Source organism: Serinicoccus chungangensis (assembly GCF_001483745.1).
Taxonomy (GTDB): domain Bacteria; phylum Actinomycetota; class Actinomycetes; order Actinomycetales; family Dermatophilaceae; genus Ornithinicoccus; species Ornithinicoccus chungangensis_A.
This window is the reverse complement of the sequence record NZ_LQBL01000028.1, coordinates 629,111-684,944: the sequence shown is the minus strand read 5'-3', so window position 1 is coordinate 684,944 and position 55,834 is coordinate 629,111. Positions and strand designations below refer to the sequence as shown.

General features: G+C 74.4%; 55 protein-coding genes (2 of these 55 cut by a window edge). 34 read left to right on the top strand and 21 right to left on the bottom strand.

Annotated elements, in window-relative coordinates:
- Together ileS and AVL62_RS11525 are read left to right on the top strand one after the other, a co-directional pair.
- Positions 1–3,001, top strand: partial view of an isoleucine--tRNA ligase gene (gene ileS / locus AVL62_RS11530; RefSeq protein WP_058891743.1) — the 3' portion only. 353 nt of this gene lie to the left of the window's left edge; 3,001 of the gene's 3,354 nt are visible here — the last part of the coding sequence; its start codon lies off the left edge, out of view; the stop codon is at positions 2,999–3,001.
- A gap of 21 nt (positions 3,002–3,022) precedes the next feature.
- The gene (locus tag AVL62_RS11525; RefSeq protein ID WP_058891742.1) at positions 3,023–4,498 is read left to right on the top strand and encodes a bifunctional folylpolyglutamate synthase/dihydrofolate synthase; all 1,476 of its coding nucleotides are present in this window, start codon (positions 3,023–3,025) and stop codon (positions 4,496–4,498) included.
- Here the strand turns inward: AVL62_RS11525 and AVL62_RS11520 are convergent.
- The 5 genes from AVL62_RS11520 to AVL62_RS11500 all read right to left on the bottom strand — a co-directional run bounded on the left by AVL62_RS11520 (position 4,495) and on the right by AVL62_RS11500 (position 8,602).
- Complete coding sequence (locus tag AVL62_RS11520; RefSeq protein ID WP_058891741.1) at positions 4,495–5,562, bottom strand: sucrase ferredoxin; 1,068 nt, start codon at positions 5,560–5,562, stop codon at positions 4,495–4,497. The genes AVL62_RS11525 and AVL62_RS11520 overlap by 4 nt on opposite strands.
- On the bottom strand, positions 5,559–6,845 hold the full coding sequence (locus tag AVL62_RS11515; protein WP_235585670.1) for a cupin domain-containing protein: 1,287 nt from the start codon (positions 6,843–6,845) through the stop codon (positions 5,559–5,561). The genes AVL62_RS11520 and AVL62_RS11515 overlap by 4 nt, the downstream gene beginning before the upstream one ends.
- A complete protein-coding gene (locus tag AVL62_RS11510) occupies positions 6,842–7,060 on the bottom strand; it encodes a hypothetical protein (RefSeq protein ID WP_058891740.1) in 219 nt (72 codons plus the stop codon). Before AVL62_RS11510 ends, AVL62_RS11515 begins: the two co-directional genes overlap by 4 nt.
- Positions 7,061–7,169: 109 nt before the next feature.
- Positions 7,170–7,973 (bottom strand): DUF305 domain-containing protein, encoded by an 804-nt coding sequence (locus tag AVL62_RS11505; RefSeq protein WP_058891739.1) that lies wholly within the window; start codon positions 7,971–7,973, stop codon positions 7,170–7,172.
- Positions 7,970–8,602, bottom strand: coding sequence for a DUF3105 domain-containing protein (locus AVL62_RS11500; protein ID WP_058891738.1), 633 nt, complete (start codon positions 8,600–8,602; stop codon positions 7,970–7,972). Before AVL62_RS11500 ends, AVL62_RS11505 begins: the two co-directional genes overlap by 4 nt.
- Positions 8,603–8,708: 106 nt before the next feature.
- On the opposite strand from AVL62_RS11500, the gene AVL62_RS11495 reads away from it, so the two are divergent.
- From AVL62_RS11495 to ndk, 3 genes are read left to right on the top strand one after another with little or no spacing between them, the layout of a single operon-like run.
- A complete protein-coding gene (locus tag AVL62_RS11495) occupies positions 8,709–9,101 on the top strand; it encodes a DUF4233 domain-containing protein (RefSeq protein WP_058891737.1) in 393 nt (130 codons plus the stop codon).
- 2 nt (positions 9,102–9,103) lie between these two features.
- Positions 9,104–9,934, top strand: a complete 831-nt coding sequence (locus AVL62_RS11490; protein WP_058891736.1) for an undecaprenyl-diphosphate phosphatase — start codon at positions 9,104–9,106, stop codon at positions 9,932–9,934.
- A gap of 36 nt (positions 9,935–9,970) precedes the next feature.
- On the top strand, positions 9,971–10,414 hold the full coding sequence (ndk, locus tag AVL62_RS11485) for a nucleoside-diphosphate kinase (RefSeq protein ID WP_058891735.1): 444 nt from the start codon (positions 9,971–9,973) through the stop codon (positions 10,412–10,414).
- Between the two features lie 4 nt (positions 10,415–10,418).
- Here the strand turns inward: ndk and AVL62_RS17335 are convergent, their stop codons facing one another.
- The 4 genes from AVL62_RS17335 to AVL62_RS11465 are packed head-to-tail and all read right to left on the bottom strand — an operon-like array spanning position 10,419 to position 14,813.
- Positions 10,419–11,714 carry a lanthionine synthetase LanC family protein gene (locus AVL62_RS17335; protein WP_058891734.1) on the bottom strand — a complete coding sequence of 432 codons (1,296 nt, stop codon included), beginning with the start codon at positions 11,712–11,714 and terminating at the stop codon, positions 10,419–10,421.
- The gene (locus tag AVL62_RS17330; RefSeq protein WP_058891733.1) at positions 11,711–12,607 is read right to left on the bottom strand and encodes a T3SS effector HopA1 family protein; all 897 of its coding nucleotides are present in this window, start codon (positions 12,605–12,607) and stop codon (positions 11,711–11,713) included. Before AVL62_RS17330 ends, AVL62_RS17335 begins: the two co-directional genes overlap by 4 nt.
- A complete protein-coding gene (locus AVL62_RS17325; RefSeq protein ID WP_058891732.1) occupies positions 12,604–13,500 on the bottom strand; it encodes a phosphotransferase family protein in 897 nt (298 codons plus the stop codon). Before AVL62_RS17325 ends, AVL62_RS17330 begins: the two co-directional genes overlap by 4 nt.
- A complete protein-coding gene (locus AVL62_RS11465; RefSeq protein WP_058891731.1) occupies positions 13,497–14,813 on the bottom strand; it encodes a hypothetical protein in 1,317 nt (438 codons plus the stop codon). Before AVL62_RS11465 ends, AVL62_RS17325 begins: the two co-directional genes overlap by 4 nt.
- Positions 14,814–14,981: 168 nt before the next feature.
- On the opposite strand from AVL62_RS11465, the gene AVL62_RS11460 reads away from it, so the two are divergent.
- From AVL62_RS11460 to AVL62_RS11400, 13 genes are all read left to right on the top strand, one after another.
- Positions 14,982–16,670: a S8 family serine peptidase gene (locus tag AVL62_RS11460; protein ID WP_058891730.1), complete on the top strand. Its 1,689-nt coding sequence runs from the start codon at positions 14,982–14,984 to the stop codon at positions 16,668–16,670.
- A complete protein-coding gene (locus tag AVL62_RS11455; RefSeq protein WP_058891729.1) occupies positions 16,670–17,278 on the top strand; it encodes an RNA polymerase sigma factor in 609 nt (202 codons plus the stop codon). The genes AVL62_RS11460 and AVL62_RS11455 overlap by 1 nt, the downstream gene beginning before the upstream one ends.
- Positions 17,275–17,766, top strand: coding sequence for a hypothetical protein (locus AVL62_RS11450; RefSeq protein ID WP_058891728.1), 492 nt, complete (start codon positions 17,275–17,277; stop codon positions 17,764–17,766). The genes AVL62_RS11455 and AVL62_RS11450 overlap by 4 nt, the downstream gene beginning before the upstream one ends.
- 6 nt (positions 17,767–17,772) lie before the next feature.
- Entirely contained in the window at positions 17,773–20,340 is a 2,568-nt protein-coding gene (locus tag AVL62_RS11445; RefSeq protein ID WP_058891727.1) for a CHAT domain-containing protein, read from the top strand.
- Between the two features lie 19 nt (positions 20,341–20,359).
- Positions 20,360–21,409 carry a rod shape-determining protein gene (locus AVL62_RS11440; protein ID WP_058891726.1) on the top strand — a complete coding sequence of 350 codons (1,050 nt, stop codon included), beginning with the start codon at positions 20,360–20,362 and terminating at the stop codon, positions 21,407–21,409.
- Between the two features lie 5 nt (positions 21,410–21,414).
- Complete coding sequence (mreC, locus tag AVL62_RS11435; RefSeq protein WP_058891725.1) at positions 21,415–22,215, top strand: rod shape-determining protein MreC; 801 nt, start codon at positions 21,415–21,417, stop codon at positions 22,213–22,215.
- Positions 22,212–22,697 carry a rod shape-determining protein MreD gene (mreD, locus tag AVL62_RS11430; protein WP_058891724.1) on the top strand — a complete coding sequence of 162 codons (486 nt, stop codon included), beginning with the start codon at positions 22,212–22,214 and terminating at the stop codon, positions 22,695–22,697. Before mreC ends, mreD begins: the two co-directional genes overlap by 4 nt.
- Positions 22,694–24,760 (top strand): penicillin-binding protein 2, encoded by a 2,067-nt coding sequence (gene mrdA / locus AVL62_RS11425; RefSeq protein WP_235585669.1) that lies wholly within the window; start codon positions 22,694–22,696, stop codon positions 24,758–24,760. The genes mreD and mrdA overlap by 4 nt, the downstream gene beginning before the upstream one ends.
- On the top strand, positions 24,757–25,293 hold the full coding sequence (locus AVL62_RS11420) for a GNAT family N-acetyltransferase (RefSeq protein ID WP_083518888.1): 537 nt from the start codon (positions 24,757–24,759) through the stop codon (positions 25,291–25,293). Before mrdA ends, AVL62_RS11420 begins: the two co-directional genes overlap by 4 nt.
- Positions 25,294–25,303: 10 nt before the next feature.
- Positions 25,304–28,096, top strand: a complete 2,793-nt coding sequence (ppc, locus tag AVL62_RS11415; protein WP_058891723.1) for a phosphoenolpyruvate carboxylase — start codon at positions 25,304–25,306, stop codon at positions 28,094–28,096.
- A 57-nt stretch (positions 28,097–28,153) separates the two neighbouring features.
- Positions 28,154–28,813 carry a PepSY domain-containing protein gene (locus AVL62_RS11410; protein ID WP_058891722.1) on the top strand — a complete coding sequence of 220 codons (660 nt, stop codon included), beginning with the start codon at positions 28,154–28,156 and terminating at the stop codon, positions 28,811–28,813.
- A gap of 46 nt (positions 28,814–28,859) precedes the next feature.
- Positions 28,860–29,696 (top strand): Fpg/Nei family DNA glycosylase, encoded by an 837-nt coding sequence (locus AVL62_RS11405; protein ID WP_058891721.1) that lies wholly within the window; start codon positions 28,860–28,862, stop codon positions 29,694–29,696.
- A 223-nt stretch (positions 29,697–29,919) separates the two neighbouring features.
- A complete protein-coding gene (locus tag AVL62_RS11400) occupies positions 29,920–30,879 on the top strand; it encodes a hypothetical protein (RefSeq protein ID WP_058891720.1) in 960 nt (319 codons plus the stop codon).
- 180 nt (positions 30,880–31,059) lie between these two features.
- Here AVL62_RS11400 and AVL62_RS11395 read toward each other — a convergent pair whose 3' ends face one another.
- Genes AVL62_RS11395 through AVL62_RS18055 form a run of 3 tightly spaced genes read right to left on the bottom strand, consistent with a single transcriptional unit; the run spans position 31,060 to position 32,916 of the window.
- A complete protein-coding gene (locus AVL62_RS11395) occupies positions 31,060–31,794 on the bottom strand; it encodes a PIG-L deacetylase family protein (RefSeq protein ID WP_058891719.1) in 735 nt (244 codons plus the stop codon).
- Positions 31,791–32,786: a DNA topoisomerase IB gene (locus AVL62_RS11390; RefSeq protein WP_058891718.1), complete on the bottom strand. Its 996-nt coding sequence runs from the start codon at positions 32,784–32,786 to the stop codon at positions 31,791–31,793. The genes AVL62_RS11395 and AVL62_RS11390 overlap by 4 nt, the downstream gene beginning before the upstream one ends.
- 4 nt (positions 32,787–32,790) lie before the next feature.
- Positions 32,791–32,916, bottom strand: coding sequence for a hypothetical protein (locus AVL62_RS18055; protein ID WP_268793646.1), 126 nt, complete (start codon positions 32,914–32,916; stop codon positions 32,791–32,793).
- Here AVL62_RS18055 and rpsO point away from each other — a divergent pair.
- Both rpsO and AVL62_RS11380 read left to right on the top strand, forming a co-directional pair.
- Complete coding sequence (gene rpsO, locus AVL62_RS11385; RefSeq protein WP_058891717.1) at positions 32,915–33,184, top strand: 30S ribosomal protein S15; 270 nt, start codon at positions 32,915–32,917, stop codon at positions 33,182–33,184. The two genes, AVL62_RS18055 and rpsO, sit on opposite strands and share 2 nt — an antisense overlap.
- 139 nt (positions 33,185–33,323) lie before the next feature.
- Positions 33,324–35,777 carry a polyribonucleotide nucleotidyltransferase gene (locus AVL62_RS11380; RefSeq protein WP_058891716.1) on the top strand — a complete coding sequence of 818 codons (2,454 nt, stop codon included), beginning with the start codon at positions 33,324–33,326 and terminating at the stop codon, positions 35,775–35,777.
- Positions 35,778–35,868: 91 nt separating this feature from the next.
- Here AVL62_RS11380 and AVL62_RS17320 read toward each other — a convergent pair whose 3' ends face one another.
- The 3 genes from AVL62_RS17320 to AVL62_RS11370 form a co-directional block, all read right to left on the bottom strand.
- On the bottom strand, positions 35,869–36,021 hold the full coding sequence (locus AVL62_RS17320) for a hypothetical protein (RefSeq protein ID WP_161937881.1): 153 nt from the start codon (positions 36,019–36,021) through the stop codon (positions 35,869–35,871).
- Positions 36,022–36,172: 151 nt separating this feature from the next.
- Positions 36,173–37,357: a heparan-alpha-glucosaminide N-acetyltransferase domain-containing protein gene (locus AVL62_RS11375; protein WP_058891715.1), complete on the bottom strand. Its 1,185-nt coding sequence runs from the start codon at positions 37,355–37,357 to the stop codon at positions 36,173–36,175.
- A 7-nt stretch (positions 37,358–37,364) separates the two neighbouring features.
- Complete coding sequence (locus tag AVL62_RS11370; protein WP_058891714.1) at positions 37,365–37,931, bottom strand: GNAT family N-acetyltransferase; 567 nt, start codon at positions 37,929–37,931, stop codon at positions 37,365–37,367.
- A 96-nt stretch (positions 37,932–38,027) separates the two neighbouring features.
- Here AVL62_RS11370 and paaA point away from each other — a divergent pair, with 96 nt between their 5' ends.
- From paaA to paaE, 5 genes are all read left to right on the top strand, one after another.
- Positions 38,028–39,077 carry a 1,2-phenylacetyl-CoA epoxidase subunit PaaA gene (gene paaA / locus AVL62_RS11365; protein ID WP_058891713.1) on the top strand — a complete coding sequence of 350 codons (1,050 nt, stop codon included), beginning with the start codon at positions 38,028–38,030 and terminating at the stop codon, positions 39,075–39,077.
- A complete protein-coding gene (gene paaB, locus AVL62_RS11360; RefSeq protein ID WP_058891712.1) occupies positions 39,074–39,361 on the top strand; it encodes a 1,2-phenylacetyl-CoA epoxidase subunit PaaB in 288 nt (95 codons plus the stop codon). Before paaA ends, paaB begins: the two co-directional genes overlap by 4 nt.
- The gene (paaC, locus tag AVL62_RS11355) at positions 39,358–40,122 is read left to right on the top strand and encodes a 1,2-phenylacetyl-CoA epoxidase subunit PaaC (RefSeq protein WP_058891711.1); all 765 of its coding nucleotides are present in this window, start codon (positions 39,358–39,360) and stop codon (positions 40,120–40,122) included. The genes paaB and paaC overlap by 4 nt, the downstream gene beginning before the upstream one ends.
- Before the next feature lie 8 nt (positions 40,123–40,130).
- Positions 40,131–40,649, top strand: a complete 519-nt coding sequence (gene paaD, locus AVL62_RS11350) for a 1,2-phenylacetyl-CoA epoxidase subunit PaaD (protein ID WP_235585679.1) — start codon at positions 40,131–40,133, stop codon at positions 40,647–40,649.
- A 64-nt stretch (positions 40,650–40,713) separates the two neighbouring features.
- Complete coding sequence (gene paaE / locus AVL62_RS11345) at positions 40,714–41,841, top strand: 1,2-phenylacetyl-CoA epoxidase subunit PaaE (protein WP_058891709.1); 1,128 nt, start codon at positions 40,714–40,716, stop codon at positions 41,839–41,841.
- A gap of 18 nt (positions 41,842–41,859) precedes the next feature.
- On the opposite strand, the gene AVL62_RS11340 is transcribed toward paaE, so the two are convergent.
- The 3 genes from AVL62_RS11340 to AVL62_RS11330 form a co-directional block, all read right to left on the bottom strand.
- Positions 41,860–42,504 carry a Maf family protein gene (locus tag AVL62_RS11340; RefSeq protein WP_058891708.1) on the bottom strand — a complete coding sequence of 215 codons (645 nt, stop codon included), beginning with the start codon at positions 42,502–42,504 and terminating at the stop codon, positions 41,860–41,862.
- A gap of 174 nt (positions 42,505–42,678) precedes the next feature.
- Positions 42,679–43,266: a GNAT family N-acetyltransferase gene (locus AVL62_RS11335; RefSeq protein WP_235585668.1), complete on the bottom strand. Its 588-nt coding sequence runs from the start codon at positions 43,264–43,266 to the stop codon at positions 42,679–42,681.
- Complete coding sequence (locus AVL62_RS11330) at positions 43,263–44,948, bottom strand: DUF885 domain-containing protein (protein ID WP_058891707.1); 1,686 nt, start codon at positions 44,946–44,948, stop codon at positions 43,263–43,265. Before AVL62_RS11330 ends, AVL62_RS11335 begins: the two co-directional genes overlap by 4 nt.
- A gap of 54 nt (positions 44,949–45,002) precedes the next feature.
- Between AVL62_RS11330 and AVL62_RS11325 the strand changes: the two genes are divergently transcribed.
- The 3 genes from AVL62_RS11325 (at position 45,003) to AVL62_RS11315 (ending at position 48,398) form a co-directional block, all read left to right on the top strand.
- Positions 45,003–46,046, top strand: coding sequence for a hypothetical protein (locus AVL62_RS11325; RefSeq protein WP_058891832.1), 1,044 nt, complete (start codon positions 45,003–45,005; stop codon positions 46,044–46,046).
- Positions 46,043–46,852, top strand: coding sequence for a methyltransferase domain-containing protein (locus tag AVL62_RS11320; protein ID WP_058891706.1), 810 nt, complete (start codon positions 46,043–46,045; stop codon positions 46,850–46,852). Before AVL62_RS11325 ends, AVL62_RS11320 begins: the two co-directional genes overlap by 4 nt.
- Before the next feature lie 76 nt (positions 46,853–46,928).
- Complete coding sequence (locus AVL62_RS11315; protein ID WP_058891705.1) at positions 46,929–48,398, top strand: sodium/glutamate symporter; 1,470 nt, start codon at positions 46,929–46,931, stop codon at positions 48,396–48,398.
- Between the two features lie 236 nt (positions 48,399–48,634).
- On the opposite strand, the gene AVL62_RS11310 is transcribed toward AVL62_RS11315, so the two are convergent.
- Together AVL62_RS11310 and AVL62_RS11305 are read right to left on the bottom strand one after the other, a co-directional pair.
- Complete coding sequence (locus AVL62_RS11310) at positions 48,635–48,880, bottom strand: acyl-CoA carboxylase subunit epsilon (RefSeq protein ID WP_058891704.1); 246 nt, start codon at positions 48,878–48,880, stop codon at positions 48,635–48,637.
- Positions 48,877–50,496, bottom strand: coding sequence for an acyl-CoA carboxylase subunit beta (locus AVL62_RS11305; RefSeq protein ID WP_058891703.1), 1,620 nt, complete (start codon positions 50,494–50,496; stop codon positions 48,877–48,879). The genes AVL62_RS11310 and AVL62_RS11305 overlap by 4 nt, the downstream gene beginning before the upstream one ends.
- A 22-nt stretch (positions 50,497–50,518) precedes the next feature.
- Here AVL62_RS11305 and AVL62_RS11300 point away from each other — a divergent pair, with 22 nt between their 5' ends.
- Genes AVL62_RS11300 through AVL62_RS11285 form a run of 4 tightly spaced genes read left to right on the top strand, consistent with a single transcriptional unit; the run spans position 50,519 to position 53,917 of the window.
- Entirely contained in the window at positions 50,519–51,271 is a 753-nt protein-coding gene (locus AVL62_RS11300) for a biotin--[acetyl-CoA-carboxylase] ligase (RefSeq protein ID WP_058891702.1), read from the top strand.
- A gap of 9 nt (positions 51,272–51,280) precedes the next feature.
- On the top strand, positions 51,281–52,099 hold the full coding sequence (locus AVL62_RS11295) for an enoyl-CoA hydratase-related protein (protein ID WP_235585667.1): 819 nt from the start codon (positions 51,281–51,283) through the stop codon (positions 52,097–52,099).
- Positions 52,100–52,142: 43 nt separating this feature from the next.
- Positions 52,143–52,847: a response regulator transcription factor gene (locus tag AVL62_RS11290; RefSeq protein ID WP_058891701.1), complete on the top strand. Its 705-nt coding sequence runs from the start codon at positions 52,143–52,145 to the stop codon at positions 52,845–52,847.
- Positions 52,848–52,852: 5 nt separating this feature from the next.
- Positions 52,853–53,917, top strand: a complete 1,065-nt coding sequence (locus AVL62_RS11285; RefSeq protein WP_058891700.1) for a sensor histidine kinase — start codon at positions 52,853–52,855, stop codon at positions 53,915–53,917.
- Here the strand turns inward: AVL62_RS11285 and AVL62_RS11280 are convergent.
- Positions 53,890–54,411 (bottom strand): GtrA family protein, encoded by a 522-nt coding sequence (locus AVL62_RS11280; RefSeq protein ID WP_058891699.1) that lies wholly within the window; start codon positions 54,409–54,411, stop codon positions 53,890–53,892. The genes AVL62_RS11285 and AVL62_RS11280 overlap by 28 nt on opposite strands.
- Positions 54,412–54,452: 41 nt before the next feature.
- Between AVL62_RS11280 and AVL62_RS11275 the strand changes: the two genes are divergently transcribed.
- Both AVL62_RS11275 and purE read left to right on the top strand, forming a co-directional pair.
- Positions 54,453–55,670, top strand: coding sequence for a 5-(carboxyamino)imidazole ribonucleotide synthase (locus AVL62_RS11275; RefSeq protein WP_058891698.1), 1,218 nt, complete (start codon positions 54,453–54,455; stop codon positions 55,668–55,670).
- 44 nt (positions 55,671–55,714) lie between these two features.
- Positions 55,715–55,834 carry the start of a 5-(carboxyamino)imidazole ribonucleotide mutase gene (purE, locus tag AVL62_RS11270; protein WP_058891830.1) on the top strand. 378 nt of this gene lie beyond the right edge of the window, so the window shows 120 of its 498 coding nt (coding positions 1–120); its start codon is at positions 55,715–55,717; its stop codon lies beyond the right edge, outside the window.

The following is a 55,834-nucleotide window of genomic DNA, read 5'->3' as shown; positions in this document are numbered from 1 at the left end:
CGAGATCCTGCGCCTCGGCATCGAGGCGTTCAACGCCAAGTGCCGCGAGTCGGTGCTGAAGTACACCGACGAGTGGCAGGACTACGTCACCCGCCAAGCCCGCTGGGTCGACTTCGAGGGCGACTACAAGACCCTCAACGTCGACTACATGGAGTCGGTGCTGTGGGCGTTCAAGCGGCTCTACGACAAGGGCCTGGTCTACGAGGGCTTCCGCGTGCTGCCCTACTGCTGGAACGACCAGACCCCGCTGTCCAACCACGAGCTGCGGATGGACGACGAGGTCTACCAGGTGCGCCAGGACCCGGCGGTCACCGTCGGGGCACGGCTGCTGCCCGGCGCGACCCCCGACGAGGTCCTGGACGGCGCGCTGGCGCTGGTGTGGACCACCACGCCGTGGACCCTGCCGGCCAACCTCGCGATCATGGTCGGCGAGGACATCGAGTATGTCGTGGTGCGGGCCCCGCTGCCCGGCGCCACCTCCGAGGGCGCCGGGTCCGGGGGCGGTGAGCGCTACCTCGTCGCGAAGGAGCGGCTCTCCTCCTACGCCCACGAGCTCGGCGAGGACCCGGAGGTGCTCGGCACCTACACCGGCGCCCAGCTGACCGGGCGCTCCTACGTGCCGCCCTTCTCCTACTACCAGGGCTGGGAGCGCGCCCACCGGCTGGTCGTCGCCGAGTTCGTCACCACCACCGACGGCACCGGCCTGGTCCACACCGCCGGCGCGTTCGGTGAGGACGACAAGGTGGTCACCGACCGCGAGGGCATCGAGCCGGTCATGCCGGTCGGCCCGGACGGCGCCTTCACCGCCCCGGTGGAGGAGTACGCCGGGATGCTCGTCTTCGACGCCAACGCGCCGATCATGGACCACCTCAAGGCCGCCACCCGCAACCAGCTCGGCGGCGAGCCGCAGGACACCGGCTCGGTGACCGAGGGCACCGTCCTGCTGCGGCGGGAGTCGTACGCCCACTCCTACCCGCACTGCTGGCGCTGCAAGCAGCCGCTCATCTACAAGGCGGTCTCCTCCTGGTTCGTCGAGGTCACGGCGTTCAAGGAGGACATGCTGCGCACCAACGAGGACATCACCTGGGTACCCGAGCACATCAAGCACGGGCAGTTCGGCCGCTGGCTGGAGAACGCCCGCGACTGGTCGATCTCCCGCAACCGCTTCTGGGGCAGCCCCATCCCGGTGTGGCGCAGCGACGACCCGGCCTACCCGCGCATCGACGTCTACGGCAGCCTCGAGGAGATCGAGGCCGACTTCGGCACCCTGCCCCGCGACCGTGACGGCCACGTGGACCTGCACCGGCCGTTCGTCGACGAGCTGACCCGGCCCAACCCCGACGACCCCACGGGCCAGAGCACCATGCGCCGGGTCGAGGACGTGCTCGACGTGTGGTTCGACTCCGGCTCGATGAGCTACGCCCAGGTGCACTACCCGTTCGAGAACGAGCAGTGGTTCGAGGAGCACTTCCCGGCCGATTTCATCGTCGAGTACATCGGGCAGACCCGCGGCTGGTTCTACACCCTGCACATCCTGGCCACCGCGCTCTTCGACCGGCCCGCGTTCTCCACCTGTCTCTCGCACGGCATCGTGCTCGGCAGCGACGGTCAGAAGATGTCCAAGTCGCTGAAGAACTACCCCGACGTCCGCGAGGTCTTCGACCGCGACGGCGCCGACGCGATGCGCTGGTTCCTCATGTCCTCCCCGATCCTGCGCGGCGGCAACCTCGTCGTCACCGAGCAGGGCATCCGCGACGGGGTGCGGCAGACGATGATCCCGCTGTGGAACGCGTGGTACTTCTTCGGGCTCTACGCCAACGCCGCGGGCTACGAGGCGCGCTGGTCGACCGGCGCGGAGCACCAGCTCGACCGCTACGTGCTGGCCAAGACCCGGGAGTTCGTCGAGGCGGCCGAGGCGGCCTACGACGGCAACGAGATCGCCGTGGCCGCCGAGGTCATCCGCGACTTCGTCGACGTCCTCACCAACTGGTACATCCGGCGCTCCCGGGACCGGTTCTGGGCCGAGGACCAGGAGGCCTTCGACACGCTCTACACCGTGCTGGAGATCACCTGCCGGGTGGCCGCCCCGCTGCTCCCGCTGCTGACCGAGGAGGTATGGCGTGGGCTCACCGGCGGCGAGTCGGTGCACCTCACCGACTGGCCGGAGGCCGGCGACCTGCCGGACGACCCGGAGCTGGTCGCCGCCATGGACACCGTGCGGGAGGTCTGCTCGACGACGCTCGGGCTGCGCAAGGCGCAGGGGCTGCGCGTCCGGCTGCCGCTCGCCCGGCTCACCGTCGTGACGGCCCATCGTCAGGGGTTGTCGGACCTGGCTGACATCGTGCGGGACGAGGTCAACGTGCGAGAGGTGGTGGTCCAGGACAGCAGCGAGGAGTCCGCCGCCGACTGGGGTGTCGAGCAGCGGCTGGCCGTCAACGCCCGGGCCGCCGGGCCCCGGCTGGGCAAGCAGGTGCAGCAGGCCATCAGGGGCAGCAAGTCCGGCGACTGGCAGGTGGCCGAGGACGGCACCGTCACCAGCGGCGGGATCGAGCTGGTCGAGGGCGAGTTCACCCTCGAGACCGTCGTGGGCGACGGTCCCGGTGACGGCGCCGAGCAGGGGGCCGGCTCGCGCGCGACCGCCATGCTCGGCGGTCACGGCGGTGGCTTCGTCGTCCTCGACACCGAGGTGACCGAGGACCTCGCCAAGGAGGGCCTGGCGCGCGACCTGGTCCGCGCCGTGCAGGGCGCCCGCAAGGACGCCGGTCTGGAGGTCACCGACCGGATCAGCCTCACCGTGGTCGGCGACGACGAGGTGTGGGACGCCGCCATGACCCATCAGCAGCTCGTCATGACCGAGACCCTCGCCGTGCAGTTCGGCGCCGCCGGCTCGGGCACCCCCCTGCCCCCGGTCTCGGCCCGCACGACCGGCGCCTACCGTGGGACCGCCACGCTGGACGCCGGACGCAGCGTCGAGCTCATGATCGCCACCGTCGACCGCTGAGGTCAGAGGAGATGAGCACGGATGAGTGACAACTTCTTCGAGGGCGAGGACGGCAGCACCGAGCTGCCGCTCGACGCCGGCGGTGCCGTCCCCGGCGACGAGGCACCCTCCACCCGTGGGGCGGCCGCCCCGGCGACCGACCCGGCCGACCTCGCGCGCTACGCCCAGGTGACCGAGGACATCCTGGCCCGCACGCCGGAGCACATGCCCGAGCCGAGCCTGCACCGGGTGGCGCGGGTCATGGAGCTCATGGGCGACCCGCAGCGGACCTTCCGGATGGTCCACCTCACCGGGACCAACGGCAAGACCTCGACCGCCCGGATGGTCGAGCGGCTCCTGCGGGAGATGGGCCTGCGCACGGGCCGGTTCACCAGCCCCCACCTGCACGACATGCGCGAACGGATCAGCACCGACGGGGAGCCGGTCTCCGTCGAGGCCTTCCTCGCCGCCTACGACGACGTGCTGCCCTTCGTCGAGATGGTCGACCTCGAGTCGGCCGCCGACGAGGACCCGGCCCGGCGCGTGCGGATGACCTACTTCGAGGTGCTCGTCTGCGTGGCGTATGCCGCCTTCGCCGACACCCCCGTCGACGTCGCCGTGGTGGAGGTCGGGCTCGGCGGGGTGTGGGACGCCACCTCCGTCGCCGACGGCGACGTGGCCGTGCTCACCCCGGTGGCGCTGGACCACACCCGCCTGCTCGGGAACACGCTCGAGGAGATCGCGACGGAGAAGGCCGGGATCATCAAGCCCGGGGCCATCGCCGTCGTGGGGGTCCAGGAGCCGGAGGTCATGGACGTCCTCACCGAGCGCACCGAGGAGGTCGGGGCCGACCTGCGGGCCGAGGGCGTGAACTTCGGCGTGCTGGCCCGGGAGATCGCCGTCGGTGGCCAGCAGGTGTCGGTCCGCGGCCTGGCCGGTGACTACGACGGCCTCTTCCTGCCGCTCTTCGGCGGGCACCAGGCGCACAACGCCGCCCTGGCGATCGCCGCGGTCGAGGCCTTCGTCGGGGGAGGGGAGCAGCCCCTGTCCGACGAGGTCCTCCGGGCCGGTCTGGCCGACGTCTCCTCACCCGGGCGCCTCGAGATCGTCCGCCGCTCGCCGACCGTCCTCGTCGACGCCGCGCACAACCCGGCCGGCGTGCAGGCCCTCGTGGAGGCGCTGCGCGAGTCCTTCACCTTCACCCGCCTCGTCGGGCTGCTCGCCGTCCTGGAGGACAAGGACGCCGAGCCCATGATCCAGGCGCTGGAGCCGGTGCTCGACCACGTCGTGGTGTCGCGCACCACCTCGCCGCGGGCCATCCGGCCGCACCGCCTGGGCGAGCTGGTGGCCGAGTTCTTCGGTGAGGACCGCGTCACCGTGGTCGACGCCCTCCCCGACGCCCTGGACGTGGCGGCGGGCCTGGCCGACGACGGCGGGGTCGGTGGTGCCGTGCTGGCCACCGGCTCGGTGACGACGGCCGCCGAGGTCCGCGAGCTGCTGGGGCTGACGACCGGCTAGCGGACGCCCCGGGCCCCGGGCACGGCGCCCCCGTCGACCGCCTCGGGCAGAGCACTCCAGCCGACCACCTCCGGCACCCGGACCGACCCGGCCTGCGCGGCCCGGCAGGTGAGCCGCTGGGGCGGGGCCAGACGCTCGACGCCTGTCGCCCGCCAGAGGCCGTGCCCCTCCACCGCCACGTCGGTGCGCCACCGCGCCACCACGTCGTGCGCCCCGGTCGGGGTCTTCCCGGTCCCGCCCTCCGAGCGTCCCTCACCGTGGTCCGGGGGCAGCGGCTCGGGGGCGCCGACCGGGCGCACGCCGTCCCACGGCACCGACCAGCGACCCAGCGCGGCCACCACGGCGCTCTGGACCCGTCGGTCCTGCCCGATGCGCCCGCGCAGGTGAGCCACCGCGGGCGCACCCGCCCGGTGCTCACGCACGACCGCGGCGGCCCCGTCGGCGTCGAGCCCGCCGTAGCAGGCGCCGTCCGGCAGCACGAGCAGGTTGGCCGCGAACCGGTCGCCCCCGGTGTGCGAGCACTCCCACACCTCGTCCGGCCAGGTCGCACCCAGCGCAGCCGCGACCGGCCGCCCGCGCACCGCGCAGCACACGTCCTTGCGCCCGTGGGTGCAGACGAGCAGCAGCTGCTCGTCGACCACGCCTGGGGTCGGGGAGGCGCCGAGGTCGGGCGCGTGGTGGGGGTCGGCGTCTCGGGGCGGGTCCTGCGCCGCAGCCCCGGTGAGCGCCGAGGTCGCCGCCGCGAGGAGATCGGCACCGGTGGACCACACGCCACCCACCACGCGGGTGCCGGGGCCGGCCGCAGGATCCACGGCATACCACTGCCACGGACCCTCCGCACGGTGCTGCCCGCCCGGCCGCCGGATGAGCAGGAACCGGGCGGAGCGGTCCGTCATGACCCGCACGAGGTCGTCGCGGGCCTCGGGCGGCAGGGCGGCCAGCGCGTCCTTGGGCCAGCCGCCCGGCACCTCGACGAGCAGCAGCCGGGCCTGCGGCGGGGCGGTGCCCAGGACCGGGTCACCGCGCTCACGCGCGGCGTCGGAGCAGCGGAAGGTCTCGGTCATCCGGGCCCGGGGGACTGCTCCGGCAGGCACGCGACCCCCCGGCGCAGCAGCCCGCGCCCGAGCTTCAGCGCCGCGTCGTCGTCCAGCCCGGCGAGCGCACCGAGGTCGCGCACCACGACGGGCTCGCCGCCCAGCAGCCGCTCGAGAGCCGGCCGGTACGCCGCGGGGAGGGTGGAGGTGGCGACCCGCGAGATCAGGCTCACCCGGTCGCCCTCCTCGCGCAGCGCGGGCTCGAGGTGGCGGCGGAGCACCACGGCGTCGTCCGCACGCAACCGCTCGGCGGCGGCCGCCTGGGCCACCGGGCGGACCGGGGCCGGGCGGGTGCTGCGCCGGTGGTCGGTCTCCAGCGCGGCGGCCAGCTCCTCGGCAGGCAGGTCGCGCAGCCGCCGCAGGAGGGCGGCCCGGACCTGCTCGACGTCCTCGCCCCAGCCGTCGGGGGAGGAGAGGTCGACCCCCAGCGGCAGGCTCTGCCGCACGCCGGCCTCGTCGCCGAGACCGGCGCCCACGAGGTCCAGCGCCGCGCGCGCGACGTGGTGCCGGGTCCAGGCGTGCACCCCGATGGTGAGGTGGGCGCTCACCTCACCCATCGCCCGGGCGGAGTGGACCCAGCCGCGGGGCAGGTAGAGGCAGTCGCCGGGACGCAGCGTGGTCTCGAGGAAGGCCGGCTCCTGCGCGCGGGCGGCCACCTCATCGCGGCGGTCGGTCCACGGCTGGCTGCGCAGCGGCTGCGGCAGGACGGGCTCGCGCAGGGACCACCGCTTGGTGCCGGACACCTGCAGGACGAAGACGTCGTGCACGTCGTAGTGGTCGTCGAAGCCCTGGTTCGCCGGGGGTGTGACGTAGGCGTTCACCTGCACCGGGCTGCCGAGGTCGTCAGCCAGGTCGGCCGCGAAGGCCCGGATCGGTCCCCACGTCCGGTGCAGCCCCTGCAGCACGAGGGTGGAGCCGTCGGCGAAGTGCCGGAGCAGCCGGGTGTCGTCGACCTGGTCGGGCATCCCGGCACCCGTACCGCCCGAGGAGGTGAAGGTGGCCTCAGGCAGCGTCGAGCCGTCCTTGGCCACCCGCAGGAAGGGGGTCCGCAGCGCGCGGTCGGAGACGAGCTCGTCGACCGCGTCGAGGGAGAACAGGTCGGTGAACTCGTCGCCGTCCCGCTCCTCGACCGCGGCCAGGTGGAGGGTATGCCCCCAGTGGTCGCGGGCGAAGGTGTCGGCGTCCAGGCGTCCCAGGAGCCGGGTGAGGGCCGGTCGCCCGGCCCTCACCACGTGCGGTCGTGCGTCCGTCACTCGGCGGGACCGTCGGCTCCGCCGTCACCGCCCGGGCCGGCGTGACCGTCCGCGCCGCCGTCGGCGCCGCCGTCGCCACCAGGTCCGGCGTGACCGTCCGCGCCGCCGTCGGCACCGCCGTCACCACCAGGTCCGGCGTGCCCGTCCGCGTCGCCGGTGCTCGCCGGGCCCGCCTCGGGGACGTCCTCGAACGGGTCGTTGTCCTGCGTGCTCATCGCATCCACCCTTCAGTCGTGGGTCGGGCCGCGCGGACCGCGGCCCCGGTCACGAGCATCCTTCGTGGCCCGGCGCACCGCAACCGCAACCGTGCACGGACGGGCGGCCTCAGTGGTCGTGGCCGCCGGAGCCCGGGACCGGCGAGGGGGCGTCCTCGGCCTCCGCCGCCTCCTGCGCAGCCAGCCAGGCGTCGACGTCCTCCCGGGGCGTGGCGTCCCGCTCGGCGAGCATGTCGCGCATGAGGACGATCTCGCCCTCCTGCGCGTCCACCATCTTCTGCGCGGCGAGCAGCACCTCGGGCTGCGTGGCCTGCGCGACGGCGGCCTCGGCCATCTCGACGCCGGAGATGTGGTGGGTCGTCATGAGCTGGAGGAAGAGCACCTCGGCCTCCTGCCCGGAGGCGTCGGTGAGCTCCTGGATCTCGGTGGGCGAGGCCATACCGGGCATCGGCACCCCCTCCGGCAGGTCCTCCATGTCCGCCATGCCCGTGTGGTCGTGCCCCGCCATGTCCTCCATGGACATCCAGGCCATGCGCTCCTCGCCGCGCGCCCGCGGGAGCCCCCAGTCGTCCAGCCAGGTCCCCATCATCCCGCGCTCGTAGCCCTGGTTGTTGCTGATGTCGACCGCCAGCCGGCGCACGTCCTCGTCCTCGGTGCGCTGCATCACCAGCTGCGACATCTGGACCGCCTGGGCGTGGTGCTCGCTCATGTCCCGGGCGAAGCCGGCGTCGACGCCGTCGTCCGGCGGGGTCCGCTCACCGAAGGCCAGCCAGCCCACGAGGGCCCCGAGGCACAGCGCGAGGACGGTCACCACCGCGAGAGCGGGGGCACCGAAGGTGCGCCAGCGGTCACGGGGTCGCGCGGCGGCGGCCGGCGTGGGCTCCGGCTCCGGCTCGACGACGGGGTCGCTCACTGACGCGCCACCAGGTCGGTCACCGTCCCGCCCGTGCAGGCGGCACCGAGCTCCGGGGTGTCCGGCGCCTGTCGGTACTCGCGGATGAAGGCCTGCAGGGTCCTCTCGTCCGCGGTGTCCAGCTCCAGCTGGTGGTTCCACGACGTCGCCATGACCGGCGACTCCTGGTCGGCGACGGGGCTCACGAGCATGTACTCCTCGTCGCCCAGGGCCGCGAGCACCTCGACCTGGTCCGCCGGCAGGTCGGGCTGGTAGGTCAGCCAGACCGCACCGTGCTCCAGGGAGTGCACCGCGTGCTCGGTCGGCACCTCCTCCTCGTAGACGCCGCAGTCCCACCAGGCCGGGTGGTGCGGGCCGCCGGGGGGCACGGGCGAGTCGTAGTCGATCTGCTCGTTGACGTGGTTGGCCGGGGTGTTCTCGAAGTCCTCCACGCCGGCCAGGTCGACGAAGGCGGGGGAGTCCCGGACGACGGCGAAGACGACGGCGCCGACGATGAGGACCACGACGGCGACGGCCGAGCCCCAGATGAGGACGCCTCGGCGCCGGTCGGCGGCCTTGCCGGCCTTCTGGATCTTGGCCGCCTTGGCGGCGCGGTCGGACGCCGCTGGGGTGCGGTCGGGTCGGGGCATCGAAGCGCTCCTGGTCTGGCTGGGCCTGGTGTCCGGACCAGGGTATGCCGTGGTGCTGGCGGGTTGCTGAGAGGCCTCACAGGCGGGGTCTGGGAGGATGAGGGGCGTGACTCCCGGCACCCTCACCCGACGTCTGTGCGCCACGACGCTGATCGCCCAGGCCCTGTCGGTCTTCCTCGGTGCCCTCGTCGCCTGGCGGCTGGGGCAGACCACCGACGACCCGCGGGCGGGCGCCTTCCTCTGGGGCGGGCTGGCGCTGGCCGGCCTGTGCGTCGTGGCAGCAGGGGCCCTGCGCAGCCGACGGGGGATCCTCCTGGGCTGGGTCGTCCAGTTCCTCACCCTGGCCGCCGGGGTCGTCCTCCCCGCCATGTTCGTCGTCGCCGGGTTGTTCGGCTTCCTGTGGTGGCTGTGCCTCACGCAGGGCATCCGCATGGACCGGCTGACCGCGCAGCGGGCGGAGCAGGAGCGCCAGCACGAGCAGGAGCAGGGGGGGAGCTGACCGTGGACCTGTTCAGCGCCGTCGTCCTGGGCATCGTCCAGGGGCTCACCGAGTTCCTGCCGATCTCCTCCAGCGCGCACGTCTCGATCGTCGGCCGGTTCCTCGGGCAGGAGGACCCGGGCGCCGCCTTCACCGCCATCACCCAGCTCGGCACCGAGGCCGCCGTCCTGCTCTACTTCTGGCGCGACATCGTGCGGATCGTGCGTGCCTGGTCCGCCTCGCTGGTCGGTCGCGTCCCCAGGAACGACCCGGACGCCGTGCTCGGCTGGTGGGTCATCCTCGGCACCGTCCCCATCGGCGTCCTGGGCCTGCTGCTGCAGGACTGGATCGAGACCGACCTGCGCAGCCTGTGGCTCACCGCCACGATGCTCCTCGTCTTCGCGCTGGTGATCCTGGCGGCCGAACGCGTGGGTCGCCAGGAGCGGCAGCTCACCGAGCTGACCTGGCGCCAGGGCCTGGGCTTCGGGCTGTGGCAGGCCCTCGCCCTCGTCCCCGGCGTCTCGCGCAGCGGCGGCACCATCGCCGGTGGCCTCTTCATGGGCTTCACCCGCGAGGCGGCGGCCCGCTACTCCTTCCTCCTGGCCATCCCGGCGGTCCTGGCCTCGGGCGGGCTGCAGCTGGTCAAGGTGGCCACCGGCGACGCCATCGGCTCCGGCACCGGCTGGGGTGCGATCGCGGTGGCCACCGTCCTGGCGTTCCTCGTCGGGTATGCCGTCATCGCCTGGTTCATGCGCTACATCACCACCCACAGCTTCACGCCGTTCATGGTCTACCGCATCGTCCTGGCGCTCGTGCTCTTCGGGCTGCTGGGCGCCGGGGTCCTGCAGCCCTGACCCGCGGGGCGGGCGGCACCGCATACCCTGGTCCCCGTGACCGACACCAGCACCCCCCAGACCGAACGTTCCCTCGTCCTCGTCAAGCCGGACGGCTACCGCCGCGGCCTGTCCGGGGAGGTGCTGCGCCGCATCGAGGCCAAGGGCTACACCCTGGCGGCGCTGGCGGTGCTCACCCCCGCGCGCGAGCAGCTCGAGGCGCACTACGCCGAGCACGAGGGCAAGCCGTTCTACGAGCCGCTGCTGGAGTTCATGTCCTCGGGCCCGGTGACCGCCGCCGTCATCGAGGGCCACGGCTGCATCCCCGGCTTCCGTTCACTCGCCGGGGCGACCGACCCGACCGCCGCGGCGCCGGGCACCATCCGCGGCGACCACGGTCGCGACTGGGGGCTGAAGGTCCAGCAGAACATCGTCCACGGCTCGGACAGCCCCGAGTCCGCCGAGCGGGAGATCGCCATCTGGTTCCCGACCCAGGGCTGAGCCCTCACACCGGGACGCCGAACAGCCCCGGCGAGGGCAACCCGAGCTCCGGACGCGCCAGCCGGGCCAGGACGAGCGCCGTGCCCGACAGGCCCTGGAACAGCCCGTAGCCACCGCGGGTCCGCTGGCCCGTTGGCCAGAGGTGCGGGTCCTCGCCGAGCAGCCCGGCCACCTGCAGCACCGCCGCGCGGGTCGCCTCCAGGTGCTCGGTGTCGCCGTGCGCGGCCGCCCACGCCAGGACGTCCACCGGACCGCCCAGGCCGTGGCACAGCGTCAGCCCGGCGTCGTGGGGGTCGAGCCGGACCGACGCCGGCCCGGCCTCCGCCAGCTGCCGACGCGCCGCCTCGGCGCTCAGCCCCACCTGCTCGCGGCACAGCAGCAGCCCCGCGTCCGCCTGGCTGCGCAGCGCGGTTGCGGGCACCCCGAGGTCGACGCCCGCCTCCGCGAGCCGGCCCAGCTCCAGCCGGACCGCGGTCACCCCGGCGGCGCCGTGGCACCACAGGACGGGGTAGGCCGGGGGGTCGTCCCGCAGGTCCGGCCAGCCGAGCACGCGGTCGACCCAGGCGCTCTCCCAGAGCCAGGTCCGCAGGAACCGCTCGCGCGCGGCGCTCGCCAGGGCGGGGGCCGGGTCGCTCGCCAGCCAGTGGGCGAGCGCGAGCAGGACGCCGCTGCTGCCGTGCGCCAGGCCGGTGAGCGGCCGGGCCGCCTCACCCTGCCCGTCCGGCGGTCCCGGATGGCACCACCCCTCCCCGTCGGCCCGGCCGCAGTCGAGCAGCGCCCGCCCGACGGCGTCCGTCTCGCGGGACGACGCCCCCAGGCCCACCGTCGCGAGCAGCAGCCCGGACAACCCGTCGAGGTGGTCGCTGGAGCCCGTGAGAGACCCGGGAGCGGGGGCGGTGGCCGGTTCCCCGGTGAGGGCGGCCCGCACGAGGGCGACCCCGGCCGCGCCGTCCAGGAGGCCCGGCGTGCCGGGCGCCCGCGTGGGTGCGGCGACGGTCGCCCGGGCGAGGCCGAGCGCCTCCTCCGGGTCGGGCAGCAGCGGCGCCAGCAGGCTCAGGGCCCAGGCGACGCCGGCGTCGCCGTCGTAGACCTCGGGCCCCGCGACCTGCAACGAGGTGCTGACGGCGTCGGAGCGCGACCAGGTCACCCAGCCGACCCGCCCGCCGTCGTGCAGCGCGGCGTCGACGACCGCCTGGGTCGCCGCCCGGGCGAGCTCCTCCACGCCCTCCCGTGTCCCGGCGGCGTCGGCGGTCCCGCCCCCGTCCCCGGCTCGGACCGGGCTGGTCCGGCGCGCGCTCACGACGCCGGCTCCGCCCGGCGCAGGTGCGGCCGCCGGTCGTCGAGGCCGGCCTCGCGCAGGGCCAGCCGGACCAGCGGTGCGGCGTCCTGCGGGCTCCCGGCCTGCCGCCACGCCGCCAACCCCCGGGCCAGCGCCGCGCACCGGTTCTCCCCGAAGCTGGCGCCGTCGCCGTCGTCCTGCGCCCAGCCGAGACCGGGGGCGTGCCCCCGCGTCAGCGGTGGGGTGTGCGGCTCGAGCCACCCGCGGGTCGCGTCCTCCAGCACGTCGAGCGCGGCCGGTGCCGTCTCGTCGGGGACGTAGACGACGGTCCGGTCCGGCCGCAGCAGGGCCGCGTCGTCGACGGCGCACTTGAGCAGCCAGGCGCCGCGCAGCCCCACGAGCGCCTCGACGGCCCGACCCACCGTCTCGACCAGGTGGTCCAGCCGGGGACAGAGGTAGATCCGGGTCAGCGGCCCAGGGTGCACGGGATGCACCCACTCCGTCGACCACGTGCGCCACCACGACGCGGCGAGGACCGGGCCGCCGACGGGGGGCACGAGGATCTGCTGGCCCTCCCGGGGCGGCAACGAGGTCCGTGGGGTCCCCCCGGAGGCCGGCGGACGCGCCCACCGGCCGGGCAGGACGGCGTGGTGGCGCCCGGTGTCGTCCCGGACCACCAGCCCCCCGCCCGGGTCGAGCCGGCGGACCGTGACCGGCCGCCACCCGCCCACGCCGAGCAGCCGGGCGTCCAGCAGCCCGGCCAGCGGCGGACCGACCTGGTCCCGCGCGGGCGTGACCGGGGCGGCGTACCACTGCGCGTAGAGCCGGTCGGCCAGCTCGCGGGCGTCGGCCGGGGCGGGCCCGGTGCCGGCGACCCGCGCCGCGTCCAGCAGCGCCCGGGTGACGGTGCTCATGAGGCGAGCACCTGCTGGAGGTGACCCCAGGACACCAGGTCGCTGAGCGCGCTGCGGGTGTCGGCCATGACGTCGTGCACCAGCCGGAGCGCGGGGTCCTCCACCCCCGGGCCCGCACCGGCCGCGTAGGCGTCCAGCAGCTCCCGGCGGGCGGTGTCGACGTGCTCGAGACCGAGGCAGTCGTCGAGGACCCGGAGGGCGCACACGAGGTCCCAGGAGGGCTCACCGAGGCCTCCGTCCTCGAGGTCCACCAGACGGGCGACCGGACCGGCCGGGCCCCACGCCACCAGGACGTTGTCCGAGGAGAGGTCGCCGTGGACGAGGTGCCGACGACCCCATCGCCGCGCCGCGCCACGCGCGACGCGCGCCTCCTCGCCCGGCTCGTCCAGCACCTGGGCGGCCAGGAGGGCCGCCGCCGACCCCGGTGGCGCGCTGCGCACGCTCGCCGGCGCCTGGCCGGTCAACGGCCAGGGCCGGGTGGCGCGCGGCAGGGCCGTCGGCGTCGGCACCGGGTGACGGTGGAGGGTGGCGAGGGTCTGCCCCAGGGCGTGCGCCACCGCGAGCGGGTCGCGGGGCAGCGTCTCGTGCAGCGGGGCCCCGGGGACCGCGGTGGTCCAGACCGTCTCCTCGTCGGCGAGCAGCAGCCCTGGCACCGGCCCTCCCTGCAGCGCCCCGAGCACCGCGGCCTCCTGGGCCACGGTGGCCAGCCCGTCGCTCGCGGTCGCCTCGCCCTGCTGCTTGACGAAGGCCACCGGGACACCGTCCACGTCGAGGCGGTGCACGAGGTTGCTGCGCGGGCACGGCACCAGCCGGACCTCCCCGTCGAGCACGCCGGCGCAGGCGACCACCCCCTGCGTGATCGCCTGCGCCAGCAGGGCCGGGGCGCTCCTCATGCGAGCGGCCCGTCCTGCTCCGCCTCGTCGAGCTCCTGGGCGACCTGGTCCAGGGCGGCGTGGTAGCCGGCCCACCACGCGGCGTCGGCGCCCGGGTCCTCCTCCCAGCCCTGCTCGTAGGGGTTCTGCCAGCCACCGCAGACGCGGCTGACGGGCGGGCAGAGACGGCTGTCCGGCGGCAGGCAGTCCGGCACCCGCGTGAGGCGGACCGGAGGGCAGTCGACGAACGGACGGGTCCGGAGCACCGGCGGGCAGCTGACCCACGGCCTGGTGACCCGTGCCCCGGGGCACCAGGGCTCGCTGCGCGTGGGGCACAGCACGCTGATCCTCGAGCGCAGCGGCGGGGGCAGCACCGTCCGTGGCGGGTTGAGGGTGACCTCCAGCTCGGAGAGCACCGAGGCGATGGGGTTGGCGAAGGTGAGGCTGCCGTCCCGGGCACCGGCGAAGAGCAGCCCGACCACCTGCCGGCTGTCGTTCATGACGACCGAGCCGGAGTCGCCCCGGTCGGAGAACCTCGGCGCCCCGGTGGCCGGCCGGACCGAGATCTGGTGGCGCAGGGTCCGCATACCGACACCGTCGCCGTAGTCCAGCGTCACCGTCGCGTCCACCGACACCACCTCGCCGTGCGTGTGCTCGGTGGTCCGGCCCCGCTTCTGGACCGCCGTCCCGACCACCGCGGCGGCGCTGCCGCCGACGGCGCCGATGTCGACCACCTCGTCGGCCCAGGTCTCGTCGCCGTCCAGACGCACCACCGCCCCGTCCACCTGCTCGGAGATGACGCCGCGCGTCAGGGTGCCGACCTGGTCGGTCGCCGGGTCACCGCTGTCGAAGCGACCCGGCTGCAGGACGGACTCACCCGCCGCCCACGACGTGTCCACGCAGGCCACGTGGAAGTTCGTGAGCAGGCTGACCGCCCCGGTGCTCGTGTCGCGCACCAGCGCCCCGCCCGTCCCCGCGTTCTGGTGCCGGGCCGGACCGATGCTGATGCCACCCCGGATCGTCGTGTGCTTGCTCGTGTCGCTCAGCGGGTCGCCGGCGTAGAGCCCCGGTCCGCCCTGCAGCTCGATGACCAGCTCCTGCACGTCGGTGGGGACCCCTCCCACCTCGGCGGGTACCTGCTGTCCCTTCGGGACCCGGGAGGGCGACTTCTTGGCCTCGACGTAGACGACGATGCTCAGCTCACCGGTGGGCTTGCCGTCGCTGATCTTCTCGCCGATGTCCACGCCGACGACCCCGTCGAGGGCGAGCAGGTCGTCCTCGACCTGCTCCTTGGTCGGACGGATGCGTGCGGCGGCTACCGCGTCGTGCTCCATGGCTACCTCCTGGTCTCGGGGTGCCGGACGGCACCACGGGGGTCCAGAGGGACCCATCGGCACGCAGATACGTCACGATCCGGTGTATCTGCGAGCGCTGGGGGTTCTCTGTACGCCACCTGACCCCTAGGCTGGGCCCGCAGGGACCAGCCGGCACGAGGAGGCCCCATGCCCGACGTCGAGCCCGTCGACCTGCACCTGCCCGGCTCCCTGCTCCGCCGCCACGACGCGCGCGTGCTCGACCCGGCGACGGCGCCCCGGGAGGCGGACCCGCGCAGCGGTACGCGGCTGCCCGCCCCGTCGGCGACGGCATACCTCAACACCCGGCTGCTCGTCGCCGGGCTGCTGGGGGTCTCCGCGGCCGACCGCGTCGACGAGCTGCAGCGGGTGCTGCGCGAGGCCGGGTATGCCGTGACCCTGCGCCCCGACGCCGCCGACGAGGCCTTCGGGCGGTGGCTGCTGCTCGCGGTCGAGTCCGGGGCCGAGCCCGGGGCGGGGAAGGGCTTCGAGGAGGTCCGCGGCGGGCCGATGGACCCCGACGACCCCGTGACCCGCCTGGACCCGGGGCTGCGGGTGGGCTCGGTGAGCGTGGCGGAGCTGGACGCCGGGTACGCCTCGCGCGTCTACGTCGTCCCCGACGCCCGGGTGCAGGAGCCCGACCCGTGGTCGCTGCTGCTGGCCGCGCGCGCCGCCGGCCTCGAGGACGTCGACCTGGAGCACCTGGTGCTGCCCGGGGGCGGCGGGTTCTACTGGGGCGGCCAGGGCGGCGGCCTGTACTGGGGTGGCCAGGGCGGCGGGCTCTACTGGGGCGGCCAGACCGGGGTGCCGGGCATCGCGCCCGACCGTGCTCCCGTGCAGCTGGCCCTGCCCGACCCCACCCGCGCCGGGCGCGCCCGCCGCGCCCCGGTCGTCGTGGTCCCCGACACCGGGCTCGGGGAGCACCCGTGGTTCACCGGGTCCGACCTCGCCCTGCAGCTGCGCTCGCTGCTGGGGTGGCCCGTCCTGCCGGGCGGCCGTCCGGCCCCGTGGCCGGAGGGCACCGGGGTCGAGGACGAGCTGACCGGTGCCCTGGACCTCCTCTCCGGGCACGGGACCTTCGTGGCCGGGGTCGTGCGTCAGGCGGCAGCGGGGGCCCGGATCGTGGCGCTGCCGGTGCTCGACTCCGCGGGGCTGGCCGCCGAGCAGGACGTCACCCGCACGCTGGCGGTCCTGCTCGTGCTGCACCACCTCCACCAGGACCAGGGCCGCGAGGACTTCGACGAGGCCGGCGGTGTCGTCGACGTGCTCAACCTGTCGCTGGGCTTCTACCACCAGGACGGGGTGGTGCCCGATCATCCGGTGCGTCGCCTCCTGGACCTCTTCGGCCGGGCCGGCGTCGCCGTGGTGGCCGCGGCCGGCAACCAGGCGACCACCACCCCCATGTACCCCGGCGGCTGGGCGGTGGGGCCCGGGACCGTCCTGGACACCGACCAGCCGGTGCCGCTGGTCTGCGTCGGGGCGCTCAACCCCGACGGGCGCACGGTGGCGATGTTCAGCAACGCGGGGCCGTGGGTGACCACCCACCGGCCCGGGGTCAACGTGGTCAGCACGCTGCCCGTGACCTTCGACGCCTCGGCGCAGGCCGACCGCTCCACCCCGGGCCCGCACGGTGGGCCGGACCGGGCCACGCCCGACCCGGACGACCTGCGCGGCGGGTTCGGCGTGTGGAGCGGCACCAGTTTCGCGGCCCCGTGGCTGGCCGGCCAGCTGGCGGCCGACCTGGCCGCGCAGCGGGCGAAGGATGACCTGAAGGATGCCCCGGAGGACATGCGCCGACGGGCCGCCGAAGCCCTGCGACGCCTGCTCGAGGAGACGTGATGCTCACCGACGACGACCCCGACGTCCGGACCGAACGGGACCGGCCCTCCCTCGGCGAGCAGGCCGGTGCCTGCTTCCACCGCTACCGCGAGGGGCAGGACCAGGCCCTGGGCGAGCTGGTGGACCTGGTGACCCCGCTGCTGTGGAACGTCGCCCGCGCCCACGGCTGCGACCGGGACGTCGCCGAGGACGTCGTCCAGGACGTGTGGATCCGGCTGGTCGAGCGGGCCCGGGACATCCGGGAGAGCGAGGCCGTGCTGGGGTGGCTGGTGGTGTCGGTCAAGCGGGAGAGCTGGCGCACGGCCAAGCTGTCCCGCCGCACCCAGCACGACCCGACGGGGACCGTCGACCCGGGTGGGGCCGACCCCGGCCCGGAGGCGCTGGCGGTCCTCACCGAGCGGCAGCAGACCCTGTGGGCGGCGGTGCAGGGGCTCTCGGAGCGGTGCCGGCAGCTGCTGCGCATCGTCGCCTTCTGCGACCGCCCCGACTACGACGAGATCTCGGCGGCGCTGGACATGCCCCGGGGGAGCATCGGCCCGACCCGTGGACGGTGCCTGGACAAGCTGCGGCGCTCGCTGGCCGCCGACGAGAGGTGGGCAGGACCATGAACGAGGACCGCGAGACGGGGGGTGTCGGTCCCCAGCCGTGGGACGAGGGCGACGTCACCGTGCTGACCGAGCTGCGGGAGACCGTCACCCGGCTGGACCCGTGCCCCGCCGGGCTGACCGAGCGGATCGCCTTCGCCCTCACGGTCCGGGCGCTGCACGCGGAGGTGGCCGAGCTGACCCGGGAGCCCCTGGCGCTCACGCGGGGCGACGACGACGAGCCGGACCAGGCGACGACGGTCACCTTCAGCACCGACAGCGTGAGCATCATGGTGACGGTGACCGCCGAGCACGACGCGACCGCGCGGGTCGACGGATGGCTCACCTGCGACGTCGACGAGATCGAGCTGGCCCGGCCGGACGGCCGCTCGGAGTGGGCGCCGGTGCGCGACGGCCGGTTCGTGCTGGCCTCCGTCAGCTGCGGCCCGGCCTACCTCGTCGTGCGTCCGCCCGGGGGCCGCACGGTCATCACCCCGACGTTCACCCTCTGAGCCAGGATGCCGCGAGCAACGGCCGCCCCCGCCTCGGTCGGGTCGCTCTTCGTCCAGGGCCGGTCGGCCAACGTCGAGGGTCGACCGGCGGAGGGGGAGAGGGTGCTGCGCCGCGCCCTGCGGCTGCTCCGCGAGCAGCGGCCCTCGCGGGTGCCGGGCATGGAGTCGGTGGTCTCGGGGGATGCCGCGGCCTCCGAGGCCGAGGTGCGCCTCCTGCTGTCGTTGAGCACCTCCCTGGTGCAGCGCCACGGTGCCGACAGCGCCCTGGAGGCGGCCGGGCGGGCGCTCGAGCTGGCCGAGCGCCTCGAGCCCGAGGTCCGGGTGGTCCTGGTCGCGAAGTGCCGGCTGCAGCTGGCGATGATCAACGGGCGCACCGGGCGGACCGGCATCGCGTTGGAGCACCTGGAGCGGGCCCTGGCCAGCGTCGACGAGCTCGGTCCGGCCGACCGCTTCGAGCTGCTGCTCTCGCGGGGCGCGGTCCGCGTCGACGGTCCGGACCCCTCGAGCGCCGAGACCGACTTCGCCGAGGCGGCGCGCATCGCCCGCGAGCACGACCTGCCGGTGCAGGAGTTCATGGCCCGGCACAACCTGGCGCAGACGGTCGCCCTGTCCGGCGACCTGCCGAGGGCCCTGCGGCTGTACCGCGACATCGAGCGGCTCGGTCAGGGGGCGTCGCGGGCGGTGGCCCTCCACGGGAGGTCCCGGACGCTGCTCGACTCCGGCCTCGTCGACGAGGCCCGCGACCTCCTCCTCCGCGCCGCCACGGAGGCCGAGAGCACGGGGCAGCGCCTCGTGGCCGGGGAGATCCAGGGCGACCTGGCGATGGCCGAGCTCGTCGAGGGGCGGCACGAGGAGGCGGCCGAGGTGGCGGCCCGGGCCCGGCGGCTCCTGCAGCACCGGGCCCCGGGTCTGCGGCGCCGCGCGGAGCTGGTGCTGCTCGACGCGCGCCGACGGCGCGGTGGACGCCTCGGGGACGTCGCCCGGCGCGGGCGGGCGCTGGTCGAGGCCTTCGACGCCGACGGCGACCACGTGGCCGCGGACCTCGCGCGGCTCGTCGTCGCGGAGACCGAGGTCGACCGCGGGCGGACGGCCGAGGCGGTCCGGCTGCTGCGGGCCACCGCCGACCTCACCCATGTCGGGTCGCTGAGTACCCGGCTGCGGGCCCGGGGCGTGCTGGCCTCGGCCGCCCGGGACGCCGAGGACGCCCCGACGGCACGACGCCACCTGCGGGCCGCCCTGGCCGATCTCACCGAGACGCTGGCCGGGAGCTCGAGCCTGGAGCTGCGGGCCGCCACCCACCTGCACGCGCAGGACCTGGCCCGGCTGGACCTGGCGGTCGCCCCGGACGCACCGCGGGAGACGCTGCTCGCGGTGGAGCGCTGGCGCGAGGCCGCCAGCAGGTCACCCGCCGTGCTGCCGCCGGCCGACCCCGAGCTGGCCCGACGCACCACCGTCCTGCGCCACCTGCGGCACCAGGTCCGGGAGGACCTGGACCGCGCCCACCGGATGCGCGGTCGGCTGCGGGAGCTGGAGCGCTCCGTCGCCGCCCTGTCCTGGTCGGCCCCGGGCGAGGGCGGACCCCGCGGGATGGTCACCCGGGAGGATCTCGCGCGGTCGCTGGGGCGCCTGGCCGAGCGGGACACCTCGCTGGTCTGCCTCCTCGAGTCGCAGGACCGGCTCCTCGCGGTGGCCGGCACCGCGCGGCGCCTGCGCACGGTCGACCTCGGACCGCTGGCCCCCGCCCTGGAGGAGGCACGTGTGCTGGCGGCCGACCTCGAGACCGGGGCGCGGGCCTGCGGCGGGCCGATGGAGCAGACCCTGCAGCGCTCGCTGGAGCGCTCCGCGCGGGCCCTGGACGAGCGGGTGCTGCGGCCCCTGCGGCTGGAGGGCCGGGCGCTCGTCGTGCCCGTCCCGGCGCTCGCCTCGGTGCCGTGGGGCCTGCTGCCCAGCCGTCGCGACCAGCCGACACCCGTCGCCCCCAGCGTCAGCGGCTGGGCCAGGGGCGGCACCGAGGTGACGTCCCCGACGGTGGCCGCCCTCGCCGGTCCGGAGCTGGGCCGCGCCACCGACGAGGTGGACCGCGTGGCGGCGGTCTGGCCGCACGGCCGCGCGCACCACGAGACCACCGCCGCGGACCTCGCGACGGCCCTGGGGGAGCACGACCTGGTCCACGTCGCCGCGCACGGCCGGCACCGGGACGACAGCCCGATGTTCTCCTCGCTCTGGCTGGCCGACGGCCCCTACTTCCTGGCCGACCTGGAGCGGCAGCCACGACGCGCCTCCCACGTCGTCCTCTCCGCCTGCGACTCCGGCCGCTCCCGCCACCGCGGCGGGTCGGCGGCGCTCGGTCTGGCGGCCGGCCTGCTCTGGCTGGGGGTGGAGAGCGTCGTGGCGGCACCCTGCCGGATCCCCGACGAGGTGGCTGCGGACCACCTGCCGCGCTACCACGAGCTGCTCGCCCGGGGACTGCCGGCCGACGAGGCGCTGAGCCGGGCGGCCACCTCGGCCCACCCGCTCGCCGGGGCCTTCGTGGCGTGGGGAGCGCCCTGGAGCGCCGCCCCGGCCGGCCCGTGACGCTGCGTACCATGCCGGGGTGAGCACTGCGCGCGTCCCCCGAGGGTCCACCCTGCTCGGACGCGACCTCGCGATCGACCTGGGCACGGCTACGACGCAGGTGCACGTGCAGGGACGGGGCGTCGTCCTGGACGAACCGACCCTCGTGGCCGTCGACACGGCCACCGGCCGCCTCGTCGCAGCCGGGGCCACGGCCCACGAGATGCTGGGGCGGACCCCCGAGCGGGTGCTGACGATGCGACCGCTCTCGGACGGCGTCATCACCGACGCGGAGGTGACCGAGCAGCTGCTGCGCCACTTCGTCGAGCGCGTCCGGCCGACCCGCCTGGTCCGTCCGCGCACCGTGGTCTGCGTGCCCAGCGGGGTCACCGCGGTCGAGCGGCGCGCGCTGGAGGACGCCGCCATGCGGTGCGGTGCGCGGCGGGTCCTCGTCGTGGAGGAGGCGATGGCGGCGGCCATCGGGGCCGGGCTGCCGGTCGACAGCGCGGCGGCCAGCATGGTCGTCGACCTCGGCGGGGGCACCACGGACGTCGCCGTCATCAGCCTGGGCGGGGTCGTCAACGCCCGGAGCCTGCGCGTCGGTGGCGACGAGGTGGACGAGGCCGTCGCGCAGGGCGTCCGCGAGGCGTACGACCTGCTCCTGGGGGAACGGTCCGCGGAGCAGATCAAGCACCAGGTGGGTGCGGTCTGGCCGCTGGCGACCGAGCGCACCACCCGGGTGCGCGGTCGCGACCTCGCCTCGGGTCTGCCCCGCACGATCGAGCTGGGCAGCGAGGAGGTGCGCCGGATGATCGAACCGGTGACGGCGCAGGTGGTCGAGGCGGTGCGTGCCGTCCTGGACGTCTGCCCGCCGGAGCTCTCCGGCGACCTGCTCGACACCGGGGTCACGCTCACCGGGGGCGGGTCCCTGCTGCGCGGGTGGACCGAGCGCCTGCGGCACGAGCTCGGGGTGCCGGTCCGGCTCGCCGAGGACCCCCAGCACGCCGTCATCCGGGGGGCGGGCATCTGCGTCGACGACATGAAGGCGCTGCGTCAGGTCCTCACCCGCCAGCCCGCGTTCCAGGGATGACCGGTATGCCCTCCCGCACCTCCCTCCTCGCGCTCCTGCTCCTCGCCACCACCGCCGCGGTGCTCGTGGTCGACCTGGCCCGGCCGGGCCTCGCCGCCCCCGCCCGCTCCGCCGTGGCCACCGCGCTCGCGCCCGCGCAACGGGTGCTCGCGGGCTGGGACGACGGACGGGTCGCCGAGCTCACCGCCGAGCGCGACGCGCTGGCCGCCGAGGTGGACCGGCTGCGCGCCCAGGAGCGGGACGCCGCCGAGCTGCAGGAGCTGGCCCGCTCCAGCACCGCCGCCGTGGTAGACCGGACCCTGCTCCCGGCGCGGGTGGTCGCCTTCGCGTCCGGCAGCACGCCGGTGGGGGGCCGGACGGTCACCGTCGACGTGGGTCGCGAGGACGGCGTCCTGCCCGACCAGACCGTCGTCGCCGTCGAGGGCCTCGTCGGCCGGGTGCTGCGGGTGGCCCCGACCAGCGCGGACGTCCTGCTGCTCGGCGACCCGCAGGTCGTCGTGGGCGTGCGCTTCGGCGAGGGAGGGGCGCTCGGCGACGTCCAGGCCGACCCGGTACCCGGCCTGCCGGCTCGCGGGCACGGTCAGCTCACGCTCACCGCGCTGGGCGACACCCGGATCGAGGTCGGCGACCGGGTGAGCACGCTGGGCAGCCCGGACGACGTCCCCTACGCCGCGGGCATCCCCCTGGGGACCGTCGTCGCCGTCGACCCCGACCGCGGCCAGCTCGGGAGCACGGCCGTCGTCCAGCCCTTCGTGGACACCGACACCCTCGACCTGGTCGCCGTGGTCCTCAGGGAGGACGGATGATCCGCCTGCTGGGTCCGCTCGTCCGCGGGCTGCTCCTGCTGACCGCGGTGCTGCTGCCCAGCGCCTGGCCCGCCGGCCTGGCCCGGCCGGACCTGGTGCTGCTCGTCGTGGCGGGCGTGGCGCTGCTGCACCCACCCCCGGTCGGTCTGCTGGTCGGGCTGGCCGGGGGCTGGCTCGTCGACGTGGTGCCCCCGGGGGCTGCCCCGCTGGGTGCGGGCGCCCTCGTCTACGCCGCCGTCGGTCTGGGGCTGGGCGCGGTGCGCCGCCAGCTCGTCCTGTCACCGGTCCTGCCGTGGGTGGCCACCGGGGTGGCGGCGGCGCTGGTCCTGGGCGTCCGGGGCGTGGCGGCGGCGGCGGGCGCCGGGCGGGCGCTCCCGGGCGAGCTGGCCTGGACGCTGGCCGTGACGATGCTGGTGGCGGTGCTCGTGCTGCCGGTGGTCATGCGGCTGGAGCGCTGGATGACCCGGCGGGGGTGGGCGTGACCACCCCCGCCCCCCGCCGCGGCCGGCCCGCCACCCGCGTCCCGCGGCCGGCCCTCACGCCCCGCCGGGTCCGGCGCCGTCGCTCGACGGGCGCCCTCTGGGTCGTGCTCGTGGCCGTGCTCGCCCTGGGCGGGCTGCTGGCCGGACGCCTCGGGCAGATGCAGCTCGGCCAGCACGAGGAGCTCGCCGTGCAGGCGGCCGAGGTGAGCACGCGGGAGATCCTCACCCCGGCCCTGCGGGGCCGGGTGCTGGCCGCGGACGGGACGCCCGTCGTCGCCAACGCCGCCAGCTCGGTGGTGACGGTCGACCCCCGGGTGCTGCTCGAGGCGGACGACGGGGGCGCCGGCCTCGTGGCCTCGGTGGCCGACGCCCTGCGCCGTCCGCAGGAGGAGCTGTGGGGCCGCACCCGCCTGTGCGGCACGGACGGGGCGCCGCCGGTGCCGTTCTGCTTCTCCGGCTCCCCCTACCTCCCCGTCCCGCTCGTCTACGACGTCGACCCGGTGGACGCCCTGGCCCTGCTGGAGCGACCCGAGGACTACCCCGGTATCGAGGTCGAGAGCATCCCGGTCCGCGCCTACCCCGCCCCGGAGGGGGTCAACGCGGCGCACCTCGTGGGCTACCTGGGCCGTCCGACGCTGGAGGAGGTCGAGTCCTCCGAGGAGGGTCTCGACGCGCAGGCGTGGCTGGGCCGCGCCGGTCTGGAGGCGGTCTACGACGAGGGCCTGCGCGGCATACCGGGACGCACCACCGTCACCGTCGACCCGCGCGGGGTGGTCACCGGCACGCTCGGGCGGACCGACCCGGTGCAGGGGGCCGACCTGCTCACCCACCTCGACGTCCGGGTCCAGGCCGCCACCGAGCAGTCGCTGGTGGAGGCCGTGCGCGCCGCGCGCCGGGCCGGCGCCCCGGCGACCAGCGGGGCGGCCGTCGTCCTGCGGCCCGACACCGGGGCCGTGCTCGCCGCCGCGAGCTTCCCCACCTACGACCCGGGGGTCTGGAGCCGCGGGGTGAGTGCCGGGGAGTACGCGCGGCTGCTCGACCCCGACCGCGGCGCGCCCCTCGTCAACCGGGTGGTCGGGGAGACCTACCCGCCGGCCTCGACGTTCAAGGTCGTCACCCTCCCGGCGGCGCTGCAGACCGGCATCGACCCCGAGGGGGAGTACTCCTGCCCCGGCGCGGTCTCCATCGCCGGCCAGCGGTTCACCAACTACGAGTCCGAGGCCTACGGCGAGATCGGGCTGCGCCGCATCCTCGAGGTCTCCTGCGACACGACCTTCTACCGCTGGGCCTACGACCAGTGGCGCGAGCTGCAGGACGCCGGCGCGGACGCCGACGCCGAGGACCGCTTCCTCGCGGTGGCGCGAGGCTTCGGCCTCGGGCAGCGCACCGGGGTGGACGTGCCGGGCGAGGAGGCGGGCACCCTGCCCTCGCGGCAGTGGAAGCAGGACTACTGGGAGAGCACCCGTGAGGACGTCTGCCGTCGGGCCGAGGAGGGCTACCCGGAGGTGGACGACGAGGAGCGGCGGGAGTTCCTCGAGCAGCTGGCGCAGGAGAACTGCGTCGACGGCGCCCGCTGGCGACCCGGGGACGCGGTGAACTTCTCCATCGGCCAGGGCGACGTCGCGACGACCCCGCTGCAGATGGCGGTGGTCTACGCCGCCGTCGCGAACGGGGGGCGGCTCGTCACGCCGCAGGTGGCGGACGCGCTGGTCCGCCCGGACGGCACCGTGGTGGAGCGGATCGAGGTGCCGGACCAGGGCCGGGTGTCGCTGGACGACGACACGTGGCGGATCGTGCGGGACGGTCTGGAGGGGGTCGTCACCGAGGGGACCGGTGCGGCGGCCTTCGCCGGGTGGCCGACCGACGACTACCCCCTGGCCGGCAAGACCGGGTCGGCGGAGTCCTTCGGCCGTCAGGCGACCTCCTGGTTCGCCTCCTACGGCCCGGCCGACGAGCCCGAGTACGTCGTGCTCGTCGTCGTCGAGGAGGGGGGCATCGGGTCGGACACCGCTGCCCCGGCGGTGCGCCAGATCTGGGAGACCCTGCGCGAGGTGCAGCCGTGATCCGGGACGCCCGGCCCGAGGACGCGGCCCGGTGCGCGGCGATCTACGCGCCCTACGTCACGGGCACCTCCGTCACCTTCGAGACCGAGCCGCCGACGGCCGAGGAGCTGGCCCGCCGCATCGCGGCCGCGCAGCGCGCCCACGCCTGGTTGGTCACCGAGCGCGACGGCGTCGTCCAGGGGTATGCCTACGCCGGCGCCTTCCGCGCCCGCAGCGCCTACGCGCGCACCGCCGAGACGAGCATCTACCTCGCGCAGGACGCCGGGGGGCAGGGGCTCGGGCGCCCGCTCTACGCCGCCCTGCTCGACCGGCTCCGCGGGCTCGGCTACGGCACCGCGGTGGCCGGGACGACCCCGCCCAACCCGGCCAGCGCCGCGCTGCACCGGTCCCTCGGCTTCCGTCAGGTCGGGGCGTTCACCCGGGTCGGCCGCAAGTTCGGCCGGTGGCACGGGTGCGACTGGTTCGAGCTGGCCCTGCGCGAGGACGTCGACGAGCCCGGGATCGGTGCGGAGGGGGCGCCGCGGTTGCCGTAGGGTCGACCCCGTGAGCGAGCCGACCCCCACCGACCCGATCAGCCCCGAGCTGCGCGCCGACGTCCGGCGCGTCTCCACCCTCCTGGGCCAGTCCCTCGTGCGCCACCACGGGGAGGAGCTGCTGGACGCGGTCGAGGAGGTGCGCCTGGCCACCAAGGCCAGCAAGGAGGGCGACGAGGAGGCGGCCGCGCAGGTCCGTCGGGTGCTCGCCGAGCTGCCCCTGGACGAGGCGACCGAGCTGGTGCGCGCGTTCTCGGCATACTTCCACCTCGCGAATGCCGCCGAGCAGGTCCACCGCGTCCGCACCCACGCCGCCCGTCCGGAGGGGGAGGGCTGGCTCACCTCCGCCGTGCGCGACGTCGTCGACGTCGGCGGGCCGCAGCTGCTCGCCGACAGCGTCGCCGAGCTCGACGTGCGCCCGGTGTTCACCGCGCACCCGACCGAGGCGTCCCGGCGCAGCGTGCTCACCAAGATCCGCCACCTGTCGGACCTGCTGGCGACGCCGACGGAGCCGGACACCCTGGCCCGTCGCCGCCAGGACCGGGACCTCGGCGAGCTCGTCGACCTCATCTGGCAGACCGACGAGCTGCGGCAGAACCGCCCCACGCCGCTGGACGAGGCGCGCAACGCCATGTACTACCTCGACGAGGTCCTCACCACCACCATGCCCGCCCTGCTCGGGCACCTCGCCGACCTCCTGGCCGAGCACGACGTGCGGCTGCCCGCGGGGCGCACCCCCGTCCGGTTCGGGAGCTGGATCGGCGGCGACCGCGACGGCAACCCCTACGTCACCCCCGCCGTGACCCGTGAGGTGCTCCGGCTGCAGGGGACGCACGCCGTCAAGGTGGCGCTGGCGCTGGTCGACCTGCTCATCTCCCAGCTGTCCTCCTCGACCGTCGTGGTCGACGTGGAGGAGGAGCTCATGGCGTCGGTGCGCGAGGACCTCGCCCACCTGCCGGGCCTGGACAAGCGGGTCCTGGAGCTCAACGCCCAGGAGCCCTACCGGCTCAAGCTCACCTGCGTGCGGGCCAAGCTGCTCAACACGCGTCGCCGGTTCGAGGCCGGGACCTCGCACGAGGAGGGCCGGGACTACTCCGAGGTGGGGGAGATCCTCGCCGACCTGCGGGTGGTCGCCGACTCGCTGCGCCGGCACGGGGGCGATCTCGTCGCCGACGGCCGGCTCGCCCACGCCACCCGGACCATCGCCTCCACCGGGCTGCACCTCGCGACCCTCGACGTGCGGGAGCACTCGGAGAGGCACCACGAGGCGCTGGCGCCGATGCTCGACGCCGCCGGAGCGACCGGCGAGGGAGGGTATGCCGCGCTCGCCCGGGAGGAGCGGCTCGCCCTGCTCGGCGAGGAGCTGGGCTCGCGCCGCCCCCTGCTCACCCGCGCCGCCCCGCGGGAGCAGACGCTGGCGGTCTTCGACGAGATCCGCGAGGCGCTCGCCACCTACGGCCCGGACGTGGTGGAGACCTACATCATCTCGATGACCCAGGGACCCGACGACGTGCTCGCGGCCGCGGTGCTGGCCCGCGAGGCCGGGCTGGTCGACCTGCACGGCGACACCGGTGGGGAGGGCGCCTTCGCGCGCATCGGGTTCGCGCCGCTGCTGGAGACCATCGACGAGCTGCGCGGCGCGGCCGGGCTCGTCGACGCGATGCTGTCCACGCCGGCATACCGCGAGCTGGTGCGGCTGCGCGGGGACGTGCAGGAGGTCATGCTCGGCTACTCCGACTCCAACAAGCAGGCCGGGGTGCTCACCAGCCAGTGGGGCATCCACCAGGCGCAGCGCGCGCTGCGCGACGTCGCCGCCCGGCACGGGGTGCGGCTGCGGCTCTTCCACGGCCGCGGCGGGTCGGTCGGGCGCGGCGGCGGCCCCACCTACGACGCCATCCTCGCGCAGCCCAACGGCGTGCTCGAGGGGGAGATCAAGTTCACCGAGCAGGGCGAGGTGATCTCCGACAAGTACTCCCTGCCCGCGCTGGCCCAGGAGAACCTCGAGCTGTCACTGGCCGCCGTGCTGCGCGCCTCCGCCCTGCACCGCGACCCGCGCACGACCGCCGAGGAGCGGACCCGCTACGGCGCGGTGATGGACGTCGCCAGCGACGCCGCCTTCGCGGCATACCGTCGGCTCATCGACGACGAGGACCTCCCGGCCTACTTCGTGGCCGCGACCCCCGTGGACCAGCTCGGCGCGCTCAACATCGGGTCACGGCCCAGCAAGCGGCCGGACACCGGCAAGGGGCTGGACGGCCTCCGGGCGATCCCGTGGGTCTTCGGCTGGACGCAGACGCGGCAGATCGTCCCCGGCTGGTTCGGGGTGGGGTCGGGGCTGCGGGCCGCGCGGGAGGCGGGCCACGAGGCCGAGCTCACCGAGATGCTGGACCACTGGCACTTCTTCCGGTCGGTCATCTCCAACGTGGAGATGACCGTGGCCAAGACCGACCTCGACATCGCGGCGCACTACGTCGACACCCTCGTGCCGGCGCCGCTGCGGCACATCTTCGAGACCATCCGTGCCGAGTTCGAGCTCACGGTGGCCGAGCTCAAGCGGCTCACCGGCGAGGAGCACCTCCTCGACGACCAGCCGGTGCTCAAGCGCACCCTCGCCGTGCGCGACAACTACCTCGACCCCATCTCCTACCTGCAGGTCGAGCTGCTGCGTCGGCTGCGCGACCGTCCGGCGGGCGACGAGGGCGGAGGTGGCGACCCGGCCTCCGACGAGGAGGTGGACGAGCTGCAGCGGGCGCTGCTGGTCACGGTCAACGGGGTGGCTGCGGGGCTGCGCAACACCGGCTGACCGGTGAGAGGACTCTCATGAGAAGCGCCCTCATCCACGGGGTCCAGGCTGGTCCTCATGAGGATCTCCCGAGCCCCCCGGACCACGACCGCCCTGGCCCTCGCCCTGGCGCTGACCCTCTCCGCCTGCGGCGGCACCGAGGGTGCCACCGAGGGCATCGAGGCCACCGCCGCACCGACCGGCGCCTCCTCCGAGACCGGCGATGACGACGCCGGTGCCGGGGGCACCGAGACGGGCGCGACCGACGACACCGGCAGCGACACCGGCAGCGCCACCGACGGGCAGGGCACCCAGGACGGGGGTGCCGGCGAGGACATCACCGCGGCCGCCCTCGCGGCGATCGAGGCCGCGCAGCAGGAGACCGGCGGGACGGCGTACGAGGTCGACGGCGACGACGACGGCACCTGGGAGGTCGACCTGCGGGTCGACGGCCGGTCGGTGACGGTGGAGGTCGACGCGGGCGGTGCGGTCACCCGGGTGGGGGAGGACGACCTGGACGCCGAGGAGCTGGCGGCCATGGACGCGGCCCAGGTCTCCCTCGAGGAGGCCGTCACCACCGCCGTCGACGAGGTCGGCGGCAGCCTGGACGACGCCAGCCTCGAGGAGGAGGGCGACCCGTCCTGGGAGGTGTCGGTGGACCGAGGTCCCGGCTCCGGGGACGACGTCGACGTCTGGGTGGACGCCGTGACGGGTGAGGTGCTCCGCACCGACGCCTGACCGGGCTGGGTGCGGAGCCCGCGGGGGCACCTGAGAGCATCAGCCCATGCCCGAGGGTCACACGCTGCACCGCCTGGCGCGCTCGCTCGACGACGCCTTCGGCGGCACAGCGCCCGCCGTGAGCAGTCCCCAGGGGCGCTTCGCCGAGGGGGCCGCCCAGCTCGACGGGTCCGTGCTGGAGCGCGCGTGGGCTCACGGCAAGCTCCTCTTCGTCGACTTCGCCGGGGGCCGGACGCTCTACGTGCACCTCGGGCTCATCGGCAAGTGGTTCGTCCTGCCCGTCGACCCGGGCGGCCAGGACCCGCCGGCCACCGGGCAGGTGCGGCTGCGGCTGCTCTCCGACACCCACGTCGCCGACCTGCGGGGGCCCATGGCCTGCCAGGTCGTGGACGAGGCGGAGGTCGACCGCCTCGTCCTGCGCCAGGGACCCGACCCGCTGCAGCCGGTGAGCGAGCTCAACGACCCGGACGCCGCATACCGCACGATCACCCGGTCGGGGAAGACCGTGGCCGAGCTGCTCATGGACCAGACCGTCCTCGCGGGCGTCGGCAACATCTACCGGTGCGAGGTGCTGTGGCGCCACCGGCTGCACCCGTTGCGGCCGGGGAAGACGCTCAAGCGAGCCTCGTGGCAGCTCGTCTGGGACGACCTCGTGCGGCTCATGCCGTTCGGGGTGCGCACCGGCACCATCATCACGCTCGACGACGTGCTGGAGGACACCGAGGCCGCCCTGGGCCGGGGAGAGGAGCCGGCGGTGCCGCGCGAGTTCGCGGTCTACCAGCGCACCGGGCTGCCCTGCCTGCGCTGCGGCTCGGTCGTGCGGCACAAGGTCGTCGCCGGCCGCAACCTCTTCTGGTGCGGCAACTGCCAGCGCCGCACCTGAGGACGCCGCGCCCCCCGCCCGGCCCGCACTGCCCGGCCCTGCCCCGTCCCGCGCGCCCCCGCCCGCCCTCCGCGCCATCCCGTGGCGCCTGAGCAGAGAAAGGTTCCCCAGACAGGGGTCGTGACCCCTGCCTCGGGGACGTTTCTCTGCTCAGGTTGCGCTCGCCGGGTGGCCGTTGTGGACAACCCCCGAGCACGCCGGCGCGACAGGGCAGGCTGGCCCCATGGGGAGGGACGCCACGCACCCCACCGTCCGCCAGCTGCTGCAGGCCCAGCCGGACGGTGTCACGACGACCGACCTGCACCGCCTCGGCGTGTCCGACTCGGTCATCAGGAAGCAGATCGCCGAGGGGGTGCTGCTGCGGCTGCGCCGGGAGGTCTTCGTCGACCGCCGCGTCTGGGACGCCTCGGCCCCGTGGGAGCGCGACCGGCTGCGGGCACGTGCGGTCGTCGGCTCCTCGCCCTCGCTCGGCACCCGGCCCGGACAGGTGGCACTCAGTCACCGCAGCGCGATGGCCGAGCACGGGCTGGACGTCTTCGGCGTCGACGACGAGGTCCACGCGAGCCGGGTGGGGTGCGGGCGCGGGCACCGCTCGGGCGGCCTGTGGGTGCACGCACCCGTGCCGGTCGACCAGGTCATCGAGCAGGACGGTATGCCGTCGGTCCGGCCCGCGCTCGCGTCCCTCCAGGAGGCGGTCGTCCACGGGGCGGAGGCCGGGCTCGTGGCGGCCGACTCCGCCCTCCGGGCCCGGGCCGCCACCCCGGAGGAGCTCCGCGCCCTGGTCGGCCTGTCGTGCCTGCAGCGCGACCGGCCGGCGGCACGGCTGGTGGCGGAGCTGGCGGATGGGACGAGGGAGAGCGCCGGGGAGTCGCGCACGGCCTGGTTGCTGCACCTGCTCGGCATCGCGGTCGAGTGCCAGGTCGAGATCCGCGACCCGTCCGGATGGCTGGTCGGCCGCGCGGACTTCCGGGTGCGGGGGACCAGGGTCCTGCTGGAGTTCGACGGCCGGGTGAAGCACACCGACCGCGACGTCCTCGTCGCCGAGAAGCTGCGCGAGGACCGGCTCAGGGAGCTCGGCTACGAGGTGGTGCGGATCACGTGGGCCGACCTGGCCCACCCCCACGTCGTGCGGGCCAGGATCCGCGCCGCGCTGGGGCGGGCAGCCTCCCGGCGCCCCGCCTGACGCCCGCCCGGGCGACGGCCTGACGCCCGCCCGGGCGACGGCATACCTGAGCAGAGAAACAGGCCCGAGGCAGGGGATACGACCGCTGTCCCGGGACCCTTTCTCTGCTCAGGCGCCCGACCCGGAGGACGGGAGAGCCCTTTCTCTGCTCAGGTTCCCGAGCCCGGCGGGCGGGAGGCCTCAGCGCTCCCAGACCTGGGCGGCCCAGCGGTAGCGCGTGGGGACCCCGTCCTCCCCGGCGCTGTCGGGGTCGCCCAGGATGCTGCCGAGCAGCTCCCGCGGGGAGGGGTAGTCGTCACCGAGCGCGGAGAGGTACTCGCGATGGGCCTCGAGCGAGGCGACCCCGCGCTCGAAGGTGCCGGTGACGTCGACCTCGTGCGTGGGCGTGTGCCCTGCGGAGGAGGCGATCCACCGCACGCCGTCCCAGGGCTCGTGGCCCTCGGTCACGAGCTCGGGGAAGATCCACCGGTTGCCCGCGGCGGCGACGGCGTCGATGACGCTCAGCCCCACGGCCCGGTGGTCGGCCTGGTTGAGACCGCCGTTCGGGAAGGTCTCGGCGTGGGTGATGGTCGTCACGACCTCGGGACGCACGTCGCGGACGACCCGGGCGAGCTCACGGCGCAGCCGCAGGTCCGCCTCCACCACGCCGTCGGAGAAGCCCTCGAGGAAGAGCACCTCGTCCACACCGACCTCGCGGGCGCCGTCCCGCTCCTCCTGCTCGCGCAGCGGGCCGGCCTCGGCCCGGGCCATGGTGGCGATCCCCGCCTCGCCGCGGGTGACCAGGAGGTAGGTGACCTCCTTGCCCTCCTCGGTCCACCGCGCCACGGCGGCCGCCGTGCCGTACTCCAGGTCGTCGGGGTGGGCGACGATGCACAGCGCCCGCTGCCAGTCGTGGGGGAAGGTCGCAAGGCTCATGACAGCATCTCTAGCACGGCGCGCTCCAGGTCGCGCGTCCTCGCCGCAGGGGAGCGGTGTCGTCGCCGCGCCGCCTCGCCGATCGTCGTCCCTGCCTCGTAGAGGTCGATGACCCGGGGGTCGATGTAGGAGTTGCGGGCGATCGTCGGGGTGTTGCCGAGGTATGCCGACACCTCCTCGACCGCCGCCCGCACCGCACGACGCCGCGAGGTCTGGGTGTCGCCGGGCTCCTGCGTCAGCGCCAGGGAGGTCGCGGCGAGGACCGTGGCGTGCCAGGTGCGGAAGTCCTTGGCCGTCAGCTCGCCCCCGAGCAGCCCGTCGAGGTAGGCGTTGACCGCGGCGGCGTCCAGGTCGATCCAGCGCCGCCCGTCCTGGTAGGCCAGCAGCCGGTCGCCCGAGCGCCGCCGGCGCATCCGGTCCAGCGCGGCGATGACGTCGCGGTCGTCGATCTGGATCCGGTGCTCGACCCCCGACTTGCCGACGAAGGAGAAGAGCAGGACCTCGCCGCGGGCCCGCACGTGCCGCCGCTCCAGGGTCGTGAGGCCGAAGCTGCCGTGCGCGTCGGTGTAGACGTCGCTGCCGATGCGGAAGTAGCCCAGGTCGAGCAGGCGCACCGCGACCGCCTCGGCGCGCTGCACCGGCATACCCTCCAGGGCGAGGTCCCGGATGATCCGGCGGCGTGCCGCGGGGAGCCGCGCGGCGGCCTTGAGGACCCGCTCGAACTTGAGCTTGTCGCGCTGCTCGCGCCAGGCGGGGTGGTAGAGGTACTGGCGGCGGCCGGCGTCGTCGGTGCCCACCGCCTGCAGGTGACCGTTGGGGTGGGGGCAGATCCAGACGTGCTTCCACGCCGGCGGGATGACCAGCGCCTTGACCCGCGCCACGTCCTCGGGGCCCAGCCGAGCGCCCTGCGCGTCGAGATAGGTGAAGCCACGGCCCGACCGGCGGCGTGTCCAGCCGGGGGAGGCGGGGGAGACGGTGCGCAGGCGGGGCATCTGCTCAGATTAGGGTGCCCCGGCGCACGCTGATAACCTGGATGGTGCCGTCATGACGGCCGCGGATCGAGAGTGCCCCGGTGAACAGGCCCGGGTTGGCGCCGCGCAACAACACGAAGGAGTCGCCCATGGCGATCGAGACTGCCACCAAGCAGGACATCATCAAGGAGTACGCCACGACCGAGGGCGACACCGGCTCGCCGGAGGTGCAGGTCGCGCTGCTGACCGCCCGCATCCGCGAGCTCACCGAGCACGCCCGCGAGCACAAGCACGACCACCACAGCCGTCGCGGGCTGCTGCTCCTCGTGGGCAAGCGCAAGCGCCTGCTGCGCTACCTCGAGGACGTCGACATCGAGCGCTACCGGTCGCTGATCAAGCGGCTCGGCCTGCGCCGCTGAGTCTCGCACCGAGAGCGGTTCCCGTGAGGGGACCGCTCTCCGTGCGTCGGGGGGTCGCCACCCGCGCCCCCCGCCTGCAGGACCGACGGGCACAACGACGATGCCCCTCGCGCTGAGAGTGAAGAGAAAAGGAGGGCCCATGGAGGGTCCAGAGATCACGTTCGCCGAAGCCGCCATCGACAACGGCAGCTTCGGCACCCGCACCGTCCGGTTCGAGACCGGACGCCTGGCCAAGCAGGCCGGCGGCTCCGTCACCGCCTACCTCGACGACGACACCATGCTGCTGTCGACCACGACCGCTGGCAAGCACCCCAAGGACCACTTCGACTTCTTCCCGCTGACGGTGGACGTCGAGGAGCGCATGTACGCCCTGGGCAAGATCCCGGGCAGCTTCTTCCGTCGTGAGGGTCGCCCCTCGACCGACGCGGTCCTCACCTGCCGCCTCATCGACCGCCCGCTGCGCCCGACGTTCGCCAAGGGCCTGCGCAACGAGGTGCAGGTCGTCATCAGCGTCCTCTCGCTGAACCCCGACCACCAGTACGACGTGCTGGCGATCAACGCCGCCTCGCTGTCCACCCAGATCTCGGGCCTGCCCTTCAGCGGCCCGATCGGTGGCGTGCGCGTCTCGCTCATCGACGGCCAGTGGGTCGCCTTCCCCAACTTCTCCGACGCCGCGCGCTCGACCTTCGACATGGTCGTCGCCGGTCGGGTCGTCGACGGCGACGACGTCGCCATCATGATGGTCGAGGCCGAGTCCACCGAGGCCACCTGGGACCTGGTGAGGTCCGAGGGCAAGCAGGCCCCGACCGAGGACGTCGTGGCCCAGGGGCTCGAGGAGTCCAAGAAGTTCATCAAGGTCCTGTGCGAGGCGCAGGCCGAGCTGGCGTCCAAGGCCGCCAAGGAGGTCCAGGAGTTCCCGCGCTTCCTCGACTACGAGGACGACGCCTACTCCGCCGTCGAGGAGGCCACCAGCGGTGACCTGACCTCGGCGCTGCAGATCGCCGGCAAGGCCGAGCGCGAGGACCGGATCGACGAGATCAAGGCCGCGATGACGGCCCGGCTGGCCGGGGACGACGCCGCCTTCGCCGGGCGCGAGAAGGAGCTCTCGGCGGCCTACCGCGCCGTGCAGAAGAAGCTCATCCGCGAGCGCATCCTGCGCGACGAGGTCCGCATCGACGGTCGTGGGCTCAAGGACATCCGGGCACTCTCGGCCGAGGTCGAGGTCATCCCGCGGGCGCACGGCTCGGCGATCTTCGAGCGCGGCGAGACCCAGATCATGGGTGTCACCACGCTCAACATGCTGCGTATGGAGCAGCAGCTGGACACCCTCTCGCCGGTGACCCGCAAGCGCTACATGCACAACTACAACTTCCCGCCGTACTCGACCGGTGAGACCGGCCGCGTCGGTTCTCCGAAGCGTCGCGAGATCGGGCACGGCGCCCTCGCCGAGCGCGCCCTCATGCCGGTGCTGCCGACCCGCGAGGAGTTCCCCTACGCCATCCGGCAGGTCTCCGAGGCCCTGAGCTCCAACGGCTCGACCTCCATGGGCTCGGTGTGCGCGTCCACCATGGCGCTGCTCAACGCCGGGGTGCCGCTGCGCGCGCCCGTCGCGGGCATCGCCATGGGCCTGGTCTCGGCCGAGGTCGACGGCCAGACGAGGTATGCCGCGCTGACCGACATCCTCGGCGCGGAGGACGCCTTCGGCGACATGGACTTCAAGGTCGCCGGGACGCGGGAGTTCGTCACCGCGATCCAGCTGGACACCAAGCTCGACGGCATCCCCGCCGACGTGCTCGGTGGCGCGCTCACCCAGGCCCGGGACGCCCGGATGCACATCCTGGACGTCATGACCGAGGCGATCGACGCCCCGGACGAGATGAGCCCCTACGCGCCGCGCGTCATCTCGGTGCGCGTCCCCGTGGACAAGATCGGTGAGGTCATCGGGCCGAAGGGCAAGATGATCAACCAGATCCAGGAGGACACCGGCGCCGACATCTCCATCGAGGACGACGGCACCGTCTACATCGGCGCGACCGACGGCCCCTCGGCCGAGGCCGCGCGGGCCGCGGTCAACGCGATCGCCAACCCGCAGATGCCGGAGGTCGGCGAGCGCTTCCTCGGCACCGTGGTCAAGACCACGACCTTCGGGGCGTTCATCTCCCTGCTGCCCGGCAAGGACGGGCTGCTGCACATCTCCGAGATCCGCAAGCTGGTGGGCGGCAAGCGCATCGACGCGGTCGAGGACGTGCTGGGCGTGGGCCAGAAGGTCCAGGTGGAGCTCAAGGAGATCGACCCGCGTGGCAAGCTCTCGCTCGCCGCGGTGGTCGCCGGTGAGCAGGGCGGCGCGGCCGAGCCGGCGCCCGAGGCCGCTGAGCCGCAGGCCGCTGCGCCGGTCGCCGAGCCGGCCGTCGAGGTCGCCCAGGCCGAGGTCGCGTCGGCGCCCGAGGCCGAGACCCCGGGGTCCGAGGAGCCCGGCTCCGAGCAGGAGGGTGGCGACCGGCCCCGTCGTCAGCGTCGCCGCCGTGGCGGCCGCGGCCGCGGGAGCAACGGCACCGGCGCCGAGGGTGGCGAGAACGGCTCCGAGGAGGGCTGACCAGGCGCGCGGGTGACCGTGCGACATGACGAAGGGCGGGCCCGGTCGGGCCCGCCCTTCGGCGTCGTCGCGGTGTGGTCCGCGCCCTCGGTCAGGCGACCTGGGCGCGGCGCCGGATCTGCGGCGCGGGGGCACCGACGTGCCAACGCATCTCCATCCGGGTGCGGCCGGACGCGTCCGTCACCGGGACCCACGTGAGGGCCCGGGTCGGTCGCGCGGTCCGCAGCGGGCGAACACTCGCCATGGGAGCCACCTCCTCCAGGTCGGTCGAACGGTAGGCCGTTCATCTTCTGTTCACCTAGCGTACCCCAAGACGACGCAGAAGTGAACGACAGGTGAACGGGCGTGGCGTGCCGAGACGCGACGGGGGACCGCCGCGTGGGGAGGCGGGCGGTTCAGGAGCGGGTGGAGGGCGACCTGGCGGGAGGGCCGTGCGTGGCCTGGTGCAGGAACGCCTCCAGCGGACCGCGACGTCCGGTGGCCACGATCAGGCCGCCGGCCGCCAGGGCCAGCAGGCTGTGCAGCAGCAGGCCGGTCGTGGTGTCGCGGGCCAGCGGCCCGGTGTCCCCGAGCGGGGTGGAGAGGATGAGCACGTGGGCGACGTAGAGGGTGAGGGTGGTCCGTCCGGCGCCGGCGAGGACCGGCCAGGGCAGGGCCGGCGTGAGCCGCACGACGGCCAGGCAGCCGCCGAGGACGAGCAGGGCGGTGCCGGTGGTGTGGACGAGGTCGACGATGCTGCCGCTGTGCGGGGCCCACACGCCCAGCCACCACGCGCTCTCCTCGGGGTGGGTGCCGTAGAAGCCCGTGCGTCGGTCCGCGTCCAGGACGGCCCACGACCCGGCGTCGAGACCGACGCTGTCGAGCAGGGCGCTGCGCACCTGCGGCGAGCTCAGGAGCAGGGCGGAGACCCCGATCGACAGGGCGGCCGCTGCGGCGCCCCCGACGAGCAGGGAGCCGATGACCGTGCGGTCGGCGCCCCCGCGCGCCTGCACCCACCTGCCGACGGCCAGCCCGGCGAACAGGTAGGTGGCCCAGGTCAGCACCGGGTAGTAGCCCGTGACGAGCAGCTCGACCACCGTCTGCACCGGGTAGACGAGCAGCGAGGCCAGGGACGGGACCACGAGGGTCGGCTCCGGGAGCGCCTGGCGCAGGAGCAGGCTGACCACCGGGCTGAGCAGCCCCCACCCCAGGGCCAGCCACGCCAGGGACCGGGCCTGCCACCGCAGGACGGGGAGGGCGCAGCAGAAGAGCACGCCGTAGTAGGCGAGGATCACGGCGATGCCCGAGCTCGGGAGGCCGAGGACGAGACCGATCCCCGCGATGAGCGCCGAGCGCACGAGCAACCGGCGCCGGTAGGCACGGGGGTCGGCGCGGACCGCCTCGAGCGGGGCGGCGAGCGCGATGCCGACGCCCGCCAGCACCGCGAAGAGGGCCGAGGAGCGACCGGCGACGAGCTGGAACAGCCAGCTCACGCCACCCGGGCCGGCACCCTCCTGGACGGCCAGGTGCGCGGCGAACATCCCCAGCAGCGCGAGGGTGCGCGCCAGGTCGATCCCCACCAGCCGTCGCGAGGCGGTCATCGCGTCGTCACGTCCACGCGACCAGCCGCACCTCGCGGACCGTCCGTCCGTCGTCGCCGACGACGCGGTCCCGCCACGCCCCGTCCGGCTCGAACCCGGCCTCCTGCAGGAACGCGCGGGTGGTGCCGGCCTCGGCGAGCACCCAGGTCGCGACGCCCTCGAGCTGGTCGTGGGCGGCGCGGAGGGTGTCGATGGCCGCGTTGAGCAGCCGGGAGCCGTGTCCGGCGGCCCGGGCCTCCGGGTGCACGCCGCCGTCCAGGAGCAGGGCGCAGGTCCCCTCCGGAAGGCCGGGCTCGTCGTCGGCCGGGCCGACCGCGACGTACCCCGTCACCTGCGGCCCCGCGCAGGCCACGAGGAGACGGTGCCGTGGTGTGGGCGGGTGCTCCAGGGACTCGCGCCAGGCGGCCGCGAAGCGTGGCCCGGTCAGGGCGTCCAGGATCTCCTGGTCCAGCACGTCGGCGAGCTCGTGCTGCCAGACGAAGGCCTGGACCAGACCCACGGCCGGGGCGTCGTTGGGCCGCGCGGTCCGCACGCTGGCGTCGGCGGCGGGGGGCTGCTCGTGCTGATGGCTCACCCGCCCAGTCTCGCACCGGCCGCCGTGTTACAGACGCACCGTCACTTGACGTGCGTTGCGTTATACATGGGAGCTCATCTCTGGCACACTGGGGACATGTACGGCAACGACTTCGCCCAGCCCGGCGCCGCGGACTCGAAGGCGGCCGCGCCCCCGCACCCCCTCAACGCCGCCGAGACGCCGGACTACACGGACGCGCTCGCGGAGTACTTCGACGGGCTCATCGAGCAGGACCAGCGGGTCGAGCCGCGGGACGCCATGCCCGAGGCCTACCGCACGACGCTCGTCCGGCAGATGGCCCAGCACGCCCACTCCGAGATCATCGGTATGCAGCCGGAGGCCAACTGGATCACCCGCGCGCCCTCCCTGCGGCGCAAGGCGATCCTCATGGCCAAGGTGCAGGACGAGGCCGGCCACGGGCTGTACCTCTACTCCGCCGCCGAGACCCTCGGGGTGGACCGCTCCGAGCTGCTCGACAAGCTGCACTCGGGCCGGCAGAAGTACTCCTCGATCTTCAACTACCCCACGCTGACGTGGGCGGACGCCGGCGCGATCGGCTGGCTGGTGGACGGCGCGGCCATCATGAACCAGGTCCCGCTCTGCCGCTGCTCCTACGGGCCCTACGCCCGGGCCATGATCCGGGTGTGCAAGGAGGAGTCCTTCCACCAGCGTCAGGGCTTCGAGATCCTGTGGGTGCTGGCCCGCGGGACCGAGGAGCAGAGGGCCATGGCCCAGGACGCGGCCAACCGATGGTGGTGGCCGGCCCTGCAGATGTTCGGCCCGCCGGACACCGGCGAGCACGCCAGCAGCGGTCACACCGCGCAGAGCATGGCGTGGGGCATCAAGCGCTTCTCCAACGACGACCTGCGGCAGAAGTTCGTCGACATGACCGTGCCGCAGGCCCAGAAGCTCGGGATCACCCTGCCCGACCCAGACCTCGCCTGGAACGAGGAGCGCGGGCACTGGGACTTCGGCGCCATCGACTGGGACGAGTTCTGGCGCGTCCTCAAGGGCGACGGTCCCTGCAACGAGCAGCGCATCCGCACCCGGGTCGAGGCCCACGAGGAGGGTGCGTGGGTGCGGGAGGCCGCCGACGCGTATGCCGCGAAGCAGGCCGCGCGGCGCCAGCCGGAGGCGGTCGCGTGACCTCGGGGACCTGGCCTCTGTGGGAGGTGTTCGTGCGGGCCAAGCGCGGTCTGTCGCACGTGCACGCGGGCTCGCTGCACGCCCCCGACCGGGAGATGGCGCTGCGCAACGCGCGCGACCTCTACACCCGGCGGCAGGAGGGTGTCTCGATCTGGGTGGTGGCCTCGGAGGACATCACCGCGTCGAGCCCGGACGAGCGGGACAGCTTCTTCGACCCTGCTGCGGACAAGGTCTACCGGCACCCCACGTTCTACGACGTGCCGGAGGACGTGGAGTACCTGTGAGCGGCCAGCACCACGTCGACTACCTGCTCGGGCTCGGCGACGACGCGCTCGTCTACGCGCAGCGGCTCGGTGAGTGGCTCACCCACGCGCCGCAGATCGAAGAGGACATGGCCCTCGGCAACGTGGCTCTCGACCTCGTCGGTCAGGCCCGGGCCCTGCTGACCCACGCCGGGGAGGTCGAGGGAGCGGACCCGGTCCGCGACGAGGACGACCTGGCGATGCTGCGGCACGAGCGGGAGTTCCGCAACGTCCAGCTCGTCGAGCAGCCCCGCGGCGACTTCGCCCACGAGATGGCGCGGCTGCTGTGGTTCGCGACCTACCAGCGCGAGCTGTACGCCGCCCTGCTCACCTCGACCGACGAGACCCTGGCGGGCGTCGCCGCCAAGGCGGTCAAGGAGGTGGACTACCACCGCGACCACGCGACCCAGTGGGTGCTGCGCCTGGGCGACGGCACGCAGGAGAGCCACGACCGGATGCAGGCGGCCCTCGTGGCGGTGCACCCCTACGTCGCGGAGCTGGGCGAGGACCACGACGCCGCCCGGTGGGCCGCCGAGCACGGCGTCGGCGTGCTGCCCTCGAGCCTGACGGACGCGGTCAACGCCTACATCTCCGGAGTGCTGGAGCAGGCCACGCTCACCCTGCCGGACGCCCCCCGCTGGCACGCCCGGGGTGGACGTGAGGGCGTCCACTCCGAGGTCATGGGTTACCTGCTGGCCGAGATGCAGCACCTGCACCGCAGCCACCCCGGCGCGAGCTGGTGAGGACCGTGGTGCTGGACCCCGACCTGGTCGCCCGGGTGGAGCAGGACATGCGCGCCGTCCCCGACCCGGAGATCCCGGTCATCACCATCGACGACCTCGGTGTCCTCCGCGCGGTCGAGACGGCCGAGGTCGACGGGCACCCCGGGATGCGGGTGACCATCACCCCCACCTACTCCGGCTGCCCGGCGATGCACGCCATGGCCGACGCGGTCGTCGAGGCCGGCCGGTCCCACGGCATACCGGTCGAGGTCGTCACCCGGCTGTCCCCGGCCTGGACGACGGACTGGATGAGCGAGGAGGGCCGGGACAAGCTGCGCCGCTTCGGGATCGCCCCGCCCACCGGGGAGCGGGCGCACTCCGCGCCTCCGGGGCCGGTGCCCGTCGGGCTGCAGCTGCGGGTCGTCACCTGCCCGCAGTGCGGGTCCGACGACACCGAGGAGGTCGCCCGGTTCGGGTCGACCGCCTGCAAGGCGCTGCGCCGGTGCCGTACCTGCCGCGAGCCCTTCGACGAGTTCAAGACCCTGTAGACCGCCCGGGGCACCGCCCCGGCACCCCGCAGCCGGGGCGACGCCTCAGACCCCGAGGAGACCCATGAGCCTGATCCAGCAGCCGACGCGGCGTCGCGCGAGGTTCCACGACCTCACGGTGAGCCGGGTGGACCGCCTCACCGACGAGGCGATCGCTCTGAGCTTCGCGATCCCCGAGGACCTGCGCGAGGAGTTCGCCTTCGAGCCCGGCCAGCACCTCACCGTGCGGGCCACGATCGAGGGCCAGGACGTGCGGCGCTCCTACTCCTGCTGCATCTCCCGGGGACGCTCCCGGGAGACCGGTGAGGTCCGGGTGGCCGCCGCGACGGTCCCCGGCGGCCTGATGTCGAGCTGGCTCAACGAGCACGTGCAGCCCGGGGACACCCTGCAGGTCATGACCCCCATGGGGTCCTTCGTCTGCCCGACCGAGCCGACCGCGACCAAGCACCACGTGGGCGTCGCCGCCGGGTCCGGGATCACCCCGGTGCTCTCCCTGCTCACCACCGCGCTGGAGGAGGAGCCGCACTCCCGGGCCACCCTCGTCTTCGGCAACCGCCGGACCGACTCGGTGATGTTCCTGGAGGAGCTCATGGACCTCAAGAACCGCTTCCCGCAGCGGTTCACCCTGCTCAACGTCCTGTCCCGCGAACCGCAGGACGCCGAGCTGCTCACCGGCCGCATCGACCGCGACAAGGTCGAGCAGCTCATGGCCACCTTCGTCCCGGAGGACCAGGTGGACGAGTGGTACCTCTGCGGGCCGTTCGGGATGGTGGAGACCGTGCAGCAGGTCCTCGCCGAGCGCGGCGTGGACGCCGAGCACGTCCACCACGAGATTTTCCACGTGGACGGGGACGGCGCGCCGGTCACCACCCCGGACGAGGACGCGACGCCCCGCGACCCGGGCGCCCCCCCGGAGGCGGTCGCCACCGTCACGCTGGACGGGCGCACCACCACCGTGCCGATGGCCAGCGCCGCGGAGACCATCCTGGCGGCCACCCTGCGGGAGCGGCCGGACGCCCCCTTCTCCTGCACCGGCGGCGTGTGCGGCACCTGCCGCGCCAAGGTCGTCGACGGGGAGGTGCGGATGGAGCGCAACTACGCCCTCGAGCCGGACGAGGTCGAGCGCGGTTACCGCCTCATGTGCCAGTCGCACCCGGTGACCGAGGAGGTCACCATCGACTACGACGCCTGAGCGGCCCGCGGGCCGGGGTCAGCGGTCCAGCAGCTCGTGCCAGGCGACGCCCAGCTGCCCCAGCAGCTCGCGCAGCAGCGGCAGGCTGACGCCGACCACCGCGTGGTAGTCGCCCTCGATGCCCCGCACATAAGGACCGCCGAGGCCGTCGACGGTGAACCCGCCGGCCACCTGCAGCGGCTCGCCGGTGCCGACGTAGTAGGCGATCTCGGCGTCGCTGAGGTCGGCGAAGTGGACGACGGTGGACGCGGTCGCGCCGAGCGTGGCCCCGGTCCCGGGCGAGGAGCCCGCCCCGCCCTCGCGGTCGTCGACGAGCCAGTGCCCGGTGTGCAGCGTGCCCGACCGTCCGCGCATGGTCTGCCAGCGCTCCACCGCGACCTGCGAGGAGTGCGGCTTGCCGAAGACCTGCCCGTCCAGCTCCAGCACCGAGTCGCACCCCAGGACGAGGGCGTCCACGCCGTGCTCGCGGCTGACCTGCTCGGCCTTGGCCCGGGCGAGGGTCAGCGCGACGTCGGCGGCCTCCAGCTCCCCGTGCCGCTCCTGCGCCGCCGCCAGGGCCGCCTCCTCGTCCACCCCGGACACGATGACCTCGGGGGACACGCCGGCCCGCGAGAGGGTGGTGAGGCGGGCAGGCGAGGCGGAGGCGAGCACGAGGGGGATCACGGACGGGAGCCTACCGGCGTCGGCCGACCGCGGCGACGTCCCACGGGCCACACCCGTCACGGCAGCCCGGTCGTGCGGGGACGTTCACCGGTGCGGGGGGTATATACCCGTCATCCGCACGTTTCCCCGCACCACGGGGCGCGTGTGGCCGGTGGGATCCGTGGTGCGCCGGGCTCAGCCGCTGTCGTCCGCGCCGGCCCGCCACACGGAGGCGTCGAGGGCGTGGACGAGGTGCCGCACCAGCTCGGGGTATGCCGTGGCGTCCACCCGGGGGTGGTCGAAGTCCCGGCCGGGGTCGCGCACCAGTCCGATCGCGGCCATGACCCGCAGCGAGGGTGTGTTGACGGCCGGGGTGAAGGACACGATCTCCGGCAGTCCCACCTCGGTGAAGCCGAACCGCAGCGTCTCCCTGGCCGCCTCGGAGGCGAACCCGTGGCCCCACGCCGACCGCGCCAGCCGCCACCCCACCTCGACGGCGGGCCCCGAGGGCAGGAAGCCCGCGGGCCACAGCCCGGTGTAGCCCAGGAAGTCACCGGTGTCCCGGTGCTCCAGCGCCCACAGCCCGTAGCCGCGCCCGGACCAGCAGGAGTCGATGCGGTCGACGAAGGCGTCCGAGCGCTCGCGGCTCATCGGGCCCTGCAGGTAGCGCGTCACCTCGGGGTCGGCGTTCATCACGGCGAAGGGCTCCCGGTCGGCGTCGCTGAAGCCCCGGAGCACCAGGCGGGAGGTGACCCGCACGGGGGACCGACCGGTGGGGCTCACAGCTCGCCGAGGACCGCCGCACGCAGGGTGTCCAGGCCGACGCCCCCGATGTCCAGCGTCCGCCGGTGGAAGGCCTGGAGGTCGAAGGCGTCACCCTCCCGGCGCCGGCACTCCTCCCGCAGCTCCAGCCACAGCCGCTCACCGATCTTGTAGCTCGGGGCCTGCCCGGGCCAGCCGAGGTAGCGGTCCAGCTCGAAGCGCAGGGACTCCTCGTTCTCGGGCGCGTGCGCCGTGAGGAACCGCCACGCCTTGTCGTAGGTCCACTCACCGCCGCCGACCTCGGCCGGTGCCTCGAACCCGCAGTGCACCCCGATGTCGATGACCACCCGGGCCGCCCGCAGCGACTGCCCGCCGAGCAGGCCCATCCGGTTGCCCGGGTCGTCCATGTGACCCAGGTCGGCCATGAGCCACTCGGCGTAGAGTGCCCAGCCCTCCCCGTGGCCGGAGGTCCAGGACGCCAGGCGCCGCCAGCGGTTGAGCAGCTCGGAGCGGTAGACGGTCTGCGCGATCTGCAGGTGGTGGCCCGGGACCCCCTCGTGGTAGACGGTGGTGAGCTCGCGCCAGGTGGAGAAGCGGGTCACCCCCTGGGGCACCGACCACCACATCCGGCCCGGACGGCTGAAGTCCTCGCTGGGCCCGGTGTAGTAGATCCCCCCGGTCTGGCTGGGCGCGATCATGCACTCGATGCGCCGCACCGGCTCCGGCACGTCGAACTGCGTGCCGGCCAGCTCACGCACCGCCTCGTCCGCCTTGACCTGCATCCATCCGCGCAGCGCCTCGGTCCCCTCCAGGGCGTACGCCGGGTCGGCGTCCAGGAGGGCGACCGCCTCGTCGACGCTGGCGCCCGGCCGGATCTGCTCGGCCGTCTCCTCCATGAGCCGGGTGATGCGGGCGAGCTCCTCCTGGCCCCACCGGTAGGTCTCCTCGAGGTCGATGTCCGCCCCGAGGAAGCTGCGCGAGTGGAGCCGGTAGCGCTCCTGGCCGCACGCGTCCGACTCGGGCGCGCGGGGCTCCAGCTCCCCGGTGAGGTATGCCGCGAGCTCGCCGAAGGCCGCCTTGGCGCCGGCCACCGCCTCCGCGAGGTCGGCGCGCAGCGGCTCGGGCTGGTCGCTCGCCTCGCCGGTGAGGGCGTCGAAGCTGCTCGCGGTGTCACCGGCCTGGTCGCGGCACTGCGCGGCGACGGCGCGCACCTGCCGCACAGGCGGCACTTGGCCCTGGCCGGCGGACCAGGCGAGGGCGGAGGAGTACTGCCGCAGGGCCTCCGGCACCGCGCGCAACCGGGCGACGACCGTCTCCCACTGCTCCTCGGTGTCCTTGGGCATGAGGTCGAAGATGTCGCGCACCGCCTGCGGTGCCGAGGCGATGACGTTGAGCTCCACCGGGGCCCGTCCGGACAGGACGAGGTCCGCGAGCTCGACCTCCAGGCCGAGCCGCTCGCGCAGCGCCGCCACGGTGACCCGGTCGGTGTCGTCGACCGGCCGGGCGCCCTCCAGGGCGGCCAGCGTGGCGGCCGCCTGCTCCCGCTGGGCCCGCAGCCCGTCCAGCGACAGGTCGTCGATCTCGGCGTCCCGACCGGTCACGCCCAGGTAGGTCGCCTCGAGCGGGCTGAGCGCCACCGTGGCGTCCAGGTGCGCCTCGGCGATGCGGTCGATGTCGGTGGCGGTGCGGCTCTGCGTGGTCACCCCCGCAACCTACCGCGCACCGGCGGGCGGCCACCCCACGCATACCCTGTGCTCGTGCCCCGCCGACCCCGCCCCGCCGACCCGCGTCGCGAGACCGAGCGCTGGTTCCTCGCGCACGGGCTGTCCTACTTCGTGCCGGCCGAGCGGGCGGCGGCCCGGGCCGCGCTGCGGCCCCGCCACCTCGTGCCCGTCGGCCTGCTCGTGGTCGTCGTGACCGCGGCGCTCGGCGGGGCGCTCGGGTGGGTCTCGCAGACGGTCAGCGCGGCGCCGGCGGTGTGGCTGACGCTGCTCGTCCTCGCGGTGCTGTGGTACGCCTCGACCGCCCTGCACGCGCGCCCCATCCTCACCTTCGCGCTGCGCCGCACGGTGACGAGCGTCCCGCTCCTGGTCGGGACCGCCATGCGGGCGCTGCCGCTGCTGCTGCTCTTCGTGGCCTTCCTCTTCATCAACGCCGAGGCGTGGGAGATGAGCGCCAGCCTGCCCTTCACCACGCACTGGCTCGTCGTCCTGCTGCTGCTCGGCGTGGGCGTGGTGTTCCAGCTCATCCGGCTGCCGGAGGAGGTCGACAAGGCCGACGACGCGGTGGACGAGGCGTTCCTGGAACGGGCCTGCCGGGGCACGCCCATGGAGTCCACGCAGGCCCGGCTCGCCGCCGACCCGGGGGTGGACGCGGCGTCCTACGCCCGCGTCACCGGCTTCGAGCGGTGGAACCTCATCATCGCCCTGCTGCTCATCCAGCTGGTGCAGGTCGTGGCGCTCATCGTGGCCGTCTTCGTGTTCCTGCTCGTCTTCGGGTCGATCATCATGCAGCAGCAGACCCAGCTGAACTGGACCGGTCTGGAGCAGACCCGCCACGTGCCCTACCTCGGCAGCGTCTCGGTCGAGCTGGTCAAGGTCTCGCTGTTCCTCGCCTCGTTCTCCGGGCTCTACTTCATCGTCAGCGCGGTCACCGACGACACCTACCGGCACCAGTTCTTCTCGGTCGTCACCGACGAGCTGGAGCGGGCGGTCGGGGTCCGGGCCGTCTACCGCGCGCTGCGGGCGCGGGAGCGCAGCGACAGCCACGGCGACGGCGACGGCGTGGAGGGCCCGTCATGAGCGCCGGCTGGGACCCGGGCCACTACACGCGGTACGCCGCCGAGCGGGACCGGCCCTTCGCCGAGCTCATGGCCCGGGTGCCCGAGCTGCAGCCACGACGCGTCGTCGACCTGGGGTGCGGTCCGGGGCACGGCGTGCGCTGGCTGGCCGACCGGTGGCCGGGCGCCGACGTGCTCGGCCTGGACTCCTCGCCGGAGATGGTGGCCGCGGCCAGGGACACGGCCGGGGCCGGATCTGCCCGCGCAGAGGTGGGCGACCTCGTCGACTGGGCACGGGGCGGCCCGGACGAGGGGGAGGTCGACCTGCTGGTCACCACCGCCACCCTGCAGTGGGTCCCCGGGCACCTCGCCCTGCTGCCGGACCTGGTCGGCCGGCTGCGCCCCGGCGGGGTCCTCGCGATGACGGTGCCCGGCAACATGGGCGAGCCCAGCCACACGCTGAGGCGGGAGCTGGCGGCGCAGCCCCGGTATGCCGCGCACCTCGCCGGGGTCGCGAGCCCGTCCGCCCACGACCCGGCCGACTACCTGCGGGTGCTGTCCGCAGCCGGGTGCGAGGTGGACGCCTGGGAGACCACCTACCTGCACGTCCTCGACCCCGCCGGCGAGGACCCCGACCCGGTCTTCACCTGGGTCAGCGCCACCGGGGCCCGTCCCACGCGGCAGGCCCTGCCGCCGGGCCTGCGCGAGGGCTTCGCCGACGAGCTCCGCGCGGCCCTGCGCGCGGCATACCCGCGCACCGACGCGGGGGTGGTGCTGCCCTTCCGGCGGGTCTTCGCGGTGGCCACCCGGGGCAGCGCGTCCGGCTGAACCTCGGCCGGTCGCTGGCGGTGGCGGACGAACCTGTGCCAGGGTGACCGCACCATCAGACTGAGGGAGGACGGCCATGTCCGCAGACCAGATCGGATTCGCGCTCCTCGTGCTGGGGCTCTTCCTGCTCCTCGGCAAGGTGGTGAGGGTCAAGGTGGGATGGGTGCAGAAGCTCTTCCTGCCCAGCTCGATCATCGGGGGCTTCCTCATCCTGCTCCTCGGCCCGCAGGTGCTGGGCCGGGTCGGTGGCCCGGTCGGTGAGAACGGGCTCTTCACCGAGCCGATGCTCGACGTGTGGACCGCCCTGCCGGGCCTGCTCATCAGCGTCGTCTTCGCCACGATGTTCCTCGGCCAGGACCTGCCCACCCCGCGGCGCGCCGGCAAGCTCGTCGGGCCGCAGCTGGCCCTGGGTGTGGCGATGGGGTCCGGCCAGTACGTCGTCGGCCTGCTCCTGGCCGCGCTGATCCTGGTGCCGCTACTGGCCGCCGAGCCGATGGTCGGGGCCCTCATCGAGATGGGCTTCGAGGGAGGCCACGGCACCGCGGCGGGCATGCGCCCGGTGCTCGAGGACCTCGGCTACGGCGAGGGCGCCGACCTCGCGGTCGGCCTGGCCACCGTCGGCATCGTCGCCGGTGTGGTCATCGGCATCGCGCTCATCAACTGGGGGGTGCGGACGGGGCGCACCGAGATCCTCAAGGGCGACGTCCAGGCCTCGGTCGAGGAGCAGAAGGGGCTGTTCCGCAAGGACGAGTACTACCCCGCCGGCACCATGACCAGCCGCCCCTCCTCGGTGGAGCCGCTGTCGCTGCACATGGCGCTGGTGGCGGTGGCGATCCTCATCGGGTGGCTCTTCCTCGAGGCGCTGCGGTGGGTGGAGTCGCAGACCTACTCCAGCGTGATGATCAACGGCGACACGCCCCTGGAGATCTTCGCCTTCGTCCCGCTCTTCCCGCTGGCGCTGCTCGGCGGCGTGGCCATCCAGGCCGTCGCGGCGGCGCTCGGCGTCGACCACCTCATCGACCACCAGATCATGCTCCGCATCCAGGGCTGGGCCCTCGACTTCCTCATCGTGGCGGCGATCGGCACGCTCTCGCTGGAGGCCATCGGCTCCAACATCGGCTCGTTCCTGCTGCTGGCCGTGGCCGGCATCGCGCTCAACGTGGGGCTGTTCCTGTGGTTCGCCCCGCGGATCATCGGCCGCTACTGGTTCGAGCGCGGCATCGGCGACTTCGGCCAGTCCATGGGGGTCACCGCCACCGGGCTGATCCTCATGCGGATCACCGACCCGGACGCGGAGAGCCCGGCCTTCGAGGCGTTCGGCTACAAGCAGCTGGTCTTCGAGCCGTTCTTCGGCGGCGGGCTCGTCACGGCGCTCGCCGTGCCCGTCATCGCCCTCACCGGTCCGTGGCCGCTCTTCTCGGTCATGCTCGCGCTGTTCCTGGTCGCCCTCGGCACCGGGTGGTTCTACTTCCGCCCCCGGGCCGACGCCGAACGACGCGAGCTGCAGGAGAAGGGGGCCGACGGCGTCGACGCCGTCACCACATGACCGGGCCGGGTCGCATCCGCTCCACCAACCTCGCCCGGCCCAGGCACGACCCCGGCACGCCGCGCACCACTGGCATCGACAAGCACCCGGTGGGCGGGATCGACGTCCTCGCACCCGGTCCGCGGTACGGTGACGGGTCCGGGGCCGTGGGGGACCTCGTCGGTGACGCCCGGCACCACGGCGGCGGCGAGGTACCACGACGCCCTGGCCCGCCGGGTGGGGGCCCGGACGTCCCGCTAGCGGGGCAGGGCCGAGGCGCGCCAGCCGTCCGGCCCGACCGAGGGGCGGGGCCGGGCGAACCGCGCTCGCGCCGTCCACAGGGTGCGGGGGGCGCCGGGACGCTCCGGTGCCGGGTCGCCGCTGCCGCCGGCGGCGCTCAGGACCACGGTGAGCGCGGCGAGCTGGGCCGGCGTCGGGGCGCCGCGCACCACCCGCACCAGCGCGGGCTCCGGCGCCTCCGGGGTCCCCGGCGTGTCGCTCACAGCGGGATGTTCCCGTGCTTGCGCGGTGCCCGGTTGGACCGCTTGGTGCGCAGGTGGCGCAGGGCGCGGGACACCTCGAGGCGGGTGTGCGACGGCTCGATGACCGCGTCGACGTAGCCGCGCTCGGCCGCGACGTAGGGGTTGGCGAGGGTGTCCTCGTACTCCCGGATCCGGCGGGCCCGCTCGGCCTCCACGTCGCCACCCTCGGACTGCACCTGGGCCAGCTCGCGACGGTAGAGGATGTTGGCGGCCCCCTGGGCGCCCATGACGGCGATCTGGGCGGTGGGCCAGGCCAGGTTGATGTCGGCGCCGAGGTGCTTGGAACCCATGACGTCGTAGGCCCCGCCGTAGGCCTTGCGGGTGATGACCGTGACCAGCGGGACGGTCGCCTCGGCGTAGGCGTAGAGCAGCTTGGCGCCGCGGCGGATGATGCCCCCGAACTCCTGGTCGGTGCCCGGCAGGAACCCCGGCACGTCCACGAAGGTGAGGATGGGGATGTTGAACGCGTCGCACGTGCGCACGAAGCGGGCGGCCTTCTCCGAGGCGTCGATGTCCAGGGTGCCGGCCAGCTGCATCGGCTGGTTGGCGACGACCCCGACCGAGCGACCCTCGACCCGCCCGAAGCCCACGACGATGTTGGGCGCGAACAGCTCCTGCACCTGGAGGAAGTCGCCGTCGTCCAGCACGGCGCGCACGGCCTCGGTGATGTCGTAGGGGACGCCGGGGGAGTCGGGGATGAGCACGTCGAGCTCGGCGTCGGTCTCGCCCACCTCCTCGTCCGGCTCCTCGTCGTAGACCGGGGGGTCCTCGAGGTTGTTCTGCGGCAGGTAGCCCAGCAGCTCCTTGACGTAGCCGAAGGCGTCGTCCTCGTCGCTGGCGAGGTAGTGGGCCACGCCGCTGGTGGAGTTGTGGGTGCGGGCCCCGCCCAGCTCCTCGAAGGTGACGTCCTCGCCGGTAACCGTCTTGATGACGTCCGGGCCGGTGATGAACATGTGCGAGGTCTGGTCGACCATGACGACGAAGTCGGTGATGGCGGGGGAGTAGACCGCCCCGCCGGCACAGGGCCCCATGACCAGGGAGATCTGCGGGATGACCCCGGAGGCGTGCACGTTGCGCTTGAAGATCTCGGCGTAGAGACCCAGGGCGACCACGCCCTCCTGGATGCGCGCGCCGCCGGAGTCGTTGATGCCCACGACCGGGCACCCGATCTTCATGGCCAGGTCCATGACCTTGACGATCTTCTCGCCGTAGACCTCGCCGAGGGAGCCGCCGAAGACGGTGAAGTCCTGGGCGAACACGGCGACGGGCCGGCCGTCGACGGTGCCGTAGCCGGTGACCACGCCGTCGCCGTAGGGACGGTTGCGCTCCTGCCCGAAGGCCGTCGAGCGGTGCCGCGCCAGCGCGTCCAGCTCGGTGAAGCTGCCCTCGTCCAGCAGCGCGTCGATGCGCTCGCGGGCGGTGAGCTTGCCCTTGGCGTGCTGCTTCTCGACGGCCTTCTCGGACCCGGCGTGGACGGCGTGGTCCACCCGTGCGCGGTAGTCCTCGAGCCGCCCGGCGGTCGTGCGCAGGTCCGGTCCCTCGGCGTCCTGGCTGTCGTCGCTGAGCTGGTCGGTCATGCCCCCAACTTAGCCTTGGACCATGACCCGACTGTGCTGGGCCACGCCGGAGCGCCACGAGAGCCTCGGCTCGACCAACGTCGAGGCGCTCACCGACCCACGCCCCGGTCGCGTGGTCGTCGCCGACCACCAGAGCGCGGGGCAGGGCCGACGCGGCCGCGCCTGGTCCTCGCCGCCCGGGACCTGCCTGGCGGTGAGCGCCGTCCTGCCGCCCGTCCCGGCGCCGGTGGTGGGCTGGCTGCCGCTGGCCGCGGGCGTGGCGGTCCTGGACGCGCTCGAGGCGAGCCGCTGGCCGGTGCGCGCCGTCCTCAAGTGGCCCAACGACGTGCTGCTCGAGGACGGGCCGGCCCCGGGCAAGCTCTGCGGGGTGCTGGTGCAGGGGGCGGACACCGGGGCGCTCGTCGTCGGCGTCGGGGTGAACGTCGACCACGACCGCGACCAGCTGCCGGTGCCGACGGCCACCTCGTGGCGCCTCGCCCGGGGCGGGGCCCCGCTCCCGGACGGCGCGCGCGAGCTCTTCCTCGAGGACTACCTGCGCCGGCTCCGGGAGCTGCACGCGGCCCTGGCGCGCGGCAGCGCAGGGCCCGTGCGCACGGCATACCTCGCCCGGTGCGCGACCCTCGGGCGCGCGGTCGTCGTGCACCGGCCGGACGGGTCCAGGGTCAGCGGGGAGGCGGTCGGGCTGGACGAGGGCGGGGCGCTCGTGGTGCGCGGGCGGGGCGGCGCGGTCGGGGTGCACCACGCCGGCGACGTCGAGCACCTGCGCGACCAGTAGCCTCACCGCATGGACGCACCGACGATGCTTCAGGTGACCCGGCACCCCTCCGCGGACGAGGGGGCGGGAGGTGAGCCCGGGTCCGTGGTCGAGCTGACCCTCGACCGCCCCGAGGCCATGAACGCCATCTCCACGGCCTTCGCGCAGGAGATCACCGCGACGACCGCGACCCTGGCCGCCGACCCGACCGTGCGTGCCGTGGTCCTCACCAGCGCCCACGACCGGGCCTTCTGCGTGGGCGCGGACCTCAAGGAGCGCAACGGCTTCACCGACGCGCAGATGATGGACCACCGACTCGTGTCCAAGCTCGCCTACCGCGGCGTCCTCGACCTGCCGGTGCCGGCCGTGGCCGCGGTGGAGGGGTATGCCCTGGGCGGCGGGCTGGAGCTCGCGCTCTCCTGCGACCTCCTCGTCGCCGGGGCGGGGGCGACCCTGGCGCTGCCGGAGGTCGGGGTGGGCGTCATCCCCGGGGGCGGGGGCACCCAGCTGCTCACCCGGCGGGTGGGGTGGTCGCGGGCGGCCTCGATGATCTTCACGGGGCGCCGGCTCGGCGCGCAGGAGGGTCGCGACCTCGGGGTCGTCGACGAGCTGGTCGAGGCGGGGTCCGCACGCGACCGGGCCCTGGAGCTGGCGGCGACCATCGCGGCCAACTCCCCGGTCGCCGTGCGCAACGCCAAACGGGCCATGCGGATGGGGATGGGGACCGACCTGGCCGCCGGCCTGGAGATCGAGGACGGCGCCTGGCGGGCCACCGCGTTCAGCCGCGACCGGGCCGAGGGCGTGGCCGCCTTCGCCGAGAAGCGCAGGCCGCAGTGGCCCGGACGATGACCGGAAGCGCATACTGTCAACCAGCCACGCGGAGGGAGACGACGTGACCAGGGTGCTGCTCGCCGAGGACGACCCGACGATCTCGGAGCCGCTCGCCCGAGCGCTGCGGCGCGAGGGCTACGAGGTGACCGTCGCGGCCAACGGCCGCTCGGCGCTGGCCGAGGCGACCGGGGACGTCGCGCACGACCTCCTCGTGCTCGACCTCGGGCTGCCGCAGCTCGACGGGGTCGAGGTATGCCGTTCCCTGCGCGACTCCGGGGTGCGGATGCCGGTCCTCATGCTCACCGCCCGCAGCGAGGAGGTGGACACCGTCGTCGGCCTGGACGCCGGCGCCGACGACTACGTCACCAAGCCGTTCCGCCTCGGTGAGCTCCTCGCCCGGGTGCGGGCGCTCCTGCGCCGGGGGCCGACCTCGAGCCAGACGCCCGGGGGTACCGCGCTGCGGATGGACATCGAGGCCCGCCGGGTCTTCCTCCACGACCGCGAGGTCCGCCTCACGACCAAGGAGTTCGACCTGCTGCGGGTCCTCATGCGCGAGGAGGGTCGGGTCGTGTCGCGCGAGGTGCTCATGCGCGAGGTCTGGGACACCTGGTTCGGGTCGACCAAGACCCTCGACATGCACGTCTCCGTGCTGCGCCGCAAGATCGGGGACGACGCCCACGACCCGCGGCACATCGTCACGGTCCGCGGCGTGGGCTTCCGCTTCCAGAACGACCCCGACGGCGCCGACGCCGACGCCGTGGACTGAGCGCCGTGCGGAAGGTGCTGCGCGACCTGGCGGTCCGCATCGTGCTGACCGTGGTCGGGGTCTCCCTCCTCTTCGGTGCGCTCATCGCCTGGTTGCTGCGGGAGGCGCAGACCACCCGCTGGCAGACCGGCAGCGGGGAGATGCCCGACTGGTGGCTGCTCGGCACGCTGGTCCTCACCGGCGCGGTGATCCTGGCGATCGCCGTCCCGGCCGCCCGCTCGTGGGCGGACCGCGCCGCGGAGTCCACCGCCCGACCCCTGCGCCAGCTGGCCCACCGCACCGACGAGCTGGCCTCGGGCGGGTTCGTGCTGGACCCGCAGACCCGTCCCGGTCGGCTCGTGGAGCAGGAGCCGTTCCGCTCCGGGATCGCCGAGATCGACGCGGTGGCTCGCGAGGTCGACCGGCACCACCACACCTTCGCCCGGGCGCTCGTCTTCGAGCGGTCCTTCGCGGCGGACGCCTCGCACCAGCTGCGCACGCCGCTGGCCGCGCTGCTGCTGCGGCTGGAGGAGATCGCCCAGTCCGACGACGCGTCCGTGGCCCGGGCCGAGGCGGAGATCGCCATCAGCCAGGTGGAGCGGCTGACCGGGGTGGTCGACGAGCTGCTCCAGCGCACCCGGGCGGGGCACGCCAGCGGTGGCGCGGTGAGCGCCGCGGACGCGGTGCTCGCCGGCCTGGACGAGGAGTGGACGCCGGCCTTCGAGGAGCGGGGGCGCTCGATCGAGCTCACCTGCGAGCGGGGGGTCATCGTCGAGGCGAGCGCCTCGGTCCTCTCGCAGGTGCTCAACACGCTCGTGGAGAACTCGCTGGTGCACGGGCGCGGTGACGTGCGGGTGCACGTCGCGCGGTCGGGGCCCTCGGCGGTGTTCACCGTCTCCGACCAGGGCCCGGGCATCCCGCGCGACCTGGCCCGGACCATCTTCGACCGCGGCACGACGAGCGGCCAGGGGACCGGTCTGGGGCTCGCCGTGGCGCGGGAGACGGCCGAGTCGATCGGCGGCCGGCTCGAGCTGACCCGCGCCTTCCCGCCGACCTTCGCCTGCTACCTGCCCCTGGCGGTCACGCCCTGACCGGTCGCGTCGAGCTCCAGCTCGCCGCGGAAGACGAAGGTGCGGTAGGCCCAGAACCGGAACATCGTGCCCAGCACCAGCCCCACGCCGTTGCCCGAGACGTTGTCGGCCAGCTGGCTGTCCAGCCCGAGCACGTAGCGGGAGAAGCCCAGGCACGCCACCGCCACGAGGAGACCGACCGCGTTGAAGAGGACGAAGAGGGCGAACTCGTGCGCCACCGGCTCGCTGCGCCGGTGGCGGAAGGTCCACCACCGGTTGCCGACCCAGGAGAAGACCGTCGCCACGCTCGTCGCGACCACCTTGGCCCACAGCGGCGTGGTGGACATGGGGCCCTCGCCCAGGCCCGGCACCCCGAAGACGAGCACGTTGTAGAGCGCCGTGTCGAGCACAAAGGCCACGGCCCCCACGGTCCCGAACTTCGCGAGCTCGGCCACGAGGACCCGGTAGGTCGCGCGCGCACGCGCCACGAGCCCGGAGGCGGCAGAGGGGATCACGGGGCGGCAGTCTAGGTGGAGCGGCTGGGTAGGCTGACCGCGTGACCTCTCCCAGCCCCGTCCGTGCCGAGGGCGGCTTCCCGGTGGTGGGCATCATCGGCGGGGGACAGCTCGCCCGCATGTGCCAGCCGCCCGCGACCAACCTCGCCCTCACCCTGTCCGTGCTCGCCGAGAGCCCGACCTCCAGCGCGGCCCTCGTGGTGCCGCACAGCCCGGTCGGGGAGCACACCGACACCGAGGCCGTGCTGGCCTTCGCCCGGGGGTGCGACGTGGTGACCTTCGACCACGAGCACGTGCCCCAGGAGGTGCTCCTGGCGCTGCAGGACGCCGGGGTGAGCCTCCATCCCAGCCCGCAGGCCCTCGTCTTCGCGCAGGACAAGCTCGCCATGCGGCGGCGGCTCACCGACCTGGGGCTGCCGTGCCCCCGCTGGGCGCAGGCCCGGACCGCCGCCGACGTCGAGGAGTTCGCCGCCCGGGTGGGATGGCCGCTGGTCGCCAAGGCGCCGCGCGGCGGTTACGACGGCAAGGGGGTGCTGGTCTGCCGCGCGCTCGCCGATCTCGACGGGTGGCTCGAGGGCGTGGGGCACGGCGGGCTGGCCGACGGCATCCTGCTGGAGGAGGCCGTGGACTTCTCCCGCGAGCTGTCGATCATGGTGGGCCGCAGCCCCTCGGGCCAGGCTGCGGCCTGGCCCGTCGTGGAGACCGTGCAGGAGGGCGGGATCAACACCGAGGTCCTCGCCCCGGCGCCCTCCCTCGACCCGGACCTGGCCGCGGCCCTCACCGAGGGCGCGCTGCGCCTCGCCGGGGAGCTGGACGTCACCGGCGTCATGGCGGTGGAGGCGTTCGAGGTGCGCGACACCGGGACCGGCGCCCCGGCATACCTCGTCAACGAGCTGGCGATGCGGCCGCACAACAGCGGGCACTGGAGCATCGACGGCTCGGTCACCAGCCAGTTCGAGCAGCACCTGCGGGCGGTGCTGGACCTCCCGCTGGGCGACCCCTCCGCCCGGGCGCCGTGGACGGCCTCGGCCAACGTCCTGGGCGGGGACTACCCCGAGCTCTACGCCACCTACCGCCACCTGCTGGCCCGCGACCCCGGGCTCAAGGTGCACCTCTACGGCAAGGGGGTGCGACCGGGGCGCAAGCTCGGGCACGTCACCGTCTACGGCGGCGAGCCGGGAGACCTGGTCTCGCTCGAGGAGCTGCGCGGGCGCAGCCGGCACGCCGCCGACTACCTGCAGGGGGTGGTGACGGAGTGAGCAGCGAGGCTCCCCACCCCGCGCAGCCCCTCGTCGGCCTGGTCATGGGCAGCGACAGCGACTGGCCGGTGATGGAGGCCGCGGCGCAGGCGCTCGAGGAGTTCGAGGTGCCCTTCGAGGCCGACGTCGTCTCGGCGCACCGCATGCCGACCGAGATGATCGAC

Coding starts and splice junctions, on each gene's coding strand:
- mreD (WP_058891724.1), top strand. CDS start 22,212: ATGATCCGCCTGCTGGGTCCGCTCGTCCGCGGGCTGCTCCTGCTGACC.
- AVL62_RS11445 (WP_058891727.1), top strand. CDS start 17,773: ATGCCGCGAGCAACGGCCGCCCCCGCCTCGGTCGGGTCGCTCTTCGTC.
- AVL62_RS11410 (WP_058891722.1), top strand. CDS start 28,154: ATGAGGATCTCCCGAGCCCCCCGGACCACGACCGCCCTGGCCCTCGCC.
- AVL62_RS11500 (WP_058891738.1), bottom strand. CDS start 8,602: ATGCCCCGACCCGACCGCACCCCAGCGGCGTCCGACCGCGCCGCCAAG.
- AVL62_RS11395 (WP_058891719.1), bottom strand. CDS start 31,794: ATGAGCCTTGCGACCTTCCCCCACGACTGGCAGCGGGCGCTGTGCATC.
- AVL62_RS17330 (WP_058891733.1), bottom strand. CDS start 12,607: ATGAGCACCGTCACCCGGGCGCTGCTGGACGCGGCGCGGGTCGCCGGC.
- AVL62_RS11510 (WP_058891740.1), bottom strand. CDS start 7,060: ATGAGCACGCAGGACAACGACCCGTTCGAGGACGTCCCCGAGGCGGGC.
- AVL62_RS17325 (WP_058891732.1), bottom strand. CDS start 13,500: ATGAGGAGCGCCCCGGCCCTGCTGGCGCAGGCGATCACGCAGGGGGTG.
- AVL62_RS11400 (WP_058891720.1), top strand. CDS start 29,920: ATGGGGAGGGACGCCACGCACCCCACCGTCCGCCAGCTGCTGCAGGCC.
- AVL62_RS11525 (WP_058891742.1), top strand. CDS start 3,023: ATGAGTGACAACTTCTTCGAGGGCGAGGACGGCAGCACCGAGCTGCCG.
- AVL62_RS11465 (WP_058891731.1), bottom strand. CDS start 14,813: ATGGAGCACGACGCGGTAGCCGCCGCACGCATCCGTCCGACCAAGGAG.
- mreC (WP_058891725.1), top strand. CDS start 21,415: ATGCCCTCCCGCACCTCCCTCCTCGCGCTCCTGCTCCTCGCCACCACC.
- AVL62_RS11455 (WP_058891729.1), top strand. CDS start 16,670: ATGCTCACCGACGACGACCCCGACGTCCGGACCGAACGGGACCGGCCC.
- paaA (WP_058891713.1), top strand. CDS start 38,028: ATGTACGGCAACGACTTCGCCCAGCCCGGCGCCGCGGACTCGAAGGCG.
- AVL62_RS11305 (WP_058891703.1), bottom strand. CDS start 50,496: ATGACCGACCAGCTCAGCGACGACAGCCAGGACGCCGAGGGACCGGAC.
- AVL62_RS11405 (WP_058891721.1), top strand. CDS start 28,860: ATGCCCGAGGGTCACACGCTGCACCGCCTGGCGCGCTCGCTCGACGAC.
- AVL62_RS11380 (WP_058891716.1), top strand. CDS start 33,324: ATGGAGGGTCCAGAGATCACGTTCGCCGAAGCCGCCATCGACAACGGC.
- AVL62_RS11375 (WP_058891715.1), bottom strand. CDS start 37,357: ATGACCGCCTCGCGACGGCTGGTGGGGATCGACCTGGCGCGCACCCTC.
- rpsO (WP_058891717.1), top strand. CDS start 32,915: ATGGCGATCGAGACTGCCACCAAGCAGGACATCATCAAGGAGTACGCC.
- AVL62_RS18055 (WP_268793646.1), bottom strand. CDS start 32,916: ATGGGCGACTCCTTCGTGTTGTTGCGCGGCGCCAACCCGGGCCTGTTC.
- AVL62_RS11520 (WP_058891741.1), bottom strand. CDS start 5,562: ATGACCGAGACCTTCCGCTGCTCCGACGCCGCGCGTGAGCGCGGTGAC.
- AVL62_RS11320 (WP_058891706.1), top strand. CDS start 46,043: ATGAGCGCCGGCTGGGACCCGGGCCACTACACGCGGTACGCCGCCGAG.
- AVL62_RS11450 (WP_058891728.1), top strand. CDS start 17,275: ATGAACGAGGACCGCGAGACGGGGGGTGTCGGTCCCCAGCCGTGGGAC.
- AVL62_RS11295 (WP_235585667.1), top strand. CDS start 51,281: ATGGACGCACCGACGATGCTTCAGGTGACCCGGCACCCCTCCGCGGAC.
- AVL62_RS17320 (WP_161937881.1), bottom strand. CDS start 36,021: ATGGCGAGTGTTCGCCCGCTGCGGACCGCGCGACCGACCCGGGCCCTC.
- AVL62_RS11460 (WP_058891730.1), top strand. CDS start 14,982: ATGCCCGACGTCGAGCCCGTCGACCTGCACCTGCCCGGCTCCCTGCTC.
- AVL62_RS11315 (WP_058891705.1), top strand. CDS start 46,929: ATGTCCGCAGACCAGATCGGATTCGCGCTCCTCGTGCTGGGGCTCTTC.
- AVL62_RS11390 (WP_058891718.1), bottom strand. CDS start 32,786: ATGCCCCGCCTGCGCACCGTCTCCCCCGCCTCCCCCGGCTGGACACGC.
- paaE (WP_058891709.1), top strand. CDS start 40,714: ATGAGCCTGATCCAGCAGCCGACGCGGCGTCGCGCGAGGTTCCACGAC.
- AVL62_RS11300 (WP_058891702.1), top strand. CDS start 50,519: ATGACCCGACTGTGCTGGGCCACGCCGGAGCGCCACGAGAGCCTCGGC.